This window comes from Mesorhizobium sp. ZC-5, from assembly GCF_025753855.1.
GTDB lineage: Bacteria > Pseudomonadota > Alphaproteobacteria > Rhizobiales > Rhizobiaceae > Neomesorhizobium.
Genome location: NZ_JAOWPT010000018.1, coordinates 54,966 through 100,289, shown reverse-complemented (window position 1 = coordinate 100,289; position 45,324 = coordinate 54,966). Strand labels below are relative to the sequence as shown.

General features: G+C 63.9%; 44 protein-coding genes. 30 read left to right on the top strand and 14 right to left on the bottom strand.

Annotation, left to right across the window (positions count from 1 at the left end; translation table 11 throughout):
• The 5 genes from OHD58_RS28465 to OHD58_RS28445 form a co-directional block, all read left to right on the top strand.
• Positions 1-585, top strand: a 585-nt coding sequence (locus tag OHD58_RS28465; RefSeq protein WP_263806983.1) for a HupE/UreJ family protein, incomplete at its 5' end; no start/stop codon positions are given.
• Positions 586-716: 131 nt separating this feature from the next.
• Positions 717-2,627, top strand: coding sequence for a DUF3604 domain-containing protein (locus OHD58_RS28460; RefSeq protein WP_412177310.1), 1,911 nt, complete (start codon positions 717-719; stop codon positions 2,625-2,627).
• 344 nt (positions 2,628-2,971) lie between these two features.
• Positions 2,972-3,982 carry an ABC transporter substrate-binding protein gene (locus tag OHD58_RS28455; protein ID WP_412177309.1) on the top strand — a complete coding sequence of 337 codons (1,011 nt, stop codon included), beginning with the start codon at positions 2,972-2,974 and terminating at the stop codon, positions 3,980-3,982.
• Between the two features lie 209 nt (positions 3,983-4,191).
• Positions 4,192-6,465 carry an ABC transporter permease gene (locus tag OHD58_RS28450; RefSeq protein ID WP_263806981.1) on the top strand — a complete coding sequence of 758 codons (2,274 nt, stop codon included), beginning with the start codon at positions 4,192-4,194 and terminating at the stop codon, positions 6,463-6,465.
• Between the two features lie 205 nt (positions 6,466-6,670).
• Positions 6,671-7,747, top strand: coding sequence for an ABC transporter ATP-binding protein (locus OHD58_RS28445; RefSeq protein ID WP_263806980.1), 1,077 nt, complete (start codon positions 6,671-6,673; stop codon positions 7,745-7,747).
• Between the two features lie 6 nt (positions 7,748-7,753).
• On the opposite strand, the gene OHD58_RS28440 is transcribed toward OHD58_RS28445, so the two are convergent.
• On the bottom strand, positions 7,754-8,548 hold the full coding sequence (locus OHD58_RS28440; RefSeq protein ID WP_263806979.1) for an inositol monophosphatase family protein: 795 nt from the start codon (positions 8,546-8,548) through the stop codon (positions 7,754-7,756).
• Positions 8,549-8,727: 179 nt separating this feature from the next.
• On the opposite strand from OHD58_RS28440, the gene OHD58_RS28435 reads away from it, so the two are divergent.
• From OHD58_RS28435 to OHD58_RS28420, 4 genes are all read left to right on the top strand, one after another.
• Positions 8,728-9,744 carry a polyprenyl synthetase family protein gene (locus tag OHD58_RS28435; protein ID WP_263806978.1) on the top strand — a complete coding sequence of 339 codons (1,017 nt, stop codon included), beginning with the start codon at positions 8,728-8,730 and terminating at the stop codon, positions 9,742-9,744.
• Positions 9,745-9,954: 210 nt separating this feature from the next.
• Positions 9,955-11,958: a tetratricopeptide repeat protein gene (locus OHD58_RS28430; RefSeq protein ID WP_263806977.1), complete on the top strand. Its 2,004-nt coding sequence runs from the start codon at positions 9,955-9,957 to the stop codon at positions 11,956-11,958.
• A 360-nt stretch (positions 11,959-12,318) separates the two neighbouring features.
• On the top strand, positions 12,319-13,263 hold the full coding sequence (locus tag OHD58_RS28425) for a glycine--tRNA ligase subunit alpha (RefSeq protein WP_263806976.1): 945 nt from the start codon (positions 12,319-12,321) through the stop codon (positions 13,261-13,263).
• Entirely contained in the window at positions 13,260-13,808 is a 549-nt protein-coding gene (locus OHD58_RS28420; RefSeq protein WP_263806975.1) for an AAA family ATPase, read from the top strand. Before OHD58_RS28425 ends, OHD58_RS28420 begins: the two co-directional genes overlap by 4 nt.
• 8 nt (positions 13,809-13,816) lie before the next feature.
• Here the strand turns inward: OHD58_RS28420 and OHD58_RS28415 are convergent, their stop codons facing one another.
• Positions 13,817-13,999 (bottom strand): hypothetical protein, encoded by a 183-nt coding sequence (locus OHD58_RS28415; protein ID WP_263806974.1) that lies wholly within the window; start codon positions 13,997-13,999, stop codon positions 13,817-13,819.
• A gap of 215 nt (positions 14,000-14,214) precedes the next feature.
• On the opposite strand from OHD58_RS28415, the gene glyS reads away from it, so the two are divergent.
• Positions 14,215-16,794 (top strand): glycine--tRNA ligase subunit beta, encoded by a 2,580-nt coding sequence (gene glyS / locus OHD58_RS28410; RefSeq protein ID WP_263806973.1) that lies wholly within the window; start codon positions 14,215-14,217, stop codon positions 16,792-16,794.
• A 9-nt stretch (positions 16,795-16,803) separates the two neighbouring features.
• Here the strand turns inward: glyS and OHD58_RS28405 are convergent, their stop codons facing one another.
• Positions 16,804-17,247, bottom strand: a complete 444-nt coding sequence (locus OHD58_RS28405) for a hypothetical protein (RefSeq protein WP_263806972.1) — start codon at positions 17,245-17,247, stop codon at positions 16,804-16,806.
• Between the two features lie 179 nt (positions 17,248-17,426).
• On the opposite strand from OHD58_RS28405, the gene OHD58_RS28400 reads away from it, so the two are divergent.
• The 3 genes from OHD58_RS28400 (at position 17,427) to OHD58_RS28390 (ending at position 20,679) form a co-directional block, all read left to right on the top strand.
• Positions 17,427-18,395 carry an L-threonylcarbamoyladenylate synthase gene (locus tag OHD58_RS28400; protein WP_263806991.1) on the top strand — a complete coding sequence of 323 codons (969 nt, stop codon included), beginning with the start codon at positions 17,427-17,429 and terminating at the stop codon, positions 18,393-18,395.
• 64 nt (positions 18,396-18,459) lie between these two features.
• The gene (locus tag OHD58_RS28395; protein ID WP_263806971.1) at positions 18,460-19,887 is read left to right on the top strand and encodes an FAD-binding oxidoreductase; all 1,428 of its coding nucleotides are present in this window, start codon (positions 18,460-18,462) and stop codon (positions 19,885-19,887) included.
• A gap of 225 nt (positions 19,888-20,112) precedes the next feature.
• A complete protein-coding gene (locus OHD58_RS28390) occupies positions 20,113-20,679 on the top strand; it encodes a DUF6101 family protein (protein WP_263806970.1) in 567 nt (188 codons plus the stop codon).
• Positions 20,680-20,813: 134 nt separating this feature from the next.
• On the opposite strand, the gene ubiA is transcribed toward OHD58_RS28390, so the two are convergent.
• Positions 20,814-21,797, bottom strand: a complete 984-nt coding sequence (ubiA, locus tag OHD58_RS28385; RefSeq protein ID WP_263806969.1) for a 4-hydroxybenzoate octaprenyltransferase — start codon at positions 21,795-21,797, stop codon at positions 20,814-20,816.
• Positions 21,798-21,978: 181 nt separating this feature from the next.
• On the opposite strand from ubiA, the gene OHD58_RS28380 reads away from it, so the two are divergent.
• Positions 21,979-22,896: a hypothetical protein gene (locus OHD58_RS28380; RefSeq protein WP_263806968.1), complete on the top strand. Its 918-nt coding sequence runs from the start codon at positions 21,979-21,981 to the stop codon at positions 22,894-22,896.
• Between the two features lie 157 nt (positions 22,897-23,053).
• A complete protein-coding gene (gene purD, locus OHD58_RS28375) occupies positions 23,054-24,331 on the top strand; it encodes a phosphoribosylamine--glycine ligase (RefSeq protein ID WP_263806967.1) in 1,278 nt (425 codons plus the stop codon).
• Here the strand turns inward: purD and OHD58_RS28370 are convergent.
• Positions 24,328-25,551, bottom strand: coding sequence for a glycoside hydrolase family 25 protein (locus tag OHD58_RS28370; RefSeq protein WP_412177307.1), 1,224 nt, complete (start codon positions 25,549-25,551; stop codon positions 24,328-24,330). The genes purD and OHD58_RS28370 overlap by 4 nt on opposite strands.
• A 193-nt stretch (positions 25,552-25,744) precedes the next feature.
• Positions 25,745-25,963 (bottom strand): hypothetical protein, encoded by a 219-nt coding sequence (locus tag OHD58_RS28365; protein WP_263806966.1) that lies wholly within the window; start codon positions 25,961-25,963, stop codon positions 25,745-25,747.
• Between the two features lie 142 nt (positions 25,964-26,105).
• On the opposite strand from OHD58_RS28365, the gene OHD58_RS28360 reads away from it, so the two are divergent.
• The 3 genes from OHD58_RS28360 (at position 26,106) to OHD58_RS28350 (ending at position 29,878) form a co-directional block, all read left to right on the top strand.
• Positions 26,106-27,881, top strand: coding sequence for an acyl-CoA dehydrogenase (locus tag OHD58_RS28360; protein ID WP_263806965.1), 1,776 nt, complete (start codon positions 26,106-26,108; stop codon positions 27,879-27,881).
• 21 nt (positions 27,882-27,902) lie between these two features.
• Positions 27,903-28,658 (top strand): crotonase/enoyl-CoA hydratase family protein, encoded by a 756-nt coding sequence (locus OHD58_RS28355; protein ID WP_263806964.1) that lies wholly within the window; start codon positions 27,903-27,905, stop codon positions 28,656-28,658.
• Between the two features lie 236 nt (positions 28,659-28,894).
• Entirely contained in the window at positions 28,895-29,878 is a 984-nt protein-coding gene (locus OHD58_RS28350; protein WP_263806989.1) for an adenylate/guanylate cyclase domain-containing protein, read from the top strand.
• Positions 29,879-29,899: 21 nt separating this feature from the next.
• Here OHD58_RS28350 and pdxH read toward each other — a convergent pair whose 3' ends face one another.
• Positions 29,900-30,517: a pyridoxamine 5'-phosphate oxidase gene (gene pdxH, locus OHD58_RS28345; protein ID WP_263806963.1), complete on the bottom strand. Its 618-nt coding sequence runs from the start codon at positions 30,515-30,517 to the stop codon at positions 29,900-29,902.
• Positions 30,518-30,625: 108 nt separating this feature from the next.
• Between pdxH and OHD58_RS28340 the strand changes: the two genes are divergently transcribed.
• The 3 genes from OHD58_RS28340 (at position 30,626) to OHD58_RS28330 (ending at position 32,677) form a co-directional block, all read left to right on the top strand.
• Positions 30,626-31,027, top strand: a complete 402-nt coding sequence (locus tag OHD58_RS28340) for an RT0821/Lpp0805 family surface protein (RefSeq protein ID WP_263806962.1) — start codon at positions 30,626-30,628, stop codon at positions 31,025-31,027.
• A gap of 123 nt (positions 31,028-31,150) precedes the next feature.
• Positions 31,151-32,080 carry a DnaJ C-terminal domain-containing protein gene (locus tag OHD58_RS28335; RefSeq protein WP_263806961.1) on the top strand — a complete coding sequence of 310 codons (930 nt, stop codon included), beginning with the start codon at positions 31,151-31,153 and terminating at the stop codon, positions 32,078-32,080.
• Positions 32,081-32,215: 135 nt separating this feature from the next.
• Positions 32,216-32,677 carry a GNAT family N-acetyltransferase gene (locus OHD58_RS28330; protein WP_263806960.1) on the top strand — a complete coding sequence of 154 codons (462 nt, stop codon included), beginning with the start codon at positions 32,216-32,218 and terminating at the stop codon, positions 32,675-32,677.
• Positions 32,678-32,680: 3 nt separating this feature from the next.
• On the opposite strand, the gene OHD58_RS28325 is transcribed toward OHD58_RS28330, so the two are convergent.
• On the bottom strand, positions 32,681-33,052 hold the full coding sequence (locus tag OHD58_RS28325; RefSeq protein ID WP_263806959.1) for a nuclear transport factor 2 family protein: 372 nt from the start codon (positions 33,050-33,052) through the stop codon (positions 32,681-32,683).
• Between the two features lie 179 nt (positions 33,053-33,231).
• Between OHD58_RS28325 and fabI the strand changes: the two genes are divergently transcribed.
• Both fabI and OHD58_RS28315 read left to right on the top strand, forming a co-directional pair.
• Positions 33,232-34,050 (top strand): enoyl-ACP reductase FabI, encoded by an 819-nt coding sequence (fabI, locus tag OHD58_RS28320; RefSeq protein WP_263806958.1) that lies wholly within the window; start codon positions 33,232-33,234, stop codon positions 34,048-34,050.
• 34 nt (positions 34,051-34,084) lie between these two features.
• On the top strand, positions 34,085-34,672 hold the full coding sequence (locus tag OHD58_RS28315) for a histidine phosphatase family protein (protein ID WP_263806957.1): 588 nt from the start codon (positions 34,085-34,087) through the stop codon (positions 34,670-34,672).
• Positions 34,673-34,687: 15 nt separating this feature from the next.
• Here the strand turns inward: OHD58_RS28315 and OHD58_RS28310 are convergent, their stop codons facing one another.
• Positions 34,688-34,939 (bottom strand): DUF1344 domain-containing protein, encoded by a 252-nt coding sequence (locus OHD58_RS28310; RefSeq protein ID WP_263806956.1) that lies wholly within the window; start codon positions 34,937-34,939, stop codon positions 34,688-34,690.
• A gap of 178 nt (positions 34,940-35,117) precedes the next feature.
• On the opposite strand from OHD58_RS28310, the gene aroC reads away from it, so the two are divergent.
• From aroC to ribB, 3 genes are all read left to right on the top strand, one after another.
• Positions 35,118-36,218, top strand: coding sequence for a chorismate synthase (gene aroC, locus OHD58_RS28305; protein ID WP_263806955.1), 1,101 nt, complete (start codon positions 35,118-35,120; stop codon positions 36,216-36,218).
• Between the two features lie 87 nt (positions 36,219-36,305).
• A complete protein-coding gene (locus OHD58_RS28300; protein WP_263806954.1) occupies positions 36,306-36,644 on the top strand; it encodes a hemin receptor in 339 nt (112 codons plus the stop codon).
• A gap of 8 nt (positions 36,645-36,652) precedes the next feature.
• Positions 36,653-37,753, top strand: a complete 1,101-nt coding sequence (ribB, locus tag OHD58_RS28295; RefSeq protein ID WP_263806953.1) for a 3,4-dihydroxy-2-butanone-4-phosphate synthase — start codon at positions 36,653-36,655, stop codon at positions 37,751-37,753.
• Between the two features lie 16 nt (positions 37,754-37,769).
• Here ribB and OHD58_RS28290 read toward each other — a convergent pair whose 3' ends face one another.
• Both OHD58_RS28290 and OHD58_RS28285 read right to left on the bottom strand, forming a co-directional pair.
• A complete protein-coding gene (locus tag OHD58_RS28290; protein WP_263806952.1) occupies positions 37,770-38,651 on the bottom strand; it encodes an NAD-dependent epimerase/dehydratase family protein in 882 nt (293 codons plus the stop codon).
• 87 nt (positions 38,652-38,738) lie between these two features.
• The gene (locus tag OHD58_RS28285) at positions 38,739-39,959 is read right to left on the bottom strand and encodes an MFS transporter (protein ID WP_263806951.1); all 1,221 of its coding nucleotides are present in this window, start codon (positions 39,957-39,959) and stop codon (positions 38,739-38,741) included.
• Positions 39,960-40,101: 142 nt separating this feature from the next.
• On the opposite strand from OHD58_RS28285, the gene OHD58_RS28280 reads away from it, so the two are divergent.
• A complete protein-coding gene (locus tag OHD58_RS28280) occupies positions 40,102-40,710 on the top strand; it encodes a TetR/AcrR family transcriptional regulator (RefSeq protein WP_263806950.1) in 609 nt (202 codons plus the stop codon).
• Between the two features lie 8 nt (positions 40,711-40,718).
• Here the strand turns inward: OHD58_RS28280 and OHD58_RS28275 are convergent, their stop codons facing one another.
• Positions 40,719-41,048: an antibiotic biosynthesis monooxygenase gene (locus OHD58_RS28275; RefSeq protein ID WP_263806949.1), complete on the bottom strand. Its 330-nt coding sequence runs from the start codon at positions 41,046-41,048 to the stop codon at positions 40,719-40,721.
• Positions 41,049-41,196: 148 nt separating this feature from the next.
• On the opposite strand from OHD58_RS28275, the gene panB reads away from it, so the two are divergent.
• Complete coding sequence (panB, locus tag OHD58_RS28270; RefSeq protein WP_263806948.1) at positions 41,197-42,042, top strand: 3-methyl-2-oxobutanoate hydroxymethyltransferase; 846 nt, start codon at positions 41,197-41,199, stop codon at positions 42,040-42,042.
• Entirely contained in the window at positions 42,039-42,893 is an 855-nt protein-coding gene (gene panC, locus OHD58_RS28265) for a pantoate--beta-alanine ligase (protein ID WP_263806947.1), read from the top strand. Before panB ends, panC begins: the two co-directional genes overlap by 4 nt.
• Positions 42,894-42,906: 13 nt before the next feature.
• Here panC and OHD58_RS28260 read toward each other — a convergent pair whose 3' ends face one another.
• Positions 42,907-44,157, bottom strand: a complete 1,251-nt coding sequence (locus OHD58_RS28260; RefSeq protein ID WP_412177308.1) for a S41 family peptidase — start codon at positions 44,155-44,157, stop codon at positions 42,907-42,909.
• A gap of 119 nt (positions 44,158-44,276) precedes the next feature.
• On the opposite strand from OHD58_RS28260, the gene OHD58_RS28255 reads away from it, so the two are divergent.
• A complete protein-coding gene (locus OHD58_RS28255) occupies positions 44,277-44,513 on the top strand; it encodes a hypothetical protein (RefSeq protein ID WP_263806945.1) in 237 nt (78 codons plus the stop codon).
• 45 nt (positions 44,514-44,558) lie between these two features.
• Here the strand turns inward: OHD58_RS28255 and bluB are convergent, their stop codons facing one another.
• The gene (gene bluB / locus OHD58_RS28250) at positions 44,559-45,278 is read right to left on the bottom strand and encodes a 5,6-dimethylbenzimidazole synthase (RefSeq protein WP_263806944.1); all 720 of its coding nucleotides are present in this window, start codon (positions 45,276-45,278) and stop codon (positions 44,559-44,561) included.
• Positions 45,279-45,324: the final 46 nt, after the last annotated feature.

Here is a 45,324-nt window from a genome sequence, read left to right as displayed (position 1 = left end):
TGGACCGTGGCGCGGACCTATATCGTCAGCGGCATTGAGCATATCCTTTTCGGCTTCGACCATCTGCTGTTCGTCGCCTCCCTGATGCTGATCGTCCGGGACTGGCGCATGCTGGTGAAGACGGTCACGGCATTCACTGTGGCGCATTCGATAACGCTCACTTTCGCCACGCTCGGATGGGCGACGCTTCCCTCCGCACCCGTCGAAGTGATGATTGCGTTCAGCATCGTGCTTGTCGGGGCGGAAATTATCCGGATGGAACGCGGCGAAACCAGCCTGACCATCACCTGGCCCTGGGTGGTTGCTTTCGTGTTTGGGCTCCTGCACGGCTTCGGTTTCGCTGGCGCGCTGGTCGATGTAGGGCTGCCCCGCGGCGATATCCCGCTTGCGCTGTTCTCCTTCAATGTCGGGGTCGAGCTTGGGCAGTTGATGTTCATCGCGGCCATTCTCGTGATCGTCACCGCGGCGAGGCAGCTTTTCACCATCCCTCGGCAAGCCGTCATCGCATCTGCATATGGGATCGGCACGATGGCCGCGTTCTGGGGCGTTGAACGTCTCGACGCCATGTTGCGGGCGTCCGGATGACGAGACGCTCGATCCGACAGATCAAAAAAGCATGCGCGGAACCGTCAATCGGCCGCGAAACCGGAGGAAAGAATATGGAGTCTACCTCGCTCAAACCGACGCTTCGGCGCAATTCGGCGCTCGCAGTTCTCATGGCCGTCGCGTGTTCCCTGCCGGCCGCCGCGCAAGAGGCCGTTCACACGGATTTGGGCGACATCGACGCCGCGAAAGCAGGGAAGCTGTTTCCGGTAAAGAGACCATACTCTCCGTATGCGGGCCGGAATTTCCCGACCAAGCCGCTGTTCGGCGACACGCACCTTCACACATCCTTCTCAATGGACGCTGGCGCCTTTGGCGCCCGGCTTGGACCAAAGGACGCCTATCGCTTCGCCAGGGGCGAGGAGGTCACATCCTCCACCGGCCAGCCGGCGAAGTTGTCGCGACCGCTCGACTTCCTCGTCGTTGCGGATCATTCCGACAATATGGGCTTCTTCCCGGACCTGTTTGCAGGAAAGCCCGCTCTGCTTGCCGATCCGACCGGCCGCAAATGGTATGACATGATGCAATCGGGTAAGGGGGCAGACGCAGCGATTGAGATCATCGTCGCCTTCTCACACGGAACCTTCCCCAAGGATCTTATGTATTTCCCCGGTACGGACGCCTACCGCGGCGCCTGGCAGGAGACGATTGGTGCCGCCGAAGAATACAACGATCCGGGTCGTTTCACCGCCTTCATCGGTTACGAATGGACGTCGAATACCGGTGGCAACAACCTGCATCGCAATGTGATCTTCCGCGACAATGGCGACAAGGCGAGCCAGGTTGAACCTTTTACGGTCTATCCGCCCATGGGCAGCGACAATCCGGTCGACCTGTGGAAGTGGATGGAGGCCTACGAGAACAAGACCGGCGGCAACGTGCTGGCCATCGCTCACAACGGCAATCTGAGCAACGGAACGATGTTTCCGATCGTCGATGCTTTCGGGAAGAAATTGGACAGCCAGTACGCCGAGACCCGCCTGAAGTGGGAGCGGCTCTATGAGGCAACGCAAACCAAGGGGACGAGCGAAGCGCATCCTTTCCTCTCGCCCAACGACGAGTTCGCCAATTTCGAAATCTGGGACAAGGGAAATCTGGACGGCAGCGTCAAGAAGGCCAACGATATGCTCGAGTTCGAATATGCGCGCTCTGCGCTGAAAAACGGCTTGAAGCTTGAAAAGCAGCTCGGGGCCAATCCCTACAAGTTCGGACTGGTCGGCAGCAGCGACGCGCACAACTCGTTGAGCGCGCTGGAGGAAGACAATTTCTTTGGCAAGACGGTGCCCCAGGAGCCAAGCCCGGAACGCACGAAAGCCGCGTTCGTCGACAACAAGCAAACCGGCGTGAAGATCATGGACTGGGAGGTTTCCGCGTCGGGCTACGCGGCGGTCTGGGCAATGGAAAACACGCGTGAGTCCATATGGGATGCGATGGAGAGGCGTGAAACCTATGCGTCGACTGGCCCGCGCATGGCGGTGCGGCTGTTCGGCGGATGGGAGTTCACCGCCGACGACGCCAACACCCGAAATCCGGCCATTGCCGGTTACACCAAGGGTGTGCCGATGGGCGGCGACCTGGCGGCTGCGCCCGAAGGCAAGGCGCCGACCTTCCTGGTGGCGGCGCTGAAGGATCCGATCGGGGCGAATCTCGACCGCTACCAGATCGTCAAGGGCTGGCTCGACGCGGCCGGCGAGGTGCATGAAAAGGTGTACGACGTCGCGTGGTCAGACGACCGCAAACCCGGCGCCGACGGCAAGCTGCCGGCGGTGGGCAGCACGGTCGACGTCGCCAACGCCACCTGGAAGAACACGATCGGAGCGCCGGAACTGGTCGCCGTTTGGACCGACCCGGAATTCGACGCCGCGCAGAGCGCCTTCTACTATGGCCGCGTGCTGGAGATCCCGACGCCGCGCTGGACTGCTCACGACGCCAAGTATTACGGCATTGAGGTGCCGCCGGAAGCCCCGATGGAACTGCAGGAGCGCGCCTACACATCGCCGATCTGGTACACACCGGCGCAGTGAGCCGGACGCAAGTTTGAAGGGCGGCTAAATTGGTAGCTTGGGTCGGTTTTGATACCGACCCGGCAAATCGGCACCGCAGGCAAACGTCTGCGTTCAGGCCGTTCATCGGCCTTGCCGTCGGCTCGCAAGCCGTAGGCCTCCGAACGAGATCGACAGGCTCTTTGCCCCGGTCGATCAGCAGTCCAGCCCTTCCGCAAGCAGCGTTAGCGCGCCCGCAACCAGGCACCAATCGCCACCTGCGATTCCCCTGATTGCAATTTGGTTCGAAATTACCCAATCTGCCGCAAGCCGCATTCGTAAGACGGCAAAACAAGCGGGAGGTTCTCATGACACGATATCGTTTGCTGGGCGGGGCCGCTGTGGCCCTGACGATGATGGCCGGCGTTTCCGGCGCCAGCGCCGACAGCCTGACCCTTTACTGCGCGGCCGACGAGGCATGGTGTCAGCAGATCAAGACCGGCTTCGAGGAGAAGACCGGCATCACCGTCGACATGACCCGCAAGAGTTCGGGCGAGACCTATGCGCAGCTGCGCGCCGAAGCCGGCAATCCCAAGGGCGACGTCTGGTGGGGCGGCACCGGCGATCCGCATCTGCAGGCGGCCGAGGAAGGCCTGACCGAGGAATATGTCTCGCCGATGCGCGGCGAACTGCACGACTGGGCGATCAGTCAGGCGGAGGCCGCCGGCAACAAGACGATCGGCGTTTATTCCGGCGCGCTCGGCTTCGGCTACAACAAAGATTTGCTGGCTAAGAACAACCTGCCCGAGCCGAAATGCTGGGCCGACCTGACCAAGCCCGAATACAAGGGCCAGATCCAGATGGCCAACCCGAACTCATCGGGCACCGCCTATACCATGCTGGCGACGATGGTGCAGCTGATGGGCGAGGACAAGGGCTTCGAATATCTGAAGGCGCTGCACGCCAACATCAACCAGTACACCAAGTCGGGCTCCGCGCCGATCAAGGCGGCCGGTCTCGGCGAGACCACCATCGGCATCGTCTTCATGCACGACGCGGTGGCGCAAAGTGCCGCCGGCTTCCCGATCGTCACCGTGGCGCCGTGCGAAGGCACCGGCTACGAGATCGGCTCGATGTCGCTGATCAAGGGCGCGCGCAACCCGGAAGCGGCCAAGCAGTTCTACGACTGGGCGCTGACCGCCGACATGCAGGGCAAGGCCAAGGACGTGAAGTCGTTCCAGCTTCCATCCAACAAGACCGCGGCGGTGTCGGAACTGACGCCCGACCTGTCGACGATCAAGCTCATCGACTACGACTTCAAGAAGTACGGGTCGAGCGACGAGCGCAAGCGCCTGTTGTCGAAGTGGGACACCGAGGTCTCGACGCTGCCTCAGTAAGGCTCGGCCGCTGTCAGTGCGAGCAATCCCGTCGGGTTTCGCCCCCTCCACCATGCTTCGCATGGTTCCCCTCCCCCGTTCCTTCGGCAAGGTCAGGAGGGGGAGGATCCAGGTCGCGTTGAGGATCCTCCCCTGCGAAGCGGGGGAGGGCGACCGCCGAAGGCGGGGGAGGGGGCGACATCGCTCGCCAAAGCCTTTGCGGTTCCGACATGCGCCCTAAAACCCGCACCGCTTCCCTCCATCCGACCGTCCTCCTGTGGACGGTGGTCGGCCTGATCGGTTTCGCGCTGCTGCCCTGGTACGGGCTGCGCGACAATTTTTTCACGCTGTCCTGGCTGTTCGACGGCTATCCGTTCGACGACGACGTGGCGCCGGCGCTGTTCCTTGTGCTGCAGGGGCAGAAGCTCTGGCTGGCGCCGCTCGGCGCGCTGCTGCTGGCGCCGCTTCTCCTATGGGGACGCAAGAAGGGGGAGCCGTTGTTCGGCACCCTGCTCATCGTCGTCGGCGCCGTGGGTTTCGCGTACTTCCTGCTGCAGGGCTTCGGTATCGGGCTGCGCGGCTTCCAGTGGCAATGGCTGACCAGCCTGTTCGGGGAACTGGACGACCGCCAGTTCGGCATGGGCTGGGGCGCGCTGCTGGCCGGCGGTGCCTTCCTGTTCCTCTTCACGCTGGGATTGGCGGCGCGCGGCGCGGTGGGCGGCGACGAGTTTGTCGTCGGTTCGATCGGCTTCATCGTCGCGGTCGTCGGCATCTTCATCTTCATGCCGATCCTGCAGATGCTGGGCAGTGCGCTGGTCACACAGGAGGGCAGCTATTCGCTGAGCGTGTTCTTCACCAAGCTGTTCTCGAGCAGGCTGTGGGGACTGGGCTGCATTTCCGGCGGGCCGCGCTGCGGCGTCGCCTGGAACTCGCTGTTCCTTGCCATCCTCGTCGGCGTGCTGACCACCGGGCTCGGCCTCGTCTTCGCGCTGGTGGTCACCCGCACCGGCTTTCGCTACGGCGCGCTGCTGCGGGCGCTGACCGTGCTGCCGATCATCACGCCGCCCTTCGTCATCGGCCTTGCCATCATCCTGCTGTTCGGCCTGTCGGGTGTCATCACGCAAGGGTTCTCCGAACTGTTCGGCATCCAGCCGACCCGCTGGGTCTACGGGCTGCCCGGCCTGCTGATCGCCCAGGTGCTGGCCTTCACGCCGATTGCCTTCCTGGTGATGATCGGCGTCGTCGAGGGCGTCAGCCCGTCGATGGAGGAGGCGGCGCAGACCTTGCGCGCCAACCGCTGGCAGACCTTCGTCACGGTGTCGCTGCCCTTGATGCGGCCGGGCCTCGCCAACGCCTTCCTGCTCGGCTTCATCGAATCGATGGCGGATTTCGGCAACCCGCTGGTGCTCGGCGGCAATTTCGACGTGCTGTCGACGGAAATCTTCTTCGCCATCGTCGGCGCGCAATACGACCAGGCACAGGCGGCGATCCTTGCCCTTGTGCTTCTGTTCTTCACGCTCGGCGCCTTTTACGCGCAGCGCTTCTGGCTGGGGAAGAAGTCCTACACCACGGTTTCGGGCAAGGGCGATGCCGGCATGCACCCGCATCTGCCGGCCGGGTTCCGCAATGTGGTCTACGGCATCGCCGGGTTCTGGACGCTGTTCACGCTTTTGATCTATGTGACGATCTTCTACGGCAGCTTCGTCAAGCTGTGGGGCGTCGATTTCTCGCTGACCTTCGACCACTACGTGAAGTCCTTCGCGGTCAGCTGGAACCAGTTCGGCCTCCACTGGCGGGGTGCTGCCTGGAGTTCGTTCTGGACGACGATGCAGATCGCGCTGATCTCGGCGCCGCTGACGGCGGCGATCGGGCTGCTCACCGCCTATCTCCTGGTGCGGCAGAATTTCCGCGGCAAGGACGCCTTCGAGTTCGGCACCATGCTGTCCTTCGCCATCCCAGGCACGGTGATCGGCGTCAGCTATGTGATCGCCTTCAACGTGCCGCCGATCGAATTGACCGGAACCGGCATCATCCTGGTGCTGTCGTTCATCTTCCGCAACATGCCGGTCGGCGTGCGGGCAGGCGTCGCCTCGATGTCGCAGATCGACCGCAGCCTCGACGAATCGTCGCTGACGCTGGGCGCCAATTCGTGGCAGACGTTTCGCAAGGTGGTGCTGCCGCTGCTGAGGCCGGCGATCCTCGCGGCGCTGGTCTATTCCTTCGTGCGCGCCATGACGGCGATCAGCGCGATTATCTTCCTGGTCAGCGCGCAATATGACATGTCGACCAGCTACATCGTCGGCCGTGTCGAGAACAACGAATACGGCATCGCCATCGCCTATTCGACGGTGCTGATCGTCGTCATGCTGGCCGTCATCGGCCTGATGCAACTTGCCGTCGGCAGCCGCAACATCGGCCGCCGCGGGAGCGAAGGCGATCTTGGACAATCGCGCACCAATGTCAGCCTGCCCCAGGGCCCGCCAGCAATCTCCGGAGCAGGGTAGTAGAAGCGATGGCGCGACTGACACCCCCACCCCTAACCCCTCCCCACAAGGGGGAGGGAGACTTGTTCGAGTCCATCGGCATGCGTTTCCGCGAGAGCCAAAGTCGGGCAGAGCCGATTGCCGCGTCCCCCTCCCCCTTGTGGGGAGGGGTTAGGGGTGGGGGTAAGGTCGTATCTGGCCATCTGAAATCCACGAGGAACCACTGATGGCTGAGATCAAAAGCAACGCCGCCTCGGTGGAATTCAAGAACGTCACCAAGATCTACGGCAAGAGCAAGGTGCCGGCGGTCAACGATATTTCGCTGTTCATCGAGGCGGGCAAGCTGGTGACACTGCTCGGGCCCTCGGGCTGCGGCAAGACGACGACGCTGCGCATGATCGCCGGCCTGGAACTGGCGACCGCAGGCCAGATTCTGATCGGCGGCGCCGACGTGACGCGGCTGCCGGCGACGGATCGCGACGTCTCGATGGTGTTCCAGTCCTATGCGCTGTTTCCGCACATGACGGTGCGCGAGAACGTCGAGTACGGGCTGAAATTCTCCGGTTTCGACAAGAAGGACACTGTCGACAAAGCGAAGGCCGGTCTTGAACTGGTCGGCCTTGCCGGTTTCGGCGACCGGCTGCCGAGTGAGCTTTCCGGCGGCCAGCAGCAGCGCGTCGCGGTGGCGCGGGCCCTGGTGCTGGAGCCGCAGGTGCTGTTGTTCGACGAGCCGCTCTCCAACCTCGATGCCAAGCTCCGGCGCCATGTGCGCGAGGAAATCCGCGAGATCCAGCAAAAGCTCGGCCTGACTGTGGTCTACGTCACCCACGACCAGGAGGAAGCGCTCGCCGTTTCGGACCGCATCATCGTCATGAACAACGCGGTGATCGCGCAGGACGGCACCCCGCGCGACCTCTACGATGCGCCGTCGAATGCCTTCGTTGCCGATTTCATCGGCGAGGCGAACATCTTCGACTGCGAGGTGAGCGACGTGAAGAAGGATGTCGCGATGGTGGAAATCGGCGCTATCTCGCTGAAGCTGCCGGCGCGCGGCCATCGGCCGGGCAAAGCGAAGCTCGCGGTGCGACCGAGCCGCATCGACATCCGCAAGGCGGGCGCCGCCAGGACCGTTCCAGGTACACTGGAGAAGGTGACCTATGTCGGCAGCCACCTGGAATTCATCGTCGACACCGAATTCGGCACGGTGTTCGCCGTTTCCCCAGATGTCGACGCACCGTTCGAGCCGGGGCAGGCGGTGGGTGTGGGATTTGCCGAGCGCGGGCCGGTGCTGATCACCGGCTGAACGCGCTCAGAAGCCGAAGGCGGCGGCCGACATCTCGCGGATCTTGCCGAACACGCCCTTGCCGCCGGCGATCGCGATGGTGCCGTTGGCAAGCACGTCGCCGCGGTTGAACGGCTCGACGATGCCGCCGGCTTCCTCGATGATCAGCATGGCGGCGACGCAGTCCCAGGCATTCATGTGCTCTTCGCTGTAGCCGATCAGCCGTCCGGACGCGACATAGGCAAGCATCAGGGCGCCGGAGGCGTTGCGATAGAACACGCCGCCGCCTTCGATGATGGACGCGACCAGCGGCACGACCTTGCTGGCCTCGGTGCGATTGTTGAAGCCGACGCCGATCGAACCTTCGGTGATGCTCTCGGCGCTTGCCGCCGCGATGGGCCGGCCGTTCACGAAGGCGCCGCCGCCACGCCGGGCGGAAAAAGTCTCGCCGGTTGCCGGCTCATGGACGACGCCGACCACGGTCGAGCCTTCCTTCATGCAGGCGATGACGACAGTCCATGCCGGGATGCCGCGCACGAAATTGGCGGTGCCGTCGATCGGATCGATCACCCAGGTGTAGCCGGAGGAGCCTTGAACAGCGGCATGTTCCTCGCCGACGATGCCGTCGTCGGGATATTCCTTCGCAAGTGCTGCGCGGATGAACAGCTCGACCTCGCGGTCGCCGTTCGACACCAGATCCTGATGCCCCTTGCTCTCGATGGTCAGCTTGTCGATCTCGCGAAAGAACATCATGCCGAGCTCGCCGGCGCGCCGGGCGAGCGCGATCGTGAAGTCGAGGCGGCGGTCGAGATCGTTTTCCATGGCACCCTGCTGTCGTGATTTTGCGGCAAAGCCCTAACAGGCATGCCGGCAAGAAGGAAGCTGCAAGCTGCGTCATGTCGGCGCCGCGCCAATTCGCCGCTTGCCCGGCCTTGCCACGCCGCTAGATTCCCCGATAGGACAAGGATGCGCCATGGGCGCGTCAAGGACGGGAGTGCGTAGTGGGCGTCGTTCTCAATCTCGAAGACGGGAAGCGGGTTGCCGCGTCGATCCAGGATCTGGTCGACCTGACGGCGGCCGACATGGGCCGTGTCAACGAACTCATCCTGTCGAAGGCCGGCTCGGACGTCGAGATGATCCCCGAGGTCGCCAATCACCTGATCTCGTCGGGCGGCAAGCGCCTGCGCCCGATGGTGACGCTCGCCGCCGCCCAGATGTTCGGTTATGCCGGCGACGGCCATGTGAAGCTGGCGACCAGCGTCGAGTTCATGCACACCGCGACACTGCTGCATGACGACGTCGTCGACGAGAGCGGCATGCGGCGCGGCAAGAAGACGGCGCGCATGATCTGGGGCAACCAGGCAAGCGTGCTGGTCGGCGACTTCCTGCTCGGTCAGGCATTTCGCATGATGGTCGATGTCGGCTCGCTGGATGCACTGGACATCCTCTCGACCGCCGCCTCGATCATCGCCGAGGGCGAGGTGATGCAGCTTTCGGCTGCCAAAAACCTCGAAACCACCGAGGACGAGTATTTCGCGGTAATCAAAGCCAAGACCGCGGCGCTGTTTTCGGCTGCCGCCGAGGTGGGGCCGGTGATCGCCGGGGCGACCAGGACCGACCGCGCCGCTCTCCGCTCCTACGGCATGAATCTCGGCCTGGCCTTCCAGCTGATCGACGACGCGCTGGATTATGGCGGCTCCTCGAAGGATCTCGGCAAGAATGTCGGCGACGATTTTCGCGAGGGCAAGGTGACGCTGCCGGTCATCCTCGCCTACCGGCGCGGCACGGCAGCGGAGCGCGAATTCTGGAAGAAGGCGATCGAGGACAATGAAAGCGACGATGCCGCGCTGGAGAAGGCGACCGGGCTGTTGACCCGCCATGCGGCGATCGCCGACACGATCGGCCGTGCCCGCCATTTCGGCGAGATCGCCCGCGACGCGCTGGCGCCGCTGAAGGCGACGCCGCAAAAGGCGGCACTGCTGGAAGTGATAGACTTCTGCATCAGCCGGGTTGCGTGATATCTTCTGCCTGTCGACGGTTTCCGGACGGAATTGAACAGGTTCGCGGCTGACAGTGCTTTGTTAACCGGAATCGGCTCGGATGGCCGGTGACCGTATCGTGACCGGGGTGCCTGTTGAACAGAGACCCCAAAAAGGCCATGCTTTGGCCGATCATGGTCCGACCTGAGTCCGCTCGCGGACCGACGTTTCATGGCGGGAAGGGAAGTAATGCCGCTCAACAACAGAAACTGGCTTGCCGGCCTCGCTGTCGCGGGCATCGTGCTCGCCAACCAGCCGGCCTTTGCCAAGGAAAATCCGGCCGGGCCTGTGGACATCAGCTCGTTCTCGGGCGCCTTCCTGGCCGCACGCGTCGCCGAGGTCGACAATGACCTGAATGGCGCGATCGCCTATTACAAGCGCGCGCTCTCCTTCGATCCCGGCAACCAGCAACTGCAGCAGAGCCTGATGCTTGGCCTGATCTCCGAGGGGCGTTTCGACGAAGCGCTGCCCTATGCGGACAAGCTGAAGGAAGTGCCGGATGTCGAGCGCTTCTCGCGGCTGGCGCTCGCTGTCGATAGCTTCAAGAAGAAGGACTACACCAAGGCTGAATACTGGCTGAAGCTGTCGCTGGAATCCGATCTCGACAAGCTGATAACCGGCCTGATGACGGCCTGGGCGCAAGCCGGCAGCGGCGACGCAAAGGATGCGCTGGCCTATCTGGACAAGATGAACGGTCCCGAATGGTACAAGGTTTTCGTCGGCTACCACCGCGCGCTGATCGCCGAAGGGGCCGGCATGAAGGACGAGGCCGGCAAGGCCTATGCCGCCACCCTCGACGATGTTGCCGCAGGCAGCGGGGCGCCCGAAACCTGGCTGCGCACAGCCGAGGCGTATGCCGGTTTCCTGGCCCGCGAGGGCAAGAAGGACGAAGCCCTCAAAGTGCTCGACAAGTCGGACGAATTTTCGGTTGGTCGCCCGGCGGTCGCGGAACTGCGCGCCGACATCGACAAGGGCGTGCCTATACCGCCGCTGGTCCAGGGCCCGAACGAAGGGGCGACGGAAATCTTCCTCAACCTCGGCACCGCGCTTAATCGCGGCGGGGGCGAGGCCTTCGTGCGCCTCTACCTGCAATATGCGCTGGCCCTGCAGCCGAAAAGCGACATCGTGCTGATGCAGCTCGCTTCGGTTGCCGAACAGCAGGACCGGCCAGAAGAGGCGATCAAGCTTTACGGCAAGATCAGCCAGGGTTCGTCTCTGAAGCGGGTCGCCGAACTGCAGCGCGGGCTCAACCTCGCCGACCTGAAGCGGCACGACGAGGCGATCACCCAGCTGAAGACGCTGCTCGAGGCCGCGCCCGACGACATGCGCGGCTATCTGGCGCTTGGCGGCGTCTATGCCTCGAAGGAGGATTACAAATCCGCCGCCGAACTCTACGACAAGGCGGTGGCGCGGCTGCCCAACCCGACCGTGGAAAACTGGAGCATCTTCTATCAGCGCGGCATCGCCTATGAGCGGCTGAAGCAATGGCCGAAGGCCGAGCCGAACTTCCGCAAGGCGCTGGAACTCTTCCCGGACCAGCCGCAGGTCATGAATTATCTCGGCTACTCGTGGGTCGACATGAACATGAACCTCGACGAAGGCCTGAAGATGATCCAGAAGGCCGTCGATCTGCGCCCCAGCGACGGCTACATCGTCGATTCGCTCGGCTGGGCGCATTATCGTCTCGGCAAATATGAGGATGCGGTGCGCGAACTGGAGCGCGCCGTCTCGTTGAAGCCGGACGATCCGGTGCTCAACGACCATCTCGGCGACGCCTACTGGCGCGCCGGCCGCAAGCTGGAAGCGACGTTCCAGTGGACGCATGCCCGCGACATGAAGCCTGAGCCGGACGTGCTGGCCAGCGTGCAGAAGAAGCTCGCCGAAGGCCTGCCGCCGGTCGACCCGAAGGCGGCGCTCGATGCGCCGGTCGTCGCGCCGGAGGTGAAACCGGAAGCGCCGGCGACCGAGAAACGGACGGAACTGGAGACGCCGGCAACGCAGCCTGCCACGGCGGCGATCGTTCCGGCCGCCTACAAGGTGCAGCGCGGCCAGTCGTTGTGGTCGATCGCCGTCGACCAGCTCGGCAGCGGCAACCGCTACATCGAGATCCTCAACCTCAACCCGCAACTGCAGGGCGACCCGGGCCGCATCGTGCCCGGCCAGGAACTGAAATTGCCAGGGCCGGTGGATTGAGGGTTGCCGATAATGTGGTGCGTCCTTCGAGGCTCGCCCATTGAGGTTTACGTCTAATCCTGGACCTTGGTGAAGGCTCGCACCTCAGGATGGGGGTCGTTAGTGCCGATAGCCACCTACTGAAGCGCTAAACTTTCGGTGATTGTCGCTAGGTGCCAATGAATACACCTGGGTCTCAGGAGTTGGGCGACGAACGCCAACCTTCCTCATCCTGAGGTGCGAGCCCTCGTAATCGGATGAAAGTTGAAACGCGGATACTCGCGGGCGAGCCTCGAAGGACGCACCTATACCTGCGTGGAGCGGCTTGACCGCCTTTCTCCTGCCCACTAGGACGAACCCGTCCACCGCAGAGGCCCGCTCGTGACTGACGTTCCTTCCACGCTTCTCGACCCCAAGCGCTCGTTCCAGGGGCTGATCCTGACGCTGCACAACTACTGGGCGGCCTATGGCTGCGTGGTTCTGCAGCCCTACGACATGGAAGTTGGCGCCGGTACCTTCCACCCCGCCACCACGCTGCGCGCGCTCGGACCCAAAGCCTGGAACGCGGCCTATGTGCAGCCGTCGCGGCGGCCGAAGGACGGTCGCTATGGCGAGAACCCCAACCGGCTGCAGCATTATTACCAGTACCAGGTGATCCTGAAGCCGAACCCGCCGAATTTGCAGGAGCTGTATCTCGGCTCGCTGGCCGCCATCGGCGTCGACCCGCTGCTGCATGACATCCGCTTCGTCGAGGACGATTGGGAAAGCCCGACTCTGGGCGCCTGGGGGCTCGGCTGGGAATGCTGGTGCGACGGTATGGAAGTGTCGCAGTTCACCTATTTCCAGCAGGTCTGCGGCATCGAATGCGCGCCGGTTTCGGGCGAACTGACCTATGGGCTGGAGCGGCTCGCCATGTATGTGCAGGGCGTCGACAGCGTCTACGATCTCAATTTCAACGGCCGCGAGGGCGACGAGAAGGTCACCTATGGCGACGTCTTCCTGCAGGCCGAGCAGGAATATTCCAGGCACAATTTCGAGCACGCCAACACGGCCACGCTGCTCCGGCACTTCGAGGACGCGGAAGCCGAATGCGAGGCGCTGCTGAAGGCCGGCGCGCCGGCGCCGGGCGACAACTCGCCGATGCACAAGATGGTGCTGCCGGCCTACGACCAGTGCATCAAGGCCAGCCACGCCTTCAACCTGCTCGACGCGCGCGGCGTCATCTCGCCGACCGAGCGGGCGCGCTACATCGGTCGGGTACGGGACCTCGCCAAGCGGTGCGGCGAGGCGTTCCTGCTGACGGATGCCGGCGGCCTGGCTGCGTGAGCGCAAACACCATCGTGCATATCAACGGCTGGCCGGGCACCGGCAAGCTGACAATTGCCCGGCTGCTGGCACCGTTGCTCGGCGCGAAGCTGGTCGACAACCATACGCTGATCAACCCGGCGGAAATGCTGTTTTCGCGCCGCGACCCGCTCTACCGTTCGCTGCGCGGCGAAATCCGCACGCTGGTCTTCGATCATATCGCGCGGGCTGACGTGGCGGCGACCTTCATCTTCACCGATGCGCTGTCGGACGACGACTACGACACGCGGCAGTTCGAGGCCTACCGCGAGCTTGCCGGGCGGCGCAACGCACGGCTGGTGGCTGTCGTGCTGGATTGCTCGGAGGAAGAAAACCTGCGCCGGCTGGTGCTGCCTGCTCGCGCCGAGCGGCTGAAGCTCGTCAACCCCGACATAGTGTCAGGCCTGCGGGCAAAGCACCTCCTGCTGCGGCCAAAGGATTGCGAGATTGTCGGGCTCGACGTCACCGCGTTGAGCGCGGAGGAGGCCGCAGCGGAAATCGCGCGGCGGCTGGCCAAGGCGTCCTGAGACCCGGATCAGCAGACCTCGGACGCGACGATCCACGGCATTTCCTGAACAACCGGCTGGCTGGTGGTGCCCGCCATGGTCTGCATGGCGCGGCGGACGCCCGGCATCCTGAATTCGCCGGCTGCCGCGACCTGCATGGCGAAGCATGCGCCGAGTGCGAGGATCTGGAGAAGAGTGGATGCCGTTTTCATGGTCGTTCGCAGTCAAGAATTCCCTGTCTGCAGCGTCTGTCGCTTTAGCGTCCGGTTTGGTTCAAAGGGTTGTGCCCAAAGGACGGACAATGCATTCGCGGCCCGACATGCGCGGGAATTTTTTTCGCATGCCGCTTGCGGCGCGCCGGAAAGGGTGACAGCAGCAGCCCGGCTTGCTATTGCCCGCGCCTGACCTTTCCGTGGGAATGCCCGAAATGCCCGACCTGTTGCTCGAACTTCGCTCCGAAGAAATCCCCGCCCGCATGCAGCGCAAGGCGGCGGGCGACCTGAGGAAGATAGTCACCGACGGTCTGGTCGAGGCCGGACTGACCTATGAGGGCGCGCGCGAATACTGGACGCCGCGCCGCCTGACGCTCGATATCCGTGGCGTCACCGCGCGCTCGCGCGACGTGCACGAGGAGCGCAAGGGGCCGTCGACCAAGGCGTCGGAACAGGCGATCCAGGGTTTTCTGCGCGCCGCCGGCCTTTCCTCGGTCGACGAAGCGCATGTGCATTCCGACCCGAAGAAGGGCGATTTCTACGTCGCCCATATCTCGAAGCCGGGCCGGGCGGCCGAGGACATCATCGCCGCACTCGTGCCCGGGGTGATCCGCACCTTTCCGTGGCCGAAGGAGATGCGCTGGGGTGCGGCGTCGGGGCCGAAGGGCACGCGTTACGGCAAGGTCGAGGGCAGGGGCGGCGAGACGCTGCGCTGGGTGAGGCCGCTGCAATCCATCGTCTGCACCTTCGGGCCGGAGACCGAGGAACCGGTGGTGGTCGATTTCGAGGTCGACGGCATTCGCGCCGGCAATGTCACCTACGGCCACCGCTTCCACGCGCCGGGCGCCATCACCGTGCGCCGTTTCGAGGATTATGCGGCGAAGCTGGAGGCGGCCAAGGTCATCGTCGACGCCGACCGTCGCAAGGAGATCATCCTCGCCGATGCGAAGAACCTCGCCTTCGCCGGCGGGCTGGAACTGGTCGAGGACGAGGCGCTGCTGGAGGAGGTTTCCGGGCTGGTCGAGTGGCCGGTGGTGCTGATGGGCGAGTTCGAGCAGGATTTCCTCGAGATCCCCGCCGAGGTGATCCGGCTGACCATCAGGGCGAACCAGAAGTGTTTTGTCGTGCGTTCTTCGAGGCCGGCTTCGCCGGCACCTCAGGATGAGGGAGGGCAGCACGACGGTCCTCATCCTAAGGTGCGAGCGGAGCGAGCCTCGAAGGACGCACTGTCCAATCACTTCCTGCTCACCGCCAACATCGACGCGAGCGACGGCGGCAGGGAGATCGCGCACGGCAACGGCAAGGTGGTGCGGGCGAGGCTTTCCGACGCGCTCTATTTCTGGAAGACCGACCAGGCGGACGTGCCCGACCTCGGCGAACTGGAGGCATCGGCGGAGAAATTCGGGCTCGACCTGAAAAAACCGCTCGACCAGCGCATGGCGCGGCTCGACCATCTGAACGTCACCTTCCACGCCAAGCTGGGCACTCAGGGCGAGCGCGTGGAGCGGATTGCGTGGCTCGCCGAGGAACTGGCGCCGTGGGTCGGTGCCGATCCGGTACAGGCGGCTCGCGCCGCCGTGCTGGCCAAGGCCGACCTGCAGACCGAAGTGGTCGGCGAGTTCCCGGAATTGCAGGGAACGATGGGGCGGAAGTACGCTCTCTTGCAGGGCGAGGACGGGTCTGTCGCCGCCGCGATCGAGGAACACTGGAAGCCGCAAGGCCCGGCGGATCGCGTGCCGAGCGATCCGGTGTCGATCGCCGTGGCTCTGGCGGACAAGCTGGATACGCTGGTCGGCTTCTGGGCAATCGATGAGAAGCCGACGGGGTCGAAGGATCCGTTCGCGCTGCGGAGGGCGGCGCTGGGAGTGGTGAGGATATTGGTTGAGAATGGGGTGAGGCTTCCGTTATTTGGCCATCTCGTGTGGTCTGCTCGTGGCCTCATAGCGCAATTGTTGAGAGCGGATGCCGAACAGTTGGCGACTTCTGCACGAGCAGTGCGAGAGTTGGCGGACCAAGCCTCCGAAGCCAAGCCTTTGGCCCTGGCGCACAGAACATCCGCTGCGCTTGCGATCAACAGGTTTGAGGTTCCAGAACTGAACTCGGAGGTCGATTGGTCACTGGACCTCCTTTCCTTCTTCCACGATCGCCTGAAGGTCTATCTCCGCGACCAGGGTGCGCGGCACGATCTGATCGATGCGGTGCTGGCGAGTGGCGCGACGCCAATCTCCCCCCTTGTGGGGGAGATGTCGGCGAAGCCGACAGAGGGGGGCGCTGTCCCGCCAACCTCTCAACCCGAAGCGCAGAGCTCTACGTTGCCCCCCTCTGCCCTGCCGGGCATCTCCCCCACAAGGGGGGAGATTACTCCGTCGTCCAACGACGACCTGCTCACCATCGTCCGCCGGGTCGAGGCGCTGGGGAAGTTTCTCGATAGCGACGACGGCAAGAATCTGCTGGCCGGGACCAAGCGCGCCGCCAACATTCTGGCCGCCGAGGAGAAGAAAGGCACGGCCATCGCTGACGCGGTCGACGCCGGGCTTTTCAGGGAAGATGCCGAGAAAAAGCTGTTTGCCGCGGTGAAACAGGCTGAGAGCCAAGCGGGCCAAGCGATTCAGACTGAAGACTTTTCCGCCGCCATGCTGGCGCTTAGCGCATTGCGTGAACCAGTTGATTCATTCTTTGAAGGCGTTCTCGTGAATGATGAAGACGCCGCTGTGCGCGCCAACCGGCTGGCGCTCTTGTCGCGCATTCGCGCGGCGACCGGACAGGTCGCCGATTTCTCGAAGATCGCGGGATAGAAGCTGCGATTACCTCAGCTCCTGTTCCGGCTCCTCGGGCTGCTTCGCGGCGGCAGACTGCGGTTGTTGTGCTGGCGTGTCGGCAATCGGAACCATCTTCGAGGGCACCGGGGAAGCCGGCATTCCCGAGCCGCGTGTGAAGGCATCGCCGACGATGCCGCCACGGATCACCATCATCGGATCGTTGCGTCGGGTTTTGGATTTCGCGGCGTCGTCTCCGATCGCAGCGACGTTCTCGTAAGCGACGCCGGGTTCCCTGCCCAACGCGATGATGGATGGGCTGCCAGCGTGGCCGGCGGTTCCCATCGCGACGATCGACGGCGCGCCGGAAGCGGCCCCCAGCGTGACGATCGACGGATCGGCCGTGCTGTCGCCAAGAACCAGGATCGACGACGCCTGCGCCGCGCCCGGCAGCAGGCAGCCCAATGCAAGCAATGCCGCGAAAGTTCTCATCGAAAATACCGCCCCTCAAGACAACCACAACCGAGCCTAGCAGCCCGGAATTGATGTCGGCTTGCTGCAAAACCTAGCATTTTAGCGATTAAGAATGTGGTGACGGGGATGGAGGGGCAGACTTGCGGTGGATTGCCCGGCTCTATAGTCACGGGTGCGTGCAGAACGAACGGACGACCATGGCGGAAATCCTCGCAACCGGAGATGCGATGCAGCGGGCGCTGGCGCTGCTTGGGGCCGGCGAAATCGTCGCCATCCCGACGGAGACCGTCTATGGGCTGGCCGGCGACGCCACCAATGGCGGCGCGGTCGCCCGCATCTTCGAGGCCAAGGGCCGCCCGCGCTTCAACCCGCTGATCGCCCATGTCGCCGACATGGCGATGGCCGCGCAGATCGCGGGCTTCGACCCGCTGTCGCGAAAACTTGCGGAAAAGTTCTGGCCGGGGCCGCTGACACTGGTGCTGTCGCTTCTTGCCAAATCATCCATCCACCCGCTGGCGACCGCGGGGCTGGACACCATCGCGCTGAGGATGCCGAGAGGCTTTGGCGGCGAGCTGATCGCCCGGCTCGGCCACCCGCTGGCAGCACCCAGCGCCAATTCCTCCGGCCGCATCAGCGCTACCACGGCGCAGGCGGTGGCCGGCGACCTCGGGGCAAGGATACCGCTGATCGTCGACGGCGGGCCGACGCCGGTCGGGTTGGAATCGACCATCGTCAAGGCGGAGGACGGACGCTTGCGCCTGTTGCGGCCGGGCGGCATTGCCGCCGAAGAGATCGAGGCGATTGCCGGCGTGGAACTGCAACGCGGCGGCAAGGCCGGCGTGGAAGCACCGGGCATGCTGGCCTCGCACTATGCGCCGGGCGCCGCGGTGCGGCTGAACGCAACAGAGGTGATGCCCGGAGAAGCGCTGCTGGCGTTCGGACCCGAACGGGCGGCGCATTCTTACCGTGCCGCCGCCGAGCTCAACCTGTCGCCGGCCGGCGATTTGCGCGAAGCCGCCGCCAACCTGTTCTCGCATCTGATGGAACTCGACCGCAGCGGCACAGCGACTATTGCTGTCGAGCCCATCCCGCAGCAAGGGCTCGGCGAGGCGATCAACGACCGGCTGTCCCGCGCCGCGGCACCCCGCGACATGCCGCTCGGCTGACACGGCCGTGATCTTCTCCGAAAACCGGGTGCAACTTCCCGGGATCATCGTCTAAGCTTCGGCCATGGATTCTCCCGTTCCCCCCGACGTCGCCCTGCTTGACCGCTTCGCAGCCATTGTCGGCGACAGATATGCGGTGCGCGACCGCGACGATATTTCCCCCTACATCACCGAGCGGCGCGGCCTGTGGCACGGCAAGACGCCGCTGGTGCTGCGGCCGGGCAGCGTCGAGGAGATAAGTGCCATCCTTAAGCTGGCGACCGAGACGCGCACCCCGGTGGTGCCGCAGGGCGGCAACACTGGACTGGTCGGCGGCCAGGTGCCGGACGCCTCGGGCAGCGAAATCCTGCTGTCGCTGTCGCGGCTGAACCGCATCCGCGAGATCGACCCGCTGTCGAACACGGTGACGGCGGAAGCCGGCGTGATCCTGGAAAACCTGCACAAGGCCGCCGATGAAGTCGACCGTCTGTTTCCATTGTCGCTCGGCTCGCAAGGGTCGGCGCAGATCGGCGGCAACCTTTCGTCGAACGCCGGCGGCACCGGGGTGCTCGCCTACGGCAACGCGCGCGAACTCTGCCTTGGCGTCGAGGTTGTCCTGCCGACCGGCGAGATCTTCGACGACCTGCGCAAGCTGAAGAAGGACAATACCGGCTACGACCTGAAAAACCTGTTCGTCGGCGCCGAAGGCACGCTTGGCGTCATCACCGCCGCCGTGCTGAAGCTTGTCCCGAAGCCGAAGGGCAGGGAGGTGGCGTGGGTCGGCCTGGAATCGCCACGCGCAGCACTCGAGCTTTTCGGCCTCGCATCCGACCGTGCCGGCGGCAGCTTGACCGCCTTCGAACTGATCGCCGAGATGCCGCTGAGCTTTGCCGAAAAACATGCTCCAGGCACGATACGGCCGCTGGCGGACAAATGGCCGTGGTACGTGCTGATGGAAATCTCGTCGGGCCGCTCGGCGGAGGACGCCAGGGATCTCGCCGAGCACATCCTCTCGGAAGGGCTGGAAGCCGGCCTGGCGGGCGATGTCGTGATCGCGGCGAACCTCGCGCAGGGCGCCGCGTTCTGGGCAATCCGCGAAGCGCTCTCCGACACGCAGCGGCCGGAAGGCGCTTCGATCAAGCACGATATCTCGGTGCCGGTGGCATCCATTCCCGAATTCATCGAACGCGCCGGCAAGGCCGTCGAAGCGGTGTCGGCGGGAGCGCGTGTCGCCTGCTTCGGCCATCTGGGCGACGGCAACCTGCATTACAACGTGTCGCAGCCGGTCGGCGGCGATGCCGAGGCGTTCCTGGCGCTCTATCGCCCCATGAACAAGGTGGTGCACGACATCGTGCGCGACCTCGACGGCTCGATCTCGGCCGAGCACGGCATCGGCCAGCTGAAACGCGACGAGCTGCTCGCCACCGCGCCGCCGACGGCAATCGACCTGATGCGGCGCGTCAAGGCCGCGTTCGACCCCGCCGGAATTATGAACCCCGGTAAAGTGATTTGATCTTCGATTTTGCGGGTGGAGTTAAGTTGTTGTTCAGACAGCTTTCCCGACCGTTACAGGTGGTCGCAAAGCGATAACCATGCAGAAGATCAGAAAAATTTAACCGAACTTCTTAAGTGCGGCGGTAAGGAGCGGGGGCTAGCCTTCCTGACATAACGAGACCGGAAAAAACGGTCCGCGAGAAGACCGGAAAACCGGCTCTCAGGAGAAACAGGAAGGCATTTCATGAAAACCGGACTGAAGCCAGTCTGGGCGGGTCGCGACATGCGGCTCGACCCGTTCCGCCTGCCCCAGATGGTGAGCTACGCGACCCGCGACGATTACGGCGATGTGAGCTTCACCATAGACCAGCGCGGCGCGATTATCCGCCGCGTGCTCGAAATGAGCGGCTTGCCGGTGACCGTGGCTTTGCCCGGAAAAGCGTTCCGCGGTGTGGCGGCGCGCGCGCTGGAGGACGAATTCGGCAATGTCACGGTGACGCTGGAACTGCTGCACAACGATCCGATGCTGTCGGTGCCGCTTCTGGTGGCGCACGATCTCGAGGATGTCGCCGCCGACTGGCGCGCCTGGGCTGATGCCTACCGGCTGCCGATGCTGCTGATCGAGGCCGACGGTGTCGCCCGCACGCTCGAGGAGTCGCTTGGCGCGGCGATCGAAGCCGCCCGCTCGAAGGACCGCCGCAAGGGCCGCGTCTCGATGCAGCGCCGCCCGCGCTTCCTTGCCCGCCGCAAGACCGGCGACCTCGGCCTGAGGCTGGTCGTCAACGGCGAGGAGATCATCGCCAGGGGGTAAAAATTCGATCCGACGGCCACCTGGAGGCGCTTTCTCCGCTTCCGGTGCTCACGGACCATATGTCCGCTGCGCTCCGGTTCTCGAAAGCACCAGCATATGACTCGTCAAACTGAATTTCGGTGAACTCAGCGAAGTTATACCATCGGCTTCAGCGCGATCCACAGGCCGCCGCCGATCAGGCCGAGGAAGATCAGCCAGCCGACCACGTTGTTGGACTTGAACAGCCGCAGGCACTGGTCGGGATTGTCGAGGTCGAGCGCCCAGATCTGCCGCGCCATGTGGGCGCCGGCAGCCAGCAGCCCGGCGAGTGCAGGTATCGGCACTTCCGCTGCCGCGTAGGCGCTGGCGAAGAGGATCAGCGCGCCGCCGTAAAGGCCGACCAGCCACGACTTGGTGCTGTCGCCGAACAACCGCGCTGTCGAGCGCACGCCGACGATGGCGTCGTCTTCCCTGTCCTGGACGGCGTAGATGGTGTCGTAGCCGATCACCCACATGATGGAACCGAAATAGAGCAGCACCGCCGGCCCGTCGATGTCGCCGAAGGCTGCCGCCCAGCCCATCAGCGCGCCCCAGGAAAACGCAAGCCCCAGAACGAGTTGCGGCCAGTCGGTGATTCTCTTCATGAAGGGGTAGATGGCGACGATGGCCAGCGAAGCGAGGCCGAGCAGAATGGCGAAGCCGTTGAACTGCAAGAGCACCAGCAGACCCGCAAGCGCCTGGATGACGAGGAAGATCCAGGCCTGGCGGCGGCTGACCTGGCCGGACGGCAGCGGCCGCGAGCGGGTGCGCTCGACCTTGTTGTCGATCTCTTCGTCGACGATGTCGTTGTAAGTGCAGCCCGCACCGCGCATGGCCATGGCGCCGATCAGGAAGAGCACGAGATGCCAGGGCGACGGCAGCAGCGAGAGCAGGCTGTCGCCGGGGCGCGCATAGGCGGTCGCCGCCAGTGCCGCCGACCACCAGCAAGGCCAGCGCAGCAACTGCCAGCCGATCGGCCGGTCCCAGCGGGCAAGCTGCGCGTAGGGCCACAATCCGCGCGGCAGCACGCGGTAGACCCAGTGGCCGCTCGGCGCGTCGGCGACGCGGCCCTGACCGGTTCTGGATTGAATGGTTTCCATCGGCGTGGAGTGGCAGTGGAGAGGCCGGTCGTCAAGGCGACATCGGGAAGCAGGAACTTATGAACTCGGGAGAATATAGCTGGAACACGAGAAGATCTGAAGAAAGTCTGTCGAGAAATATTACTTTGAATTTCAGAGGCTATCTCTTATTGTGATTAACATAAGGATAGAGTAGGTCAGTATGTATTCGCTGACGATAAAGAAATTTTTGAATTTTAACTATCGGAAAGTTTCACATATATTAAGTTTTAGCTTGTTCAGCGTGCCGGCATATGCGCAAGTGACGGAACCCTGCCTGAAATGGCATGCGGCCAACATCGACTGCGCCAAGGCGAACAATAATAGCGAAACCGGGTGCGAGTTGCTGAACAAGCGGCTGACACCGCAATACGCCAAGTACAAACGCCAAAAATACCAGGATTCACCGTGGGTTGCCTGTATCATAACCGCGAAATACGGGGGCGATTGGGATCAGATCACGATCGTCCTTGAGCCAATCGACGCGGACACCTTCCGTTGCCGGTACAAATCGGTGGTGACGGGAGGGCTTACCGGGGGAACGAATATAGTCCGGGCCGAGCCGACGCTCGGGGACCGTGATCCATGCTGTTATTACACGGTCAGCGGGCCGTACAGCCGCACCAGGCCGCCGGTTGGCGATCCGGACAGGCCGAAGGGTTTCGATGAATTTCTCGCCAAGCTGGGGAAACTCCAGCCCAATGATTTTCTCGGCATGCAGAAGATGAGAATCAGGTTCAAAAACCGGGGCGAGGCTATTCCCAACCCGCTTCCCGACAGCCTGCCGCCCTCTGCCAATCCGCCCAGATCCGATGCGCACCGGATTGTCGGAACTGGCGATCCCGAATTCCTGACCGACAAGCTGCCCGGGCAGAACCGCCCCACCGACGCCGAAATCCACCACATCGTTCCGCGAAAGGATAGCATCGGCTGTCCTTGCGGCACGAACGAGTACAGCAATGCACTGGTGATCTCCCGTCAGCTCAACGGCGAACTCCTGAACGACAGGACCAATGCGAAGCTGATGCTGATAGCGGACGAATACGGCGTGCCTTCCGGACAATCGCCTTTTCCGGAGTGACATCAAGGATCGCATCCCGGTCTTTCGTAGGAGCCGACGTCGGCCCGGCCAACTGGCCAAGCCCGGTCGCCGCTTGTCTATCATCCCGCCTTGACCTGCCGCGCCATCGCCACTAGCGGAGGAGCCTCATCCGATGGTTCTCGGCGAGGCGCGATTCATGAATGTTCTTCTTATCGGCTCCGGCGGCCGCGAGCATGCGCTGGCCTGGAAGATCGCCGCCTCGCCGATGCTGACCAAGCTTTATGCCGCGCCCGGCAACCCGGGCATCGCCCAGGAAGCCGAATGCATGGCGCTCGACATTTTGGACCACGCTGCGATTGTTGCTTTCTGCCGGGACAAGAAGATCGATCTCGTCGTGGTCGGTCCGGAAGCGCCGCTGGTCGCCGGCATAGCCGATGATCTGAGGGCAGCCGCCTTCCGTGTCTTCGGCCCGTCGAAGGCGGCGGCGCAGCTCGAGGGCTCGAAGGGTTTCACCAAGGATCTTTGCGCCCGCCAGAACATTCCGACCGGCGCCTACCGGCGCTTCACCGACGCGGAAAGCGCCAAAGCCTATGTAAGGGGCGAGGGCGCGCCGATCGTCGTCAAGGCGGACGGGCTTGCCGCTGGCAAGGGCGTTACGGTGGCGATGACCGTCGAGGAAGCGCTTGCGGCGATCGACGCCTGTTTCGACGGGGCTTTCGGCGGGGCGGGCGCGGAAGTCGTGGTCGAGGCCTTCCTCGACGGCGAGGAAGCGAGTTTCTTCTGCCTGTGCGACGGCAAGACAGCGCTGCCCTTCGGCACCGCGCAGGACCACAAGCGCGTCGGTGATGGCGACACCGGCCCCAACACCGGCGGCATGGGCGCCTATTCGCCGGCCCCGGTTATGACGCCGGAACTCGTCGAGCGCACGATGAAGGAAATCGTCGAGCCGACCATGCGCGGCATGGCGGAGATCGGCGCGCCGTTTTCCGGTGTGCTGTTCACCGGGCTGATGATCACGAAGGATGGTCCGCAGCTGATCGAGTTCAACACCCGCTTCGGTGATCCGGAATGCCAGGTGCTGATGATGCGGCTGAAGGAGGATATTCTGGTGCTGCTCAACGCCGCCGCCGACGGCCAGTTGGCGCATGTCTCGGCGCGCTGGCGTGATGAGCCTGCACTGACCGTGGTGATGGCGGCAAAGGGCTATCCCGGCACGCCGCAAAAAGGCTCGGTCATTCGGGGTCTCGACGAAGCCGCCGCGACCGGCGCCGAGATTTTCCACGCGGGTACCGCTTTGCGCGACGGCGAACTGGTCGCCAATGGTGGCCGTGTGCTCAATGTAACGGCAATGGGCAAGACGGTGGCCGAAGCGCAGGCCAACGCCTATGCGGCGGTCGACAAGATTGGCTGGCCGGAAGGTTTTTGCCGCCGCGACATTGGCTGGCGCGCGGTGGAGCGGGAGGCGAAGGCTTAGCGCTCGGTCTTTCCCGGCACCGTCGCCGTGGTTGTCGGATCGATGCCCGGCGAGTCTCCCGCCCAGGCGAACAGGCGGTCGCTGAAATCCGTCAGGTAGCCGGCGATGGTCTGGAGGAACGATGGGTCGTCGCTGTCCGGATATACATCCGCTTCGGCCACGACGCTGCTGACGACGCTTGGCTCGATCGGGCCGGGGCTGCGTTCGGGCGCTGCGCCGTAGCGGCCGGGATATTGCTGGCCGCCCGCATGGAAGGCGCCGGCAAGTGCCAGGATGGCGCTCGCCTTCTCCACCGGCGCATAGGACAGCGTGACGTCGCCGGCGAGGCCGGCCTGGCGCGTCACCGGCACCGGCACGGAAGCGATCATTTCGGTCGGGACGTCGAGCAGCGCGCTGAACGGCCACGCCTTGCGCAATTCCTCGGCATCCATCGAGGCGACGTTGACGTCGATGTCGTTTCGCGTGCCGGGCACGCGGTAAGGACAGCTTCGGTCGTTGCAATTGGCTTGCGAGGCAAACTGCCAGAGCGTGTAGCGCTGCCAGTTGCCTTTCGGGAAATGCATGCCGATCTCCGGTTTGTAACGGGCGTACCAGAGCGGCAGCCGTGACAGCAGCGGATATCTGTCGCGATTGTCGGCGATGTACTGGGCCGTCGTGCCGTTGGTGTATAGAACCGGAAAGCGGCCGATGCGCCGCTGGATGTGGCGGGCAAACTCCTCGGCGTCCTCCAGCGACATCCACTTGGTGGGATCGTTCTCCTCGATGTCGAGCGCAATAAGGTCGTCCGGTCCGGGCTCGGCGAAATCGATGAAGTTGTTGGCCTGGTCGACCGGGTTGCCCGGCCGCGCCAGGTGATAGGCGCCCCATTTGAGGCCGAGCGACTTGGCCAGCATTTTCCGCGTATGGAAAAGCTCGCGCGCCACCGCATGGCGCTTCCACAGCGCCTTGCAGAGCCTGGTCTCGGTCTCGTTGCCGCTGCAGGCATAAGGTGGGGGGAGACCGTCGGACGCCTTGTTGATGAAGCCGGCGATGCGCTTGTCGGTCGAGAGCTTCTGCCAGTCGATCGGATTGTATTCGTACGCGTCAATGACCAACGCACGATCGGAGCGCAGCCATGGCTGCGAGAAGTCGGACGCACCGGCGTCGGACGGCGCCATGCCCGCCGCCACGGCGAGCGCCAGCCAGAAACTGCGAAGGAGGCGAGGCGCCGGGCGATGCAAGACAGGAACTCCGAGGGATCAGACGGATATCCTGCGGGATCGTGGTTAACGAATTGCTGCCAATTCTCTTCCCCCGTTCTGCGGGGAGAAGATGCCGCAGCCAGATGAGGGAGGAGCGGTCAACCGTGCAGTTGGTTCTGCCCCTCTTCCGGCCCTTAGGGCCACCTTCTCCCAGCAAACGGGAAGGAAGCGATCAAATGTCGAACGGGTTCGTTGCGGGATGGTCGGGCAAGGTGCCATCCGCCACACGTTTCCGGTTATGCGCCAGTGAACATGCGGGTGAGCAGAGGATGCCGCGGTCGCACCAGTAGGCCGGGCCGTTGTGGATATCGCCCTGATGATACCAGAAGGTCACCGCGCCGAAGGGCGTTCCGCACTCGATGCAGCGATGTTTTTCCGGCCGGGCGAGCATCTTTTGTCTCCTTGCCCCGCATTCTAGCTTGAAATAGAGCGTCGGCAACGGCAACATCATCGTGTTTGACGTTTACGTAAAAAGCAGGAACGAAAGCGGGCCATGCGCTTCGGTCCGATTTCGTTCAAGTCCGGAGAAAAGCATGTACCGCGCACCTGTCGACGAGATCGCCTTCACGCTGAAACACGTCGCCGGGCTGCAGGCAGCAATCGACGCCGGTTCGCTCGGCGACCTCACGGAAGATCTGGTCGACGCCATCCTCCACGAGGCGGGCCGCTTCGCCAGCGAGGAAGTGGCTCCCTTGCACAAGATTGGCGACGAGCATGGCGCGGTCCTGAAGGACGCCGCGGTGACCATGCCGCCGGGCTGGAAGGATCTCTACCGCCGCTGGATCGACGGCGGCTGGAATGCGCTGTCGGGGCCGGAAGAATTCGGCGGGCAGGGACTGCCGACGATGCTTGGCGTCGCCGCGCTGGAAATGTGGAACTCAGGCTCGATGGCGTTCGGCATCGGCCCGACGCTGACCATGGGCGCCGTCGAGGCGATCGAAAAACACGCCTCGGACGATCTGAAGGCAAAATATCTGGAGAAGCTCGTTTCCGGCGAGTGGATGGGCACGATGAACCTGACGGAGCCGCAGGCCGGCTCCGATCTCGCGGCATTGCGCGCGCGGGCCGAACCGGTGGGTGACGGTACCTACCGCATCTTCGGCCAGAAGATATTCATCACCTATGGCGAGCATGATTTCACCGACAATATCGTGCATCTGGTGCTGGCGCGGCTGCCCGATGCGCCGGCCGGTACGCGCGGCATCTCGCTGTTCCTGGTGCCGAAGTTCTTCGTCGAGGAAGACGGCAGCCTCGGCGCGCGCAACGACGTGTTCTGCTTATCGATCGAACACAAGCTCGGCATCCATGCCTCGCCGACCTGCACGATGATCTATGGCGACGGCTTCGCCAAGGATGGCGCCCCAGGCGCCGTCGGCTGGCTGATCGGCGAGGAGAACAGGGGCCTCGCCTGCATGTTCACCATGATGAACAATGCGCGGCTCGCGGTCGGCATGCAGGGCGTGGCGATCGCCGAAACCGCCACCCAGATGGCGCTCGCCTATGCCAACGAGCGGCGCCAGGGCAAGGCGGCCGACTTTTCCGGCGAGGGCATGGCGCCGATCGTCCATCATCCCGACGTGCAGCGCAATCTGCTGACCATGAAGGCGCTGACGGGAATAGCCCGCGCCATCGCCTATTCCTGCGCGCATGCCACCGACATGGCGCGCGCCGGCGGCGAGGCGGCAAAACACTGGCAGGAGCGTGCCAACCTGCTCACCCCGGTTGCCAAGGCGTTTTCCACCGATGTCGGCGTCGAGGTCGCATCGATCGGCGTCCAGGTGCATGGCGGCATGGGTTTCATCGAGGAGACCGGCGCGGCGAGCCTCTACCGCGACGCTCGCATCGCGCCGATCTACGAAGGCACCAACGGCATCCAGGCGATCGACCTGGTGACGCGCAAGCTGCCGCAGGCGGGTGGCGAGCATGTGATCGACTACATCAGGGAACTCGACGAGATCGCGAATGCGGTTGCCGCTTCGAATCGGATGGGCTTCGGGCAAACCGCCCTCTACCTCGAGCAGGCGCTCGACTGCCTGACCAGGTCGACACGCTACCTCCAGCAGCGCCTCGCCGATGGAAAAATCGACGATGCGCTGGCAGGTGCGACACCTTATCTCCGGCTGTTTGCCCTGACCGCGGGAGCCGCCTACCTGGCGCGCGGCGCGCTGGCCGAAGGCGGCGAGGAGCGGACCCCGCTCTGTCGCTTCTTCGCCGAGAACCTGCTCGGCGAGACGCGGGCGCTGGCCGACCGGGTGACGGGCGGAGCGGAAAGCCTGGCCGCCGCGGCAAAAACACTGGTGCATGGCTGAGGCGATGAGGGATTCCAGACGATGAGCGAACACATCATTCTCGAACGCCGCGATGCCATCCAGGTCATCCGGATGAACCGGCCCGACAAGAAGAACGCCATCACCCGCGCCATGTATGCTTCGATGGCGGCAGCGCTGCGGGAAGGCGATGCAGATGCAAGCGTGCGCGTCCATGTCGTCCTTGGCGTACCGGGCGCGTTCTCATCGGGCAACGATCTCGCCGACTTCATGGCGATCGCCACTGGCGGCGAAGGCGGCATGGAGGTGTACGATTTCCTGATCGCGCTGGCCGAGGCGGAGAAGCCGATCGTCTCCGGCGTCGATGGCATCGCGGTCGGCATCGGCACGACGATCAACCTGCACTGCGACCTCACCTTTGCGACGCCGCGCACCGAGTTCCGGACGCCGTTCGTCGACCTTGGGCTGGTGCCCGAGGCTGGCTCCAGCCTGCTCGCGCCGGCCGTGCTCGGCCGCCAGCAGGCGTTTGCGCTGCTCGGCCTCGGCGAAGGCTTTTCGGCCGAGCGCGCCAAGGCTGCCGGGCTGGTCTACGATGTCGTCGCGGAGGACACGCTGGAGACGGCGGTGTTTGCGGCAGCGGCGGCAATCGCGGCAAAGCCGCCGGAGGCCCTGAAGATCGCCCGCGACCTGATGCTGGGCAGCCGCGAGACGCTTGTCGCCCGCATCAAGGAAGAAGGTGCGCATTTCCGCGCCCGGCTGAAATCCGAGGAAGCGCGCAACGCGTTCATCGCCTTCATGGGCCGCAAGAAGGCGGGCTGAAGGGTTGCTTCGGTGGCGCCGCAGCGGCGAAAACGGCCAGCATCATCGCCGCGGTGAAAAAAATCGAAAACAGGTTTCCCGTGATCTACCTCATTCGGGTTAGGCACCCCATATGCGGTATCCAGCCAGGGTTGTATGCGGACTTCATACGAAGTCGGTAGCGACCTCGTGCTGGCGCCGGGGGGCCGGCTGGTTTAAAAGTCGGGCGGCTGAGCATGAACGAGGGCCAAACCACCATGTCGGCGACACGCCGCAAGCTGACCACTATCTTTTCCGCCGATGTCCAGGGCTATACGCGACTGATGGAGGCCGACGAGGAGGGTACGCTCGCCACGCTCAAGGACTACCGCGATGCCATGGGGCGGCTGATCGACGCGCATGGCGGCCGCGTCGTCAACACCTGGGGCGACGGGCTGATCGGCGAATTTCCAAGCGTGGTCGAGGCGGTGCGTGCCGCGGTGGACGTGCAGAGCGAACTTGCCCAGCGCAACGAAAGCCGTGCGAGTGAAGCCCGCATGCTGTTCCGCATCGGCATCAATCTAGGCGATGTCATCGCGGAGGGCGACGACATCTACGGCGACGGCGTCAACATCGCCGCGCGCCTGCAGACGTCCGCCGCGCCGGGCGGCATCGTCATCTCCAGCACCGTCTACGACCAGGTCCGCAACAAGGTGGCGGTCGGTTTCGATTTCCTCGGCGCGCTGGCGGTGAAGAACATCGACGAGGGCGTGCCAAGCTACGCCGTGCGCATCGGCGCGGCGGAGGTCGAAGCGCCCGCGGTCGCTGCCGCGCAGCATTTCGGGCGCAATGCCGAGCAGGAAACCGCTGCGAGGCCAAAACCGGCGCCCGGGGCATCGGCCGTGCCTGGTCTGGGTGTCTTCGCTTCCGTGCTGAAGCCGGTGGCCGATCGCAAATTCGGCATCCTGACGGTCGTCATGCTCGGCCTGATTGCCATCAACCTGCTGACGTTCGAGGGAACCTTCTGGGCAGCGTGGCCGCTGTTGGCCTATGCCGTCCTCAAGGGTCTTGGCTGGGCGAGGACCAACAGGCGCTTCGATCCCAGCATCGCCGTGCTGGGTGTCATCGGGCTCGGCATCGTGGGGATCAATCTTTTGTCCTTCCACGGCGAGTTCTGGGCCGTCTGGCCGCTGCTCGCCCTGGCCTTCGCGGCGGGCTTGCGATGGGTCATGCGCTCGCGCCCGGAAAGCCGCCAGCCCTGACGCGGCTGCAATAAAGGCCTGCTACGGATAAAGCCGGCTTTTCTCCCAGCCGCCGTCGGCTGTCCGGCTGAAGACGATGCGGTCGTGCAGCCGGAAGGGCCGGTCGTGCCAGAACTCGATCGCTTGCGGCACGATGCGGAAACCCGACCAGTGCGCCGGCCGCGGAATTTCGCCGATCGCGTGTCGGGCCGTGTATTCGGCGACCGCTTTTTCCAGCGCAAAGCGGCTTTCCAGCGGCCGCGACTGTTTCGAGGCCCAGGCGCCGATGCGGCTGCCGCGCGGCCTTGTCGCGAAATAGGCGTCGGCCTCGGCGTCGCTGACGATCTCGACCGGACCGCGTATGCGCACCTGCCGCCGCAGCGACTTCCAGTGGAAGCACATCGCCGCCTTCATCGTGGCCAGGATCTCGCGGCCCTTGGCACTCTCGAAATTGGTGTAGAAGACAAAACCCTGCTCGTCGAAACCCTTCAGAAGCACCATGCGCACGTCCGGCATGCCGTCGGTGTCGACGGTCGCCAGCGCCACGCCGTTCGGATCGTTCGGCTCGCTTTTGGTCGCGTCGGCGAGCCATTCCGAAAACAGCCGGAACGGTTCGGCATGCTCAGTAAAGTCACCCTCTGTTAACCCGTTTTCATTCATAATTTACACTTCGAATGGACTGCCTGCCGGGGAGATTGCCGATTGTCGCGTGGAGCGCAAGCGTTTGGGAAGAGCGATGCGTGGTCCAGCCGGTCGAAATGCCCGAAAGTGCTATTCGTCCTTGCTGCCCTGCTGCCGCTTTGCGCCTGTGCGTCCGGCCTCGATCTCTCCAAGGCGGAAGTCGACAAGACGCTCTATACCAGCGCGGTTCAGGCCGATCCCGGCGGCGGCGAGATGGATTCCACCGAACTTTCCGATGTCGCCACCATCCGCAACGCAATCTCGTCGGCGGATGTCGAAGAGGTGGGCGCGCAGCCGCTTGCCTGGGCGAACTCCGACACCGGTTCGCGCGGTTCGATCACCGACGTCGTGGAATACAAGGACAAGGGAGCGCTTTGCCGCCGCTTCCAGGCGAGCCGCGAACGTTTCGACGGCGTGGCGATGTTCAGCGGCGATGCCTGCCTGGTAACGGCGGGCGCCTGGCGGATGCGGGCTTTCAACGCACTATAAGCGGCCTTGCATGGCCCTTTACGTGTCCAAACGGCTGCCTGGCGCTTCAATGGGCTGGAATCTCTTCCTAGCACGACGCATATATAGGACGAAGAATCCTGCCCCTGTCGTCAGTGAGTCCAAATGCGCGATCCCTATGACGTTCTCGGCGTCGCCAAAGGCGCGTCGGCGAAAGATATAAAGTCGGCGTTCCGCAAGCTGGCCAAGAAATACCATCCGGACCAGAACCCGGACGACCCGAAGGCGAAGGAAAGGTTCGCCGCGGCCAACCAGGCCTACGAGATCGTCGGCGACGAGAAGAAACGCGCCGCCTTCGACTGCGGCGAGATCGACGGCGAGGGCAAGCAGCGGTTCCAGGGTTTCGAAGGCGCCCAGAGCGGCGGCGATCCGTTCGCCGCGTTCCGCCGCGCCCAGCATGGGCCGGGCGGTTCGCGTTTCGAGTTCAGGTCAGGTGGTCCCGGGGGCGAGGGGGTCGGCGACGACATTTTCAACCAGATTTTCGGCGACGCCTTTTCGCAGCGACCGGGCGGCAGGCCGGGCGGGCGCCAGCGTGCCGCCAAGGGATCGGACATAAACGCGACGCTCGAAATCGGCATCGAGGAGGCGGCGACTGCGGCAAAGGTCAATGCGGTTTTCCCGGATGGTCGCCGCATCGCCGTCAAGCTGCCAGTCTATGTCGAGGATGGCCAGGTGATCCGCCTGAAGGGCCAGGGCGAGCAACTTCTGGGTGGCGAGCCTGGCGACGCGCTGGTGACGATCCACATCCGCAGGAACCAGCGCTACCGGATCGAGGGCCGCGACCTGCATGCCGACCTGCCGGTGCCACTGCGCGACGCCGTGCTGGGCGCCAAGGTGGCGGTCGAAACGCCCACCGGGCGGCTTGCCGTCAACGTGCCGGCCTGGTCGAGTTCGGACAAGGTGTTGCGGCTGAAGGGCCGCGGCCTGCCGGAAAAGGCAGGCGGCCATGGCGACCTCTATGCCCACGTCCGCGTCATGCTGCCGGAAGGCGGCGATCCGGAACTCGAGGCGCTGATGAAAAAGCAGGGCGGGTGACGGCCAGGGCCGGATGGGCTCACCTCTGCGCCATGAACATGGCCAGGCTGTCCATTGAGGCGCGCGCGGGCGGTAATTACTGATAACGCTTCATGCGCCGAGACGTAACGGGCCGCTTCAGCCTGGAGCAAACAAATGCCGCTTCCGATGACGATCCGTCCGGTGGTTCGCCAGGACTTCGAGCGCTGGCTGCCTCTGTGGGACGGCTACAACGCCTTCTACGGCCGCTCCGGCGATACCGCACTTGCTCCTGAAATCACCGGGATGACCTGGTCGCGGTTTTTCGACGCCTATGAGCCGGTGCATGCGCTTGTCGCCGAGCACGAGGGCGAGCTTCTCGGGCTGGTGCATTATCTCTATCACCGGACTACCACGGCGATCGAACCGAACTGCTACCTGCAGGACCTGTTCACCAGCGCGGGATCGCGCGGCAAGGGCGTCGGCAGGGCGCTGATCGAGGGCGTTTACGAGCGGGCGTCGGCCGCCGGCTCGAAGCGCGTCTACTGGCTGACCCACCAGACCAACCACACGGCGATGAAGCTCTACGACAAGGTTGCCGATCATTCCGGATTCGTCAGCTATCGCAAGCTCTTCTGAGCTTTACGGATTGACGGAGCCCCCGGCGGAAGCCTCGTGCGGCAGCGACCAGCCGAAATAGACCTCCGCCTCGACGATTTTTCCATTTCTGATGGTCAGGACTTCGGTGTTGCGGAAGCCCTTGCCGTCGGGGCGCCGTCCTTCATATGTCACGAACACCCGCTCGCCATCGGCGACCAGGTTGATGAACTCGAACCCGGTAATCGTCCCGCTGTTGGGCCAGCAGCGATCGAAATAGGCCTTGCGGTCGATGCGGTTGTCGAGCGGACTGGTGAAGTGGAAATCGTCGGCGATGACGGCTTCGATCGCCGATCGGTCCTTGTCGACGTAAGCCCGGTAGCTCTTGCGGGCAACTGAGATCGGGTCGTTTTCCATGCGGTGCTCCGTTCGGTGGCGACAGGGTAACCATATCCAGGCTTAACCTGACAAATGGCCTTGGGTTCCTCTCGACGTGTCAGCAATCACGCACAGCCGGTTGCTCCCATCTTTGCTTGAAGCGGCGTTTTGCCTGTGCGATAGGCTGCCCAAGCAAATTTTCTGCGGAGAAACGTCATATGGCAGGTGGAAATGGCCTGATGGCCGGGAAGCGCGGCCTTATCCTGGGCGTCGCCAACAACCGGTCGATCGCCTGGGGCATCGCGAAGGCGTGTGCCGACCAGGGCGCCGAACTGGCGCTGACCTATCAGGGCGAAGCGTTCAAGAAGCGTGTCGAGCCGCTGGCGGCCGAGCTTCGCGCCTACGTCGCCGGTCATTGCGACGTGACCGAGAGCGAAACGCTGGACGCCGTTTTCGACAATGTCGAAAAGAAGTTCGGCAAGCTCGATTTCCTCGTCCATGCGATCGCCTTCTCAGACAAGGAGGAACTCGACGGCCGTTATGTCGAAACGACGCGCGACAATTTCCTGCGCACCATGGACATTTCCGTCTATTCCTTCACCACCGTCGCCAAGCGCGCCGAAAAGCTGATGGCGGATGGCGGTTCGCTTTTGACGCTGACCTATTACGGCGCCGAAAAGGTCATGCCGCATTACAACGTCATGGGCGTCGCCAAGGCGGCACTCGAAGCGAGCGTCCGTTACCTTGCCGTCGATCTCGGTGCCAGCAACATCCGCGTCAACGCGATTTCAGCCGGTCCGATCAAGACGCTGGCCGCCTCCGGTATCGGCGATTTCCGCTACATCCTGCGCTGGAACGAATACAACTCGCCGCTGAAGCGCACGGTGACGGTCGAGGAGGTCGGCGATTCGGCGCTCTATCTGCTGTCGCACCTGTCGCGGGGTGTCACCGGCGAAGTGCATCATGTCGATTCGGGCTACCACGTCGTCGGCATGAAAGCGGTCGACGCCCCGGATATCTCAACGGTCAAGGACTGACAGTCCGGCCTTCACCCCGCACAGATCGGCTGCCATGTATCCGCTCGTCTATTTCCTGCGCCATGGCGAGACCGACTGGAATGCCGAGGGCCGGCTGCAGGGTCAGGCCGACACCGACATCAATGCGCTGGGCCGCCGTCAGGCCGACCAAAACGGCCGGTTTCTGGCTGGCCTGCTCGGCAAGGCCGAAGGTTTCGATTTTGTCGCCAGCCCCATGCGGCGCACCCGCGAAACGATGGAACGGGTGCGCACCGCCATGGGCCTCGATCCCATGGACTACCAAACCGATGCGCGGCTGATCGAAGTGCATTTCGGCGACTGGCAGGGTTCGACCTATGCCGAGGTCGAGGCGCTGGCGCCCGGCTCGACGAAGGCGCGCCGCCGCAACAAGTGGAATTTCCAGCCGCCGGGCTCAGCCGGCGAGAGCTACGAGATGCTGAAGCTGCGGGTGTTGCCGTGGCTCGACGGCCTGACGCAGCCAACAGTGTGCGTCACCCATGGCGGCATCCTGCGGGTGCTGTTCCGGACCATCGCCAAGCTGCCGGAACGCGAATCCGCGAACCTGCATGTGCCGCAGGATCGCGTGCTCAGGTTGAAGGATGATGTCCTGGAGTGGCTGTGAACGGGCTTTCGCCCTCTATTGCGACAGTTCCATATCGGTGATCAGGTTCTCACCACCAACCTCGTCATAGGCGAGAATTACGTCCATGCCTTCCTTGAGGGCCGTGGTGTCGAATTCGCCGGGCAATTTGTAGGATTTTCCGTCGTTGAGGGTTATCGTCAGCGCCTCGGTGTCGATCGACTGGATCTGGCCCTCGGCCTCGGCAGCTATGGCGGCACCGGAAATCATCAGCAAGGCGGCGGCAGCGCCAATCAGTCTACGATTCATTCGTCTTTTCCTTTTTCGCTCGCTTGGCGGGGGGCACGTTGGACGGGCGGGTGAAGAGAACAGAAACAACCCGAATATGTCAAAACTAAAACCCTCACGGACGGTTTGACCCCCACAGAAAACGCCAATAGAAGGCAGCGGAGCATCCGGCTGCCGCCCGGATCGGGACAAAACGATAATGTCGCACAACACGTTCGGACATCTGTTCCGCGTCACCACCTGGGGTGAAAGCCATGGCGCAGCGCTGGGCTGCGTCATTGATGGCTGTCCGCCGAGAATACGCTTCACACAGGGCGAAATTCAGGCCGAACTGGACAAGCGCCGCCCCGGCCAGTCACGTTTTGTGACACAGCGCCGCGAACCCGACGAGGTGAAGGTGCTCTCGGGCTTCGTGCTGGACGGCGACGGCACGACCATGATCTCGACCGGCACGCCGATCTCGATGATGATCGAGAACGTCGACCAGCGTTCCAAGGACTATGGCGAGATCGCCAGGCAGTACCGTCCCGGCCATGCCGACTACACCTACCACATGAAATACGGCATCCGCGATCATCGCGGCGGCGGCCGTTCATCGGCCCGCGAAACCGCGGCCCGCGTTGCCGCCGGTGCGCTGGCGCGCAAGCTGTTGCCGGAGATGACGGTGCGCGGTGCGCTGATCTCGATGGGCGAAAAGCAGATAGACCGCGCCAACTGGGACTGGAATTTTATCGGCGATGCCGAAAACCCGTTCTTCACGCCGGATCGCGCGTCGGTACCGGTGTTTGCGGATTACCTCGACGGCATCCGCAAGGCGGGCTCCTCGGTCGGCGCGGTGATCGAGATCGTCGCCGAAGGTGTGCCGGCCGGCCTTGGCGCGCCGATCTACGCCAAGCTCGACCAGGATATCGCTTCGAACCTGATGTCGATCAATGCCGTCAAGGGCGTCGAGATCGGCAACGGCTTCGAGGCGGCGAGGATCACCGGCGAGCAGAACGCCGACGAGATGCGCATGGGCAACGACGACAAGCCGATCTTCCTGTCCAACAACGCCGGCGGCATTCTCGGCGGCATCTCGACCGGCCAGGCGATCGTCGCGCGCTTCGCCGTCAAGCCGACCTCGTCGATCCTGACGCCGCGCCAGTCGATCGACGTCGACGGCAACAATGTCGACGTCATGACCAAGGGACGCCATGACCCGTGCGTCGGTATCCGCGCGGTGCCGATCGGCGAGGCGATGGTTGCCTGTGCCATTGCCGACCACTATCTGCGCCATCGAGGACAGACGGGACGCGTCTAAGGCAATACCATGCAGATTGAGTCATCTCTCCACATTGGACCACACAGCGAAAGAGAACTTGAGCTTATGCTGAGTGGGGCTAAGCCGATGGCGCTTTTCTGGCTAGAACCTGGAATGAATGCTGAGGACGTCGGCGATGCGGGTTTCGAGGAGTATGTATCCCAGGGGCGAATACTGAAGTTCGTGGACTTCGATCCCGAGACTTCTATCGAAACCTACCGCTACTGTCTTCCCACGGAAGAATGGCGCGCCAGGTTGGGTCAGTTCATTGCGCGTATGTGCCGCGAAGGCACGGCTCACAGCGTGTTTACGACGGCGGACCTTGCAAGGCTTGAAGGCATGCTTCTCGGCTATCCGAAAGAGTCGGTGGAGGCTTTTGTTGCTCGATCGACCACCCTTTTCTCTGATGTATCTGGCCGAGGCTGAGCTCGAACATGGCATATGACCAAAAAAAAATAGTCGAAGCCCTGCGCGCCTTCGAGAATGGCGAGATCGTCGTCGTCATGGACGATGACGGGCGCGAGAACGAGGGCGACCTGATCGTTGCCGCCGTCCACTGCACGCCGGAGAAAATGGCGTTTATCGTCCGCCACACCTCCGGCATCGTCTGCGCGCCGATGCCGCGCGAAGAGGCGCGGCGCCTCAACCTGGCGCCGATGGTGGCCGACAACGATGCCCCGCATGGTACCGCATTCACCGTCAGCGTCGATTTCAAGCACGGCACCACGACCGGCATTTCCGCCGACGACCGCACGCTGACCGTGCGCAACCTTGCCAACGGCAATGTCGGCGCGGCGGATTTCGTCCGTCCGGGCCATATCTTTCCGCTGGTGGCGCGCGAGGGTGGTGTCCTGATGCGGTCCGGCCATACGGAAGCCGCCGTCGATCTCTGCAAGCTCGCTGGCCTGCCGCCGATCGGCGTGATCTGCGAACTCGTCAACGACGACGGCTCGGTGATGCGCGGCCCGCAGGTGACGTCCTTTGCCGAAAAGAATGGGCTCAAGCAGGTCTCGGTCGCCGACCTCATCGCTTACCGCCAGCGCCAGGAGACGTTGATCGAGCGCGTCGAGTGTTTCGACATGGAGACGCCGGGCGGCAAGGCCAGGGCATACACCTACACGCTGCCGTGGGACGTCATGCACCATCTCGCCATCGTCTTCGGCGACATCCGCGACGGCGAGGAAATTCCGGTCCGCCTGCATTCGGAAGACGTCGTGACCGATGTATTCGGCACCGAATACCAGCTGCACGACATCATGAAGTCGATGGGCGAGCGCAAGCGCGGCGTCATCGTCTATCTGCGTGAGGGCTCCGTGGGTGTTGCCCATCAGGGTCGCAACCGTCCGGCTGCGGGCGACCGCGAGGATCACGAGGAGGCCAGGCGGCGCGAAAGCGAGTGGCGCGAAATCGGCCTCGGCGCGCAGATCCTGAAAGATCTCGGCATATCGTCGATCAACCTCATCGCCTCGCGCGAGCGCCACTATGTCGGCCTCGAGGGTTTCGGTATCAGGATCGCCAAGACCGAAATACTGTAGGCTTAACCCGGGGAATTCAGCCCGGTTCGGCGAGTTCGCGCAGCGGATCGCCATGCGCCGGCCGCCAGCCGAGTTCACGCCTTGCCTTGTCGCCGCTCATCCGCTGGTCGAGCGCGTAGCCGCGTGCCCATTCGCCTTTTTCGGCGGCGATGGTGTTGGCGCGGACCGTCCGTAACTCTGGCGCCGCCAGGCCGAAGCGGCGCGCGATGGAACGCACGATCGAGCCGACCAGCAGACCGGCGACGGCAGCGCCGTTGTAACTGGCGCCGGCTACACCACGTTCCAGTGCCAGCCGGTAGAGCACCGCCAGATCGTCGGCATGCACGAGCGGCCAGTGGACATGCTCGCCGCCAACGATCGTGATTGGGCCGCCGGTACGGGCGTCCTCGACGAACGAGGAAAAGACACCGCCATCGTGGGTATAGACCATGGCGGGATGAATGATCAGCGCATCGATTTCCGGCGCTGCGAGTACGCGCCCGATGGTCGGCACCGACCATTCGAAGGCGGGCAGGGGGTCGAACGGTGTGGTTTCCGTGGCGATGCGCGCCCCGGTCTCACCGTAGAGCCAGCAACCGCCGGTGTAGACGAGGCGCACGCGACGGGGCATCGCGCCGAGCATCGGCAGGAGTGCATCGAGCAGCCGACGGTCGATGGCGTCCATCTGGTTGGAAAAGTCCGTTGCCGCGTGGATCACGGCATCGATCTCAGGCACCGACAACACCCAGCCGGCCGGATTGCGTATGTCGCCGCGAAGGATTTTCGCGCCGCGCGCCTCCATCAAGGTGGCGGAACGCTCCGAGCGCGCCAGTGCCAGCACGTCATGCCCTGCGGCCAAAAATTCGGAGAGCACCGCCGAGCCGATCGATCCCGTCCCACCCAACACCAGAACCCGCAAGGCGATCCTCCTGATCTGCAATCGAACTGGGCCACGCACGATGCGTGACCCAGTGAATGTTGCGACTGTCTCAACCGGTTCGCAGCTTCACTCGGCCGGCTGCGGCAACGCCCCGGATGGCGACCTGTCCCTCTGCCCGGCGAGTGTCTTCTGGCCGATCAACACGGTCAGCAGCGAGATCGTTCCAGCGGCCACCGACACCCAGAAGCCGTTGCGGGCGCCGAAATTGTCGATCACCCATCCCGAAACGAACGCGCCCAGGGCCATGCCGATACCGATACCGGTCATCACCCAGGTGACGCCCTCGGTCAGCATCGATTCGGGCACCCGGCGCTCGATCAGGCCGAAGGCGGTGATGAAGGTTGGCGAGATGGCCACGCCGCTGACGAAGACGGCAAGCGCCAGCAGCGGAACCGTATCGGCAAACAGCAGCGGAACCGAGGTGAGCGCGATGATGGCGACAGCGATGGCCAACTGGCGCTGCAGCGGCATGGTCAGGTTCAGCGCGCCGACGATCAGGCCGACGACGAACGAGCCGACGGCATAGACACCGATGACGAGGCTTGCCGCGTTGGGCTGGCCGAGTTCCTTGGTGATCGCCACCGCGCTCACCTCCGCCGTCGCGAAGATCGCACCGATGAAGATCAAGGCGAAGGTAATGATCTGGACCGGGCGCAGCATGATGGCAGAGCCACGCGTCCCATGCGCTACTGGCCTGATTGCCGGCTCCGTCGAACGCTGCAGGATGAAGGCGGCCGACCCTACCGCGAGGAACAACGTGCTTGCCAGTATTCCGGCTTCGGGAAATAGCGCGACGCTGAGGCCTACCGAAACCGACGCTCCGGCGATGTAGACGAGTTCGTCCGCCGCCGATTCGAAGGCGAAGGCGGTGTTGAGCTCGGGCCGGTCACGAAATATTTCGGTCCAGCGCGCCCGCACCATCGCCGGGATGCTCGGCATCGCCGCCGCAAGCAGCGCCGACAGGAACAGCGTCCACACAGGCCAATTCCAATGGGTGGCGGCCAAAAGAGCGATGAAGGCGACGACCGAAACAATCGTCGTCGGCACCACGACGAGGCTCTGCCCGACCCGGTCGATCAACCGCGAGACCTGCGGCGCTACAAGCGCGTTGGTCAGCGCGTAAGTCGCGGAAACCGCGCCGGCCAGCCAATATTCACCGTGCGTCTGTGACAGCATGGCGACGATGCCGATCGGCGCCATGGCCATCGGCATGCGGGCGACGAATCCCGCGGAGGCGAAGCCCTTGGCTCCTGGCGCCTTGAAGATTTCACGATAGGGATTAGGCATAACGCACTCCTGGATTTTGCGAGGAGCGCCACTTACATACGTGGCGTATGCAATCGAAATAGTTGCATACGAGGCGTATGTCAATTAGTATACGCGGCGTATGCGAAAAAATATACGTCGCGTATGAAAAAAAGGATGAATGATGAAAACGGCGCATAAGCCGCGTAGCGAAATGATCATGGAAACCCGGGCCAAGCTTGTCGCCTCGGCACGCCAGGCCTTTGGCACCGTCGGCTATGCGGATGCCTCGATGGACGATTTCACCGCCGCCGCGGGGCTGACGCGCGGCGCGCTCTATCACCATTTCGGCGACAAGAAGGGATTGCTCCAGGCCGTGATTGCCGAAATAGACGCTGAGATGTCGCAACGGCTGACTGTGGTGTCCGCCAGAGCTGAGAATCACTGGCAGGGATTCGTCGACGAGTGCGTCGCCTATATCGAGATGGCGGTCGAGCCGGAAATTCAGCGCATCGTGCATCGGGACGGGCCGTCCGTGCTCGGCGATCCATGGTCGTGGCCGACGCAGAATGCCTGCATTCGCGCGATGACGGGCAGTCTGGAAAAGCTCCAGAAAGAGGGACTGATCTCCAGCATCGATCCGGAGGCCGCGGCGCGGCTGATCAGCGGCGCGTCGCTCCACGCGGCGCTGTGGATCGCGAATTCCGATGATCCCGAGGCGACCTCGAAACGGGCGGTGAAAGCGTTCACCGTGTTGCTCGAAGGGCTTCTGAGGGAGCGGGGCGGACAATAGGTCGTGGATCAAGCCGCCAGAACCCAGCTTGCGAACTTTATGCCGAGCCGGGACGCAACCTTCTGCCGATCCAGCCCGACCGCCGTGTCATGCTGGGCGATCGCCAGTCGAACGCGCTCGATCGCTCCGGCTTCCGCAAGTTCGATGAGCGCAACGAAGCTGACTTGATCGGCATCGGACTTCCGCTCCACGATGACGTCGCGGACGAAACCCTGCTGAACTCGGATGACGGCATGCGTGCTTTCAAGCAGATCGACGAATTCGTCCCGTCCCGAGGCCTGCACCTCGAACTTGTTGATTCGGTAGACGGATGATGAGTCGCGCTGGCTTTCGGTCATGCGTTGATCCCCTCAAGGCCCTTACTCTGTCTGCGGTTTGACAGACGCTACGAGTTCAAGTGCAGTTGAGGTCAAGCCCGCTCATTTTTCTTTCGCACTGCACAAAAATCATGCAAAGGTTCCCCGAACGCGTTGAGGGAGAAGCAAGATGAGCGCGTCCACCGAGATCAGGACGCTGACCCCGCCTGACATCGTCGGGCGAAAGAACGGCACGCCGATCGTCTGCCTGACAGCGTATACGACGCCGATGGCGCGTCTTGTCGACCGCCATTGCGACGTGGTGCTGGTCGGCGACAGCGTCGGCATGGTGCTGCATGGCCTGCCGTCCACGCTCGGCGTGACGCTCGACATGATGATCCTCCATGGCAAGGCCGTCCGCCGCGGCGTCGAGCGGGCGCTGATTGTTGTCGACATGCCGTTCGGATCCTACGAGGAAGGGCCGGAGCAGGCCTTCCGCAATGCAGCAAGGATCATGGCAGAAACCGGCTGCGCCGCGGTCAAGCTCGAAGGCGGCAAAACCATGGCCGAGACAATCCGCTTCCTCACCGGCCGCGGCATTCCGGCGATGGCCCATGTCGGGTTGACGCCGCAGTCGGTCAATGTCTTCGGCGGCTACAAGGTGCAGGGGCGGGGCCATGACGCCGATCGCATCCTGCAGGACGCGGTCGCCGTTGCGGAGGCCGGCGCCTTTTCCGTGGTGCTGGAAAAGGTCGCGGAGCCGCTCGCACGCCGGATCGCGAAGAAGATCGGCATTCCGACCATTGGCATCGGTGCGTCCGCTGCTTGCGATGGCCAGATCCTGGTGGTTGACGATATGCTCGGCATGTTTTCCGCATTCCGGCCGAAATTCGTCAAACGTTACGCCGAACTCGGCGACCGGATGGATGCCGCGATCGCGGCCTACGCCGACGACGTGCGCGAGCGGCGTTTCCCGGGACCGGATCATGTGTTCGGCGATGTGCCGAAGGCCGTCAAGGGTGGCACCGCGGCATGAGCGTGCCGATCGTCCGCACGTTAGCGGAACTGCGGTCTATCGTTGCCGGCTGGCGCCGCGAAGGAGCGAAAGTCGGCGTCGTGCCTACCATGGGGGCGTTGCATCAGGGGCATCTGAGCCTTGTCGAGGCTGCGCTGGCGCACAGCGGCCGGGTGATCGTCACGCTCTTCGTCAACCCTAAGCAGTTCAACAATGCGGCCGACCTTGCCGCTTACCCGCGCACCGAAAACGAGGATGCCGCCAAGCTGGCGCCAACCGGCGCGCACCTGCTCTATGTTCCGAACGCGGAAGAGATCTATCCCGACGGCTTTGCGACCACCGTTTCGGTGAGCGGCGTCAGCGAGGGATTGTGCGGGGCTGGCCGGCCTGGCCATTTCGACGGTGTCGCGACCGTCGTCTCCAAGTTGTTCCTGCAGACTGGCGCCGATGTCGCGTTTTTCGGCGAGAAGGATTTCCAGCAACTGCATGTGGTTCGGCGCATGGCGAAGGATCTGGATATTCCGATCCGGATCATAGGTTGCCCGACCGTGCGCGAGCCGGACGGGTTGGCGCTGTCGTCGCGAAATGTCCGGCTATCGCCCGCCGACCGGGCGGCCGCGCCGAAACTCGCGGCCACCCTTTTCGGAGCCGCGCGCAAGCTCGCCGGAGGTGCCGACGCGGCGCCTGTCATCGAGGAAGCCAAGGCAGCCATCATCGATGTCGGCTACCGTTCCGTCGAATATCTCGAACTCAGGGCAGACGACAATCTGACGCTGCTGCCGCGAGCCGACCGCAAGGCGCGCCTCCTCGCCGCAGCCTGGCTTGGCGACGTCCGGCTGATCGACAATGTCGAGGTGGCGCCGGAAATCTAGCAAATCCGGCGGTTCATCCCCGCTCCAGGATCCGTCGCATCTCCTCGATGGCCGCTTCGCGCTGCGGGTCGGCGCCGGCGGCGTAAGGCAGGCTGAACGGCACCGGGACGTCGGGCTGCACACCGCTGCCTTCGAGGCGGATGTCGTCGCCGATCACCGCGTCGGAGACCGCGATCTCCAGCAGGCTGTCGTCGGGCAGCAGATAGGCGCGGCCGGCAAGCAAAGCACCGGCGGTGCGCGTGCCGACCAGCGGAATGTCATTGACCTTGAGCGCATAGGCGAAGACCTCCAGGCCGCTGCGCGAGCCTTCGTCGATGATCGCCACCACCGGCTTGTTCCAGCGGACATTGGCGAGCATCGCCTCGCCGTCGCGGTCGATCAGTCGGAACGGCGGCGTATCGCCGACGAACATCTCGGCGGCATCCGAACTGCCGCCGCCCCAGCGGCCGCGCAAGTCGAGCACCAGCCCGTCCGCGTCCTTCAGCTTGCCCTCGGCCAGCGCTTCGGCAACGGCGCCCATCGAATTGCGGGCTGCCAGCGTCCACAGACGGATGTAACCGATCTTGCGGCCGTCGTGCTCGACGACCGCGGCGCTGTCGGCGATCGCCTTTTCGAACATCGGCAGCGGCCGCAGCGATTCCACCTGGACCTTGACCGTCATCGGCTCCGCGTCAGGCCGCCGGCGCAGCTTCACCTCGACCTGTTTGCCGGCCTTGTCGCGGAAGGAGGTGATCTGGTGATAGGGTGCGCCGTCGACGGAAAGGACCTCGTCGCCGGTGAGGATGCCGGCACGGGAGGCGGGAGATCCGTCGTAGACGTCGGTGACGAACCACAGCCCGTTGCCTTGCCGCGCCACCATGCCGATGCCGGGATAACGCACGTCACCATCCGGCGGGAACAGCCGCCGCAGATCGTCGCGGATAGCGAAACGGAACACATCCGCCAGTTCGAAATAGTCGATCGTATCGGGTCGGAAATGCCCGGTATGGGAGGCCTGCAGGCTGGCGAGAACGGCACCGATCGCCGCGTCGACGCGGGCAGCCTGGCTTGTGGCCGACACCGGCGCCTTCGGGTCCTGGACCTCGCGCCGCACCGCTTCACCGAAACGGTCGAGCGCCGAAGCGTCGTGGAAATTTTTGTAGACCAGTTCGACGGCACGGTCGAACACCCGGTTTCCGGATTTCGGCGGCTCGGCCGCCTGGGCACCGAACGTGCCGCCGACGAGAAGCAGGATCGCCGCAATTCCGGGCCGGACCGATTTCAGCATAAGCGCCTCCTAGCATTTGCTAACAATAGGAGGCCGCCGAAGGCTGGAAAATGGCGGCGCCTGCCCTAGATGGCCGGAAATGCGGCGAATGCCGCAAATGTGATGGGAGGCAGGAAATGCTGGTCATCTGGCTGGGCGCCTTTCTGGTCATCGCCGGTGTGATCTTCCTAGCGAAGGCGGCGCTCGACCGCGGTCGGCTGAGCGGTACAAGAGAGGCGCCAGCCGATGTGAGGGACGGCACGCTCGAACCGCAGCATCGCGGCCTGCGTTTCCTCGGGCTGGCCAGCAACTGGCCGGGACTGGCCTTGATGGCATTCGGCGCCGTGCTGCTTCTGTTCGGCGCGGCGATCTAGGAATCTTACGCATGACGGTGCTCCGGCCGCTTGCCGGGACTGTCATTACCGTGGCGATGGATGCCGTGCCGCCGATTTGAGGCTTTCCTCGCCGGCACCGGCGAAAATCTCGCTCATGATGAGGTCGGGCAGCGGCAGCCGCCGGCCCCAGCCATGCGTTTCGAGATCGGGCACGGGGGCAAATTCGGAAACCCGGCCGACACACAGATAAGCCACCGGTACGACATGGTCGGGAATGCCGAGCAGGCTTTTCAGCGCGCCGCTGTCCAGGATGCTGACCCAGCCGACGCCGATGCCTTCGGCGCGCGCCGCCAGCCAGAAATTCTGTACAGCGCAGACAGTGCTGTAGAGGTCCATCTCGGGATTGTGCGAGCGCCCGAGCGGCGAGTTTTGGCTGCGGCTGCGGTCGCAGGTGATGCAGAGATTGAGCGGGCTCTCAAGAATGCCTTCCAACTTCAGCTTGCGGTAGAGCGCCTGCCTGTCGCCGGCGATGGTCTCGGCCTCCTGCCGGCGCGCGTCGAAAAACAGATCGCGGACCTTCCTGCGCCGCTCGCGGTCGCGGATGACGATGAAATTCCACGGCTGCATGAAGCCGACCGATGGCGCGTGATGAGCGGCAAGCAGCAGCCGGGCGAGTACCGCGTCGTCGAGCGGTTCGGGGCGAAAATGGCTGCGCACGTCGCGGCGCGTGAAGATCGCGCGGTAGACGGCATCGCGCGCGGTGGTGTCGAAGGAATTGTCCGAAATGGCATGAACGGCCGGCATCGCGTGTCCCCTTGCGATTCTGAATGGCGTCACGCCGCCTGACCAT

Bases quoted from the DNA above. Each gene is read 5' to 3' on its own strand.
- OHD58_RS28300 (WP_263806954.1), top strand. From the start codon at position 36,306: ATGGCGCTTTTCTGGCTAGAACCTGGAATGAATGCTGAGGACGTCGGC.
- OHD58_RS28255 (WP_263806945.1), top strand. From the start codon at position 44,277: ATGCTGGTCATCTGGCTGGGCGCCTTTCTGGTCATCGCCGGTGTGATC.
- OHD58_RS28335 (WP_263806961.1), top strand. From the start codon at position 31,151: ATGCGCGATCCCTATGACGTTCTCGGCGTCGCCAAAGGCGCGTCGGCG.
- OHD58_RS28450 (WP_263806981.1), top strand. From the start codon at position 4,192: ATGCGCCCTAAAACCCGCACCGCTTCCCTCCATCCGACCGTCCTCCTG.
- OHD58_RS28390 (WP_263806970.1), top strand. From the start codon at position 20,113: ATGAAAACCGGACTGAAGCCAGTCTGGGCGGGTCGCGACATGCGGCTC.
- OHD58_RS28440 (WP_263806979.1), bottom strand. From the start codon at position 8,548: ATGGAAAACGATCTCGACCGCCGCCTCGACTTCACGATCGCGCTCGCC.
- OHD58_RS28310 (WP_263806956.1), bottom strand. From the start codon at position 34,939: ATGAATCGTAGACTGATTGGCGCTGCCGCCGCCTTGCTGATGATTTCC.
- OHD58_RS28395 (WP_263806971.1), top strand. From the start codon at position 18,460: ATGGATTCTCCCGTTCCCCCCGACGTCGCCCTGCTTGACCGCTTCGCA.
- bluB (WP_263806944.1), bottom strand. From the start codon at position 45,278: ATGCCGGCCGTTCATGCCATTTCGGACAATTCCTTCGACACCACCGCG.
- OHD58_RS28325 (WP_263806959.1), bottom strand. From the start codon at position 33,052: ATGGAAAACGACCCGATCTCAGTTGCCCGCAAGAGCTACCGGGCTTAC.
- purD (WP_263806967.1), top strand. From the start codon at position 23,054: ATGAATGTTCTTCTTATCGGCTCCGGCGGCCGCGAGCATGCGCTGGCC.
- OHD58_RS28460 (WP_412177310.1), top strand. From the start codon at position 717: ATGGCCGTCGCGTGTTCCCTGCCGGCCGCCGCGCAAGAGGCCGTTCAC.
- OHD58_RS28380 (WP_263806968.1), top strand. From the start codon at position 21,979: ATGTATTCGCTGACGATAAAGAAATTTTTGAATTTTAACTATCGGAAA.
- OHD58_RS28400 (WP_263806991.1), top strand. From the start codon at position 17,427: ATGGCGGAAATCCTCGCAACCGGAGATGCGATGCAGCGGGCGCTGGCG.
- fabI (WP_263806958.1), top strand. From the start codon at position 33,232: ATGGCAGGTGGAAATGGCCTGATGGCCGGGAAGCGCGGCCTTATCCTG.
- ribB (WP_263806953.1), top strand. From the start codon at position 36,653: ATGGCATATGACCAAAAAAAAATAGTCGAAGCCCTGCGCGCCTTCGAG.
- OHD58_RS28415 (WP_263806974.1), bottom strand. From the start codon at position 13,999: ATGAAAACGGCATCCACTCTTCTCCAGATCCTCGCACTCGGCGCATGC.
- pdxH (WP_263806963.1), bottom strand. From the start codon at position 30,517: ATGAATGAAAACGGGTTAACAGAGGGTGACTTTACTGAGCATGCCGAA.
- OHD58_RS28350 (WP_263806989.1), top strand. From the start codon at position 28,895: ATGTCGGCGACACGCCGCAAGCTGACCACTATCTTTTCCGCCGATGTC.
- panB (WP_263806948.1), top strand. From the start codon at position 41,197: ATGAGCGCGTCCACCGAGATCAGGACGCTGACCCCGCCTGACATCGTC.
- OHD58_RS28365 (WP_263806966.1), bottom strand. From the start codon at position 25,963: ATGCTCGCCCGGCCGGAAAAACATCGCTGCATCGAGTGCGGAACGCCC.
- panC (WP_263806947.1), top strand. From the start codon at position 42,039: ATGAGCGTGCCGATCGTCCGCACGTTAGCGGAACTGCGGTCTATCGTT.
- OHD58_RS28405 (WP_263806972.1), bottom strand. From the start codon at position 17,247: ATGAGAACTTTCGCGGCATTGCTTGCATTGGGCTGCCTGCTGCCGGGC.
- OHD58_RS28355 (WP_263806964.1), top strand. From the start codon at position 27,903: ATGAGCGAACACATCATTCTCGAACGCCGCGATGCCATCCAGGTCATC.
- OHD58_RS28445 (WP_263806980.1), top strand. From the start codon at position 6,671: ATGGCTGAGATCAAAAGCAACGCCGCCTCGGTGGAATTCAAGAACGTC.
- glyS (WP_263806973.1), top strand. From the start codon at position 14,215: ATGCCCGACCTGTTGCTCGAACTTCGCTCCGAAGAAATCCCCGCCCGC.
- ubiA (WP_263806969.1), bottom strand. From the start codon at position 21,797: ATGGAAACCATTCAATCCAGAACCGGTCAGGGCCGCGTCGCCGACGCG.
- OHD58_RS28360 (WP_263806965.1), top strand. From the start codon at position 26,106: ATGTACCGCGCACCTGTCGACGAGATCGCCTTCACGCTGAAACACGTC.
- OHD58_RS28330 (WP_263806960.1), top strand. From the start codon at position 32,216: ATGCCGCTTCCGATGACGATCCGTCCGGTGGTTCGCCAGGACTTCGAG.
- OHD58_RS28280 (WP_263806950.1), top strand. From the start codon at position 40,102: ATGAAAACGGCGCATAAGCCGCGTAGCGAAATGATCATGGAAACCCGG.
- aroC (WP_263806955.1), top strand. From the start codon at position 35,118: ATGTCGCACAACACGTTCGGACATCTGTTCCGCGTCACCACCTGGGGT.
- OHD58_RS28430 (WP_263806977.1), top strand. From the start codon at position 9,955: ATGCCGCTCAACAACAGAAACTGGCTTGCCGGCCTCGCTGTCGCGGGC.
- OHD58_RS28275 (WP_263806949.1), bottom strand. From the start codon at position 41,048: ATGACCGAAAGCCAGCGCGACTCATCATCCGTCTACCGAATCAACAAG.
- OHD58_RS28315 (WP_263806957.1), top strand. From the start codon at position 34,085: ATGTATCCGCTCGTCTATTTCCTGCGCCATGGCGAGACCGACTGGAAT.
- OHD58_RS28285 (WP_263806951.1), bottom strand. From the start codon at position 39,959: ATGCCTAATCCCTATCGTGAAATCTTCAAGGCGCCAGGAGCCAAGGGC.